The organism is Deltaproteobacteria bacterium IMCC39524, from assembly GCA_029667085.1.
Lineage (GTDB): Bacteria > Desulfobacterota > Desulfuromonadia > Desulfuromonadales > BM103 > M0040.
The window spans coordinates 1-56,946 of the sequence record JARUHJ010000003.1; the positions used below are offsets into that span (position 1 = coordinate 1).

Genomic DNA, 56,946 nt, shown 5'->3' on the forward strand with positions numbered 1-56,946 from the left:
GGCTGGAGGCTGGAGGCTGGAGGCTGGAGGCTGGAGGCTGGAGGCTGGAGGCTGGAGGCTGGAGGCTGGAGGCTGGAGGCTGGAGGCTGGAGGCTGGAGGCTGGAGGCTGGAGGCTGGAGGCTGGAGAATCTATAAAATTATGATGATTTTTAACAAGCTTTTTCACGCCACAGGGGCCTAAATGACACAGCAGGTCTCCAGAACAGCGACCCTCCTGGTCGTCTGCACCGCCCACTTCTTGATGCCCTTCATGATGTCTGCGGTCGGGGTTGCACTGCCTGCTATCGGCCGTGATTTCAACGCCAGTGCCATGCAGCTAGGGCTGGTGGAAACCACTTATGTCCTTTCGGCGTCGATTTTCCTCTTAGCCATGGGCCGTATGGGCGACATCTACGGCCGCCGCCGCATCTTCCAGTACGGTATCGTCGTCTTTACCCTCGCCGGAGGACTGCTCTCCCAGGCCTGGTCGATTGAATCGATGATTGTCATGCGCTTTTTACAGGGCATGGGCGGTTCCATGGTTATGGCGACCACCTTCGCTATCGTCGTTTCCGTTTTCCCTGCCGAAGAACGCGGCAAGGCCCTCGGTATCGCCGTAGCCAGCGTCTACGCTGGCATATCCTGCGGGCCCTTTTTCGGTGGGGCGCTGGTCACCGCTTTCGGTTGGCGTTCCATTTTCTATCTGGCCGTTCCGCTCGGCTTGGTCACTTTCGCCGTTTCCTGCGCCAAGCTGCGCGGCGAATGGGCCGAAGCCAAAGGAGAACCTTTCGACTGGCGCGGTAGCCTGGTTTACGCAGCTGCAATTCTGCTATTGATCTGCGGAGCCTCGAAATTGGACAAAGGTCTATGGGCCTGGCTGCTGGCTTTGTGCGGTACAGGGGGCTTGATCCACTTTCTGATTCTTGAATCGCACACCGAGTTCCCTGTTCTCAATGTCAACCTGTTGCGTAGCAACCGGGTGTTTGCCTTCTCCAACCTGGCGGCCATGCTCAATTACGCCGCAACGTTCGGGGTCACTTTTTTCCTGAGCCTCTACCTGCAATACGTCAAAGGCTTGAACCCCCGCGAGGCAGGAACCATTCTCATCATTCAACCAATCGTGCAGGCGGCCTTCTCACCACTCTGCGGACGACTCGCCGACCGTTTCTCCGCAGCCACCGTGGCGACCATAGGTATGGGCCTTTGTGCTGCCGGCCTCGCCATCGCCGCCAGTATCACGGCCACAACTTCGATATTGCTGGTCATGGTGATGCTGGCAACCCTGGGTCTTGGCTTTGCGCTCTTTTCCTCACCCAACATCAGCGTCATCATGGGCAGCGTGCCTCCCCGCTACCTTGGTGTCGCCTCCGGCCTCAACAGCACCATGCGCACCCTGGGCATGATGGGCAGCATGACGATTATCACCATCATCTTTTCAATCTTCATGGCTGACCAAGCCGTGACCACGCAGACTCAACCCCAGTTCCTCGCCAGCATGCACACTGCACTCGTAACCTTCTCGGCCCTCTGCATCGTCGGCATCTTCTTCTCAATTGCCCGCATTAAAAAGCAACCGGACCCGAAATAATCGCCCTAGCGGGCAAAAGCCACTGCAACAAATCGCGACAAACCGGAAAAACTCGGTAAGATTAAAATAAGACTTTACCGACAGGCTTAACTTCCGGAAATGCCATGAAGAGCCAGAAACCGAAGATATCTCCACTCTTTCTCAGCCAGTTTGAAGTTGACGAGACCGTACCCTTCCAGCGCCACCTGAACCGGCTCGAAGTTGAAATCGGCCAGGAAGACTACAGCCGGTTGAAGCGTGTTGAGTTGCTTGATGAGGTCCCGGATGAAGTCTCTTTTGCCAGCATGGTAGAGATCACCGAGCGTCTGCTGAAAAGCACCCAGAACAATTACAATCGTGTTCTTTTAAAGCGTCTGCAGGCTCGTATCTACCTCGACCCCATCCACTATTCCATCTACTACCGACTGCCGGATCGCTGCCTGCGCTTCGTCGCAACCTGGCGCAAGGAGGTCCTGCAGCGCTTCTTTGCCGAAGTCCCGACCAGCGATTCCGGTTGGCAGCCCTGCTCCCATGCCCTGCCTGAATTTGAAGCTCGCTTTCTACCGGACGCCGCAGGTGGCGTCCTGCTCTTGCGAAACTTGCAGCATGTCGACCGTCAACAGCGGCCTCTGATCACAGCAAGCCACGGCCCTTACGATCCGCACACCCTCGAGGTGACACTCTACTTCCTACGCACCGGCAAAGGCGGCTCGGCAATTATCAACCTCGGCTTTGCCGGGCGCGAGCCCTTAACCGATGAAAATCTTGCTCAACTGGAAGGCTGGGGGGTCCCACTCAACCCGAGCAATATCGACGTCATCTATCCCTACATTGATGAGCACGGCCATCCTTACTGCTACAAGCTCGAAGAAGGCTTGCCCGGCTATGTTGCCGAACTGGAGATAAGCTTACCGGACCTGGTGATAGATATTCATGGTTGTGTCGGGACTTTCACCGACGATCGGCGCGTCGTGGTGGGCCTCGGCGGCCTGCCGCCCTTCCGGATCCCCGAGCAACTTGGGGAGTTACACCGTAAAAAAGACGTCTTCTATCTCCAACCTCATAACGAGATGCAGCAAGGCCTGACCCTGGTGCGTGACCTCTCCGAGGAAATGTACGTACAGTTCTGTGCCGACACCCATCACTGTTACAACTTTGCACTGCTCGGCGGCATGCAGCTGCTCGGCACACAGATCGATCCGCGCATCGACACCGACAGCCTGCTCGAAGGGGAAGAGCGAGCTTTTTTACCGAATGAGGACCTACGCTGGCTGCCGGGCGCCGGAGCCAACGCCCTGCAGCGCATTGCCGCACACAAGCTCAACCCGGCCAGCCAATGCCTGCATGTCGAAATCCCTACCGCAGTACGCCGCAAGATGGTACTCAAATTACGTTCTCTGGAGATTGAGTCTTCGCTTGATGCCAGTGGTTTGTAATTTGAATTGCGGCGGGGGCCTTTGACGCAAAGACGCAAAGGGTAAAAAGAAACAAGACCAAAGATAATACGAGACAAGAACAGAAATCGGCCGCAGATAAAATCTGAAAACCTCTGATAAAGTCAGTATAAAAGGCCTTAAAGGTTTTGATTTGTATCCTGTTTTATCAGCGGCCAACAATGATTAAGCCTTGGCTTTTTTGCTCTTGTATTCTGGAAAAGCCTCACAAAAAAAGGCAGCCAACCGGCTGCCTTTTCGGTAACATAAACTCGCATGAACGAGTCTTTAGTAGATCACGATATAACCATGCTTAGTGGCAATGCTGGAGATTTCCAGAACATCTTCAATCTGGTAGGTCTCACCATCAAGCACGAAGGTGTAGCCACCGTCAGGGTTCTTTTTGGCGAGATCAATCAGGTATTCAAAGCTGGCCGTTTTTACTGTTTCCATAACGTCCTCCCCAGAGCTGGCTCAAGTCAGAGCAGAGCCATAACCTCTTTATGCAATTCCTTGTTGGCCGCAGCAACCACAAAGCCACCGCCGATCGGTGTCTTGCCGTCAGCATCGGTGATCACGCCCCCTGCGGCCTCTATAATCGGAATCAGCGGCACGATGTCGTAGGGTTGCAGGGTATCCTCAACCACCAGGTCGACCTGGCCGAGCGCCAACATGCAGTAGGAATAGCAATCGCCGCCAAAACGTTGCAGACGCGCTTTCTCAGAGACCCTGCGAAACGCTGCCAGGTTGTCCTGGTTGGCGAACATGCTCTCGTGGGTGCAATAGAGGAGTGCCTCTGCGAGGCGAACCTGCTGCCGTGACTGCATGGCGAGCGTCTGGCCCTTACCTTCTAAAAAAGCTCCGGCGGCACTGCCGTAAAAAAGCTCCCCCGTTGCCGGTTGATACATAAGCCCGACAAGAACCCGGTCTTCCTGCTGCAAACCGACCAGTATCCCCCAGGTTGGAAAACCGCTGATAAACGCTTTGGTACCGTCGATCGGATCGACGATCCAGTTGACCTCCGTGGTCCCGGGCGTTGCCCCGTCCTCTTCGCCGATCACCCCGAAATCAGGGCAGTAGCGAGTCAGCTCTTCACGCAGATAAGCCTCAACTTCTCGATCTGCCTGGGTCACAGGATCGAAGCTGCCTTTGCCGAGCTTGTTGTCCACAGCGAGTGTTTGACGGAAATAACGCAGGGCAATTTCACCGGCACCACGCACACCCTGTTTCGCAAAGCTCAAGGCCTCGGCAATATTCTGTTCTGTCAAAGGGGTCCTGTTCATAGCTTCGGGGTCCTGTAAACGAAAGATACTCTTCGAGGTATTCTATAGGAAAACAGGTTTCTCATCAAAACAAAGGTTTTACAATCAAGCCTTACTCTTTAACCAACAAGACAAAACCTATTTCACTCGCCTTTCGCTTCTCTCTGTGCCCTTCGTGCTCTCTGTGGTGAAAGCTTTTATATAAACAACGATTGAACTATTGCCGAGCCAGCCGCAAATTCTCCACATCGAACTCGAAGTTACTGCGATAGGGATTGATATCCAGACCTCCCCGGCGCGTGTAGCGAGCGTAGACTGTCAGCTTCTCCGGCTGGCAGAAACGCATCAGGTCGTTGTAAATCCGTTCAACGCACTGTTCGTGAAATTCATCATGTTGGCGGAAGGAGATCAGGTAACGCAGCAAAGCCTCCTGGTTGATTTTCGCACCCTGATAATGAATCAGGACACTCCCCCAATCGGGCTGACTGGTCACCAGACAGTTGCTTTTCAGAAGATGGCTATGCAGCGTTTCGTCAACCAGCGTCCCTGCATCTGCAGCGGCGTTAAGAAGTTCTTCATCCAGAGCGTAATTATCGACCTCAATATCAAGATCATCGATGCACTCCCCAGGCAATGTCGCAAATTTTTCTGCGGCAAACTCTGCGGCAGCCATTAATCGGACATCAACCGGCGCACCGGCGGCGCCTCCAAGATCCTGACTGATCAGGGCACGCACTGCTTCAAAATCGTCGAAACGGGTCTGGTTAAACGAGTTGAGATAGAGCTTGATCGATTTCGATTCGATCAGGTTGGACGATTCGCAGGGGATACGGAACTCACCCATGGCAACCACCGGTTTTCCCTGAGGGGTCAACCAGGAGAGTTCATAAGCGTTCCAGATATCCACACCGCGAAACGGTAAATCATCAGACAAGCCAAGCTCATCGCGCTTCAGTTGGCGAGGGATTGGGCAAAGCAGACCGGGATCGTACTCCGAGGTGTAGGTCGTAGCTTTCCCCAGTGGAAGATTGTCTTCAAATTCATTCATGGTATTCCCACTTTGCCAGATCAGGTGGCGATTTCAACTTAAAAAGACTGATTCTATAATCAAAAAAAGTTTAACGCAAAAGCGCAGGGGAAAAGCTTTTGCCTTAAGAGAAGAGATAAAACTGTTGAGCTTCAGCTTTTAAAAGGATCATTGATCGACCGCAGTCTCGGCTTCTTGTTCAGGCTCAGTTTCACTCAAAAGGTCGTCCCCAAGCGGTGCGTTCTTTTCAACAGGGTAACCATTTTCACGAATCAGACTTTGCAACTCTTCAATCCGGTCTTCCGGGTGCGGGTGTGAAGCCAGCAAGTAAGGAACGCGGCGACCGGCCTTCTTGCCCACCCGGGCGAAGAAATCCGTTGCGCCTCCGGCGTGTCCAAAGCTGTTCACCAACAGCTCTAGACCGAAGCGGTCTGCGTCTGATTCCTGCTGGCGCGAATAGCTGCTTTCGGTGACCAGGAAAAGGTTACTCACCAGGCGACTGATTGCGCTGTCTTCGCCAAACACCAACATGGCCGCAACGGTCAAACCTAGACCACGCCCCAGGCGTTTGAGGTGATCGCGATGGGCAAAGTGGCCCAACTCGTGAGCCAGCACCATGGCCAGCTCATTTTCCGACTCAGCCTGTTCCACCAGGCCGGAGAAAACCACGATATGGCCACCGGGCAGAGCCAGAGCGTTAACCTCCTCGTTTTTCACCAACTGCACTGTGAAGGTGTACTGGTGCAGAGGCGAATCTGCGGGCAGGTTATCGAGCAGCCTTTGCAAACGACGCCGCAAGGCCTCATCCTCGTTGGCCTCAAAGGAATCGACGAAAGGCTCACCGAGCCAGACTTCTGCCTTGATCGGAATTTTTGCTACGGCCAGATCGGCGGTAACGCCGAGGACCAGATAAAAGACCAGGGCCAGCAGCAGCATGCCACCGACCAGCCAGGCCAGTTCAGCCAGAGGATGGGTTTTCGAGACATTAAGATTTTCGTCGATATGTTTCGGGGTGAATTTCACGGCCGGTTCATGACCACTGCGGTACCATAGGCGAGTGCTTCGATACTGCCTACACTGTTCTTCTTGTTCGCAGAACGACCGATCGTCGACGTCTCGAGACGCAGGTTGACGATCATATGTGCGCCCTTGGACTTTGCTTCTTCCTTCATGCGCAGGATTGCTTCACGACGAGCACGATCGATCAGGGATTCATAAGCTTTGACCCGCCCACCAAAGAAGTTGCGCAGAATCGCCAGCAGCCGTTTGAAGTAGTCGTTGGAGACCACCATGCTGCCACTCACCAGGAACGACTCTTGGACTGCACCATCAGCAAAACGGCCTTCGGCGGTAACCAACATCAACTTGATCAGCTCTTTTTCACGCTTGATGATCGATTTATAATGACGCTTTTCGGCAATCGTGCCGCAGGAATAGCCCATCACCAAAAAAAGCAGAAAGAGAAAGAGGTCAAGGTTGCCGAGAATTCCTTCCAGCATCGTTGACCTCTACTCGACCCGCACAGCGGTGCCGTAGGCGAAAAGCTCGGCGGCGCCCTGGGCGACTGAAGATGTGGCAAAACGGATATTGACGACCGCGTTAGCCCCCATCAAGCGGGCCTGCTCGGACATGCGGTCCATCGCCTCCTGCCGTGATTCCTGGAGCAACTCGGTGTAACCTTTCAGCTCACCACCAACCAGGTTCTTCAACCCGGCCATCATGTCCCGGCCGAAGTGTTTGGCGCGTACGGTACTGCCCTGCACGATACCGAAATGCTCAACGATCTTTTTGCCGGGCACACTGCCGACATTGGTCATAATCATGGGAACTCCTAGTAAGTATAGCTTTAAGCTGTAGGGCTGTAAGCTCTAAGTAAAGGTAAGCCTTAAAGCTAATGGTTTACAACTTAAAGCTGGCCGTTTTGCGCTCCTATTCTGCCTCTTCTCCCATCAACTTGGCAAGCATATCCGACATGCTCAGCTCTTCCTCTCCATCGACTAGGTGGAACCCGGCCCTGGCCTCTTCCTGACGCAGTTCTTCAGGAATTTCGGCCAGAAAGCGGCTGAGTTCACGGGGCTCGTCCTTGCCGTATTTTTTGCGCACATCGGCGTGCAGGATGGTCAGCTTCTCCCGGGCGCGGGTGATGCCCACATAACAGAGGCGGCGCTCTTCATCGACGTCAACACCCTCGGAGACGGTTTTTTTGTGCGGCAAAAAACCTTCTTCGAAACCGGGCAGAAACACATGGGGGAACTCCAGCCCTTTGCTCGAATGCAGGCTCATCAAAACCACGGCATCCTTGGCTAACTTCTTCTCCTTGCTGTCTGTTCCCGGCTCGTCTCGATCAAGCAATGCGATCTTTTCGAGGAAACCGGACAAGGTCGGCTTGCCCTCACGCTCTTCATAGCTGGCAAGGGCGTTGACCACTTCCTGCACATTTTCGATGCGGCGCTCGATCTTTTCACGTGAGTCCGGGTCGCGCCGCAGTTCCTCTTCGAGACCGATAGCAGCGATGAGATCCTTTGCTGTAGAGGCAAGTCGGCCGCCGCCGCGAAACCAGCGCTTGTGCTCCTCGATCAGAGAGACAAACTTCTCCAGGGCGTCCGAGGCCTTGGCATTAATACCGTCGATCATGCGCGCCCTGCGAATCACTTGCCAGAGGGAGTCTTTACTGGAGACCGAGGTGCGAATCAAAAGGTCGGCGGTGGTACGACCGATGCCGCGACGCGGATAATTGAGGATGCGCAAGAGATTGACTTCATCGTAGGGATTGACCATAAAGCGCAGGTAAGCGATAGCGTCCTTGACTTCCTTGCGATCGAAAAATTGCTGACCGCCGATCAACACGTAAGGAATTTCTGCAAAGCGCAGTTCCTGCTCGAAGACCATGGTCTGGGCATTGGTGCGCATCAGAATAGCATGAGACTTATAGGCCATCTTCTTGGTGCGCACATTATGATTGATCCGCTCAATCACCGCCCTGGTTTCATCCTCGGCGTCGATGCACTTGACCACACCGATTTTTTCACCCTCGACACCCGCCGTCCAGAGCGCTTTCTCTTTGCGCTTCTGGTTGTGTTTAATCACCTTGTTGGCAGCGTTGAGGATATTGGCCGTAGAGCGATAATTCTGCTCCATTTTGATGACGTGAGCCCCGGCAAAGTTCTTTTCAAAATCAAGGATATTGCCCGGATCAGCGCCGCGCCAGCCATAAATCGATTGGTCATCGTCCCCAACCACGCAGAAGTTGTTCCACTTGCCGGCGAGCCTCTGCATCAAGGTAAACTGCGCGGTGTTGGTATCCTGATACTCATCAACCATGATGTACTGGAAGCGGTCCTGGTAGCGTGCCTGAACCTCGGGGAATTCGTCAAAGAGCCGCACCACCAGCATGATCAGGTCATCAAAATCAACCGCATTGTAACTTTTCAGGCTTTTCTGGTACTCGGGATAAACCTTCTGCGCCATCTCACCAATGACATCACCGCGCATGAATGGTCCAAACTTCTCCGGTGGCAGCAGACTGTTCTTGGCGTCGGAAATCTTCCAGAGAATGGCGTCGGGCTTAAGACCGTGATCAGCCTTGATGTCGTTCATCAAGTCCCTGATCAGACGCTGCTGATCAGAGGCACCATAAATACTGAAATTGCGCTTGTAGCCCAGATGTTCGATATCTTCACGCAAGATGCGACAGCAGAGCGAATGAAAGGTCGAGATTTGGATCCGCTCCGTCTTGGTTTTCCCCGCCAGACCGGCAACACGCTCCCTCATTTCCTTGGCGGCCTTATTGGTAAAAGTCACCGCCAGAACACGCTCCGGATCAATACACTTCGACCCGACCAGGTGAGCCACCCGGTGCGTGACCACATTTGTCTTGCCGGAGCCGGCACCGGCCAACAGAAGAAGCGGCCCCTCCGTATGTAAAACAGCCTCAAGCTGCTGAGGATTTAGAGAATCCAAACTCATAATTGAAGCCTGTTTGGCAATGCATCGACAGAAATATCCCCGCCGCAAAAAGCGCCCGGATAGGAATTGGACATCAAGTTGTCTCCCTGGAAGAATCGGGCCGGATGATGACCGGAATCGGTGACTGGTGTGACCCTGAAATGTGCTCGCAGATACTATGCAAAGAAGAGGAAAAAGGCAAGGGACAAGCTGTAAGTCTGTAAGCTTTTAGATCTATAAGTTTTAACCCTAGAGATTACAGATTAAGGCTTAAAGCTTTACAATCTATTGTATCCGTTCAGCGCGGCAACCCGATAAGCTTCAGCCATGGTTGGATAATTAAAGGTCGTATTGATGAAATACTTGATGCTGTTATTGGGTGCCGGCTGAGCCATGATCGCCTGGCCAATATGCAGAATCTCCGTAGCATTGTGACCGAAACAGTGGATGCCAAGAATCTCCAAGGTCTCGCGATGGAAAAGTATTTTCAGCATGCCGGCTTTATGCGAAGTGATCTGACCACGGGCCAGGTTGCGAAAGAAGGAACGGCCCACCTCGTAGGGAACTCTCTGTTCGGTCAACTCGCGCTCCGTACCACCGAGGCAGCTGATCTCCGGCAGCGTGTAAATACCGGTCGGGATATCCCTGACCAGACGCTCATCGCAAGAGCCTTCGGCGATATGCGTCCCTGCGAACCGCCCCTGGTCGTAGGCTGCGCTGGCCAGATTGGGGAAGCCAACAATATCACCCACCGCGTAGATATGCGGCTGAGCGCTCTGGTAGGCCTCATTGACCTTGATATTGCCACGATGATCAGGCTCAATCCCCAGCGTTTCGAGACCCAGCCCTTCAGAATTTCCGGTGCGACCGTTGGCCCACAACAACATGTCCGACTTGATCACCTTGCCGGTTTTCAAATGCAGGACAACACCATGATCATGAACTTCAACCCGCTCGTATTCCTCGTTCTGACGAATCATCACCCCCTGCTCATCGCGCATGTGATAACTCAAAGCGCTGCTGATCTCGTCATCAAGGTACTCGAGCAGACGTTCGCGGGTGTTGACCAGATTGACCTTGACCCCGATATTCTTAAACGCCGAAGCATACTCGCAACCGATCACTCCGGCACCATAAACTGTCAGGGTGGCAGGAAGTTCCTTCATCTGCAGAATCGTGTCGCTGTCCATCACGCGGTTGCCATCGAAAGGCACATCTTCGGGATGATAAGGGTGGGAACCGCTCGCGATGACAAAATAATCGGCTGAACAGTTGCGCATGTTCCCGGCCAGGTCAGAGATTTCAATATTATGCGGATCAATAAAACGTGCCTGCCCTGCGATGATTGTAATGTCGTTGCGCTCGTAAAAATCCTCACGATCGCGCACCTGGTTATCAACCACATTCTGCATTGCAGTCATCAGATCATCACAGGTCACACGGCCGGGATGGCGACCGCGATCAAAAAGACGGTTTTTCTTTTCATCGGCGTATTTCTGCACCACATGAATAAAACTCTTACTCGGGATGGTCCCCAGGTGTGTGCAACCGCCACCGACCAGCAAATGATTCTCGACAATGGCAACAGACTTGCCCGACTTGGCCAGCTTGATCGCCGCCCCCTCGCCACCGGGACCACTACCGATCACGATCGCATCGAAATGATTTTTCTGTGCTTCCATAGTCATTTTTAACTCTCGTTATGAAGGTAAATAGACAGACTCATTAAGGATAAAGGAAAGCGGGGAGTTTGCAATAGCTCTTATATCGAAGATCAAAAATGTTCCACACTTCACAAGTCTGAAACACTTTCAAGCAACAAAGGACTTGCCGGATATTGATTTTACCGCTATGGCGCCAGTTCCAACAAAATAAGCCATTAAATATCTTGTCTAGAAAAAAAGCCCCACAGCCAGGAGGGACTGTGGGGCAACGGGTTCTATGGGTTTTGCTTAGGAGGTAGAACATGAAGAACTATGCTCTGGTTAATACCTTACCATTCTGGTCAGACATGTCAACAAAAAAAACGGTACAAAAAGCCCCTTCAATCTTCGGGTCGGGGTCTTTCTTACCTTGCAGGGTTAGAAAAATTGTCTATTTCAGACCGACAGAGCACCACAAAACCATGTCGGGGGACAAATAAGTTACGCAGGAGAAGCCCATCAAACATTGATGGGCTTCTCCTTGTGAGAGATATTTGAGAGGCTTGTGCTATAGATCAACCTCATGTCACATCATTTGATGCCTTGCTGGCTTTTTGTCCAGGGTGTTGCCATTCAATTGGAAGTCTTGAGGAAATGAAAATTAAAGCACTTCTTTGTCTGGGCCTTCTGATCCAATTGACAGGCTGTACAGGAATGGTCTTTAAAAAAAATCCATCCCTCATCAAGGAACAAGCCAGCAAACACTCAGACAAGGGCCTCTTTCACACAAAAGGTAAAAACAGCTGGCACACTAAGCACATGTTGGCGTGGATTGAGCTGTCCAAAGATTGAAAGAAAAGATAAGAAAACATTCTTCAAATCGACTTCGACGACCGATGTCATCACTAAATCTCTTGGAGGGGGTTATGTGTAAATATGTAAGTAGTTGTAGCTTTTATCAAGAGTTCGCAAGCAGAGAAAGTTTCGTCTGGAAAGCAATGGTCAAGAACTACTGTGACGATGGGTGTGAGTGTGTGCGACATAGGACCTATGAAGTTGAGGGGACAAAAGACCTTCCGGCAACGCTCCTGCCTTCTGGGTCTCATGCCTCAAAAGTTTTTTTGGCTCTGTCCTGAGAACCCAAGGACATTCCTAAGGCGTAATAAATATGATGAAGGCTACAATGCAATCTAATGATGGATATAAACCTGAAAGGCGTTCCAGCATTCGGATTAATGCGGAAATACGAGTTTACTATGGCGCTTGCACCAGTAAGCTACTTACAGGCTACAGCATAGATTTGAACACCAACGGGGTTTTCCTCGTTACAACCTGTCCATTTGATGTTGATGATAATGTGAAACTGAAACTATTTATACCTCTACAAGAGGAGATAATAGTCTCTTGCGTTGCACGCGTTGCATGGATAAATCATGAGAACAACCCCCCTAAGCCTGAGTATCCAGCCGGTGTCGGTTTGCAATTTGTCGACATAACACCGGAAGACCTCTGCTCAATAGTGGGGTTCATAAAGATCAAAGCTGCTTTGTAGAATACCTGTAGGATTAGCGTGGAGTGGGGAGTATGACTGAGATTGGATCGATAACTTCATTGTGTGATAATTGCCAACAGCTTAACGATGTCTCCTTAAACTATTTCATGGAAATCGATGGTAGCTTCAATAAGTCCGTTTTAGCTACGTGCCAAAATTGTAACAGAGATTATATTGTCACACTTGGTGAATCCCTGGAGCGATAATCATTTCTCATAAGTCACGATATCCAGTGAACTTACAGCATCTTCCCTTCTACATCATTTAACTTTCTCTGCAACTCATTCTTGACTTTCCTACGGATACCTAACACACTTATTCGCGGGAGCGTTGAATGCTTCAAGCGCTTTTTGGCCTCTCGGCCTCACTAAGACAAACAACCAGAAGAGTCTCCGGAACCGCCAGGGAACCTTTGAAAACACGATGACCACTCTGCCGGCCCAGCGAGCAAACATTTAAGAACCCACAACTCCGACAGTCCGACCCCAGAAGCCCGATGGGGGAATGATAGTGATCGACTAAGCTTTGAACGCCGAAAGCATCAACTCAAAGTCTTCAAGGAGCGCCTGCAAATCCTCTTCATGCTCTATCTCCTGTTCTATAATCTGCAGGGCAATGTTGTAAGTGACGGGATCCTTGTCTTTGGTCATGTCCATCAGTTCTTTGTAAACACTGATGGCACACTGCTCACCGGCTATATTCTGCACCAGAAGTGTTTTCACGAAGGGATCATCTGGCGGTTCGTAAGCACAGTTTGTGAGCTTGAACCAGTCGCGCGGATCGGTCACAGGATCACCGCCCAACTGGATGATGCGGTTGGTCACCAGCAGAGCATGATTCAGCTCTTCCGTCGCGTGTAGTTCAAGTTCGGCAATCACCGCTTCCTTCATCGGCCCTTTAGCCACTTTTGCACCGGCCCAATACTGATAATAAGCCAACCATTCATCGGCGTAAGCCTTACGCAGCACAGAGATCAGTTCGTCAACATCCAGCCCGACTATTTCTCGACCCTTGCTTCCCATAATTCCTCCTGATGTTTTGTTTATTATGATGACACTCCATAATACTACCCTGTTTGCGTCGAGTTTCCAGAGCCGTCAGGAATTTCAGTCACACCTTATTGGAGGGCGCCCTTTGCATCGTATGTTTTTACGCTATAGTTGCTGGGAAAGGAGAGAACCATGAAACGTATGCTTTGTGCAGTAATCGTCATCGCAGTAACCTTGCTGGCATCAACAGTGACAGCCCTCGAGGTCAACTCTCCGGCACCAGATTTTACGGCATCATCCACCCAGGGAGTAATTACCCTGAGTGAACTATTGGTCAAAGGACCTGTGCTTTTGGCATATTACTATGCCGATTTCAGCTCGGGCTGAACGAGTGAAATGAAAGCTTTTCAAAACGACATTGCGCGTTTTAAAGAGTTGAACGTCCAGGTTCTGGGCGTCAGTTCCGACTCGCTGAAATCCCACCAGGCCTTTTCTGATCAACTCGGTCTCAGCTTTCCCCTCATCGCTGATGACGGCAGCATAAGCAAGATCTACGGCAGCGGTCGGGTGACCACGCTGATTGACCAGCAGGGTATTGTGCGTTATGTCCACAAAGGCATGCCGGACAACGAAAAGTTGTTGCAGGAAGTCATCAATTTACAGAGTTATTAGAACCGCACCCAAACTCCCTGCCTTTGTAGCCAGGGAATGAAATGTTCAGCAACCACAAACCCGGGGGACCCTCATAATGATGGATGCAGAGGAATGGCGTCTGGTTCTCAAGCTGCTCAAAGAACAGGCCTTTGGCGTTTTGGGCACCAACCACAAGGGGCACGCGTATGCCAGCCTAGTTGCTTTCGCGGCCACGGCTGACGTACGCTTCATCTACTTCGCCACAACGCGCGCAACCCGCAAATACCTCAACCTTGCCGCCGACGACCAGGTTGCCCTATTGGTCGATAATCGTGCCGATCAAGCTCTGGCCCTTTATGAGGCGGCGGCAGTCACAGCCTATGGCACAGCGAAAGAAGTCGTGGCCGCAGAGCGCGCTGAAGTTTTGCAGAGCTACCTGGCCAGGCACCCGCAACTGAAAACCTTTGTTTCGTCACCAACCACGGCCATATTCAGCATCGAAGTCGAGTGCTATCACCTGGTTCAGCGCTTCCAGAACGTCAAAGAATTTCGGATGAAGCGATGAACTTGCTGATTCCCTTTACAGACCTCAGCCGGGAGGCCGTCAAATCCTTTGGTGGCAAAGCCATGATGCTGGCGCGTTTGCAGCAAGAGGGCTTTATGGTTCCGGCCGGATATTGCCTGCCGGTGAGTGTCTATCATGACTTCCTTGTTGAAACCGGCCTCGACGCGTTCATAACCATGGAGCTGCAGCGCAAGGATTTTCGCGCGATGCGCTGGGAGGAGCTCTGGGATGTCTCCCTGCGAATTCGCAACCACTTCCTCTCTCGCGCGTGGCCAAAGGTGATCAAAGAGAAACTGCTCAAGGACTTGAGCGAAGGTCCGGCCAACTGGTCCTCGGTGGCCGTTCGCTCCACGGCTCCCGGAGAAGATTCAGCAAGCCAGTCTTTTGCAGGTCTGCACGAAAGCCGCGTTATGTTGCAGGGGGCAGAGGCCATTCTGGAGGCGATTCGTATTGTCTGGGCATCACTCTGGTCGGATGGCGCATTGCTCTATCGGCACGAACTTGGATTGGATCCTGGCAAGAGTGGTATGGCCGTAATCATCCAGGAGATGGTCGTCGGAGAGGTGTCCGGGATACTCTTCACCCGAGCACCCCAGGACGGCAGCGTCATGATGGCCGAGGCGGTCTGGGGTTTGAACCAGGCTCTCGTTGATGGCTCCATTGAGCCTGACCGCTGGCAATTCAATCGTGCCACTGGTGCCGTAACCGAAAAGCATGAAGTTGTTCACACCGTCGCACTGCGGCCTACGACACACGGCACCGAGTTGTCTCCCCTCGGGGAGGCACAAAGAGGACAATCACCCTTTGATCCCGTCCTTTGTCGGGAGCTGTTCCAGGCAGGGTGTCAATTGGAAGCCAGCCTCGGCCAGGCCCTCGATATCGAATGGACCTATTCTGACAAAAACCTGCATATTCTCCAGGCACGCCCGATCACAACGTCTTTGCAGACTGAAGAAGGTGATGAACGGCCCTGGTACCTGAGCCTCCATCGTAGCCTCGACAACCTTGAAGCATTGCGCATGGAACTTGAGCAGCAGGTCTTGCCGGGAATGGATCATGACGCAGAGAAGATGAGTGCTGTCGAACTGTCTCACCTTAGCAACCGGACTCTTGCCGGGGAGTATCTCCGCCGCAGGCGAATTCTGGACAAATGGCTGAGTGTCTATAAAGAGAAGTGCATACCGATGGCTCACGGCTTACGACTGTTTGGTGAGTTTTACAATGATTTGCTTAAGCCTGAAGATCCGCATGAGTTCATCAACCTGCTGCATTCAGATGATTTGCTCGCTGTAAAACGCAACCGGCAACTGCGCGAGATCGCAGAACTGCTGCGAAACGACCATCGCCTGTTGCAGCAGCTTAAAGACGGCCGTGGGCTTCCGGACGGGAGCCATCTGAAATTGAGGCTCGAAGCGTTTAACCACGAATACAGCGGTATTAACTGGGTTTTGCCCCAAGAGCTGGACCTGAGCTCCTGGCTGGTGAAGTTGGCCGAGCAGGATAGCGACGACAAAGGCAAGGGTTTAAAGCAGGCTGACAGGGAACAATCCTTTTTCGACCAGGTGCCTGAAACAGAACACGGCATGGCAGACCGAATTCTGGCGGTTGCCAAAGCCAGTTATCTCCTGCGAGACAATGACAATCTCTATCTGGGCAAGGTCAGAGCCGGTGTTTCCGCTGCCGAGCAGGAAATTCGCGAACGGATTGGTTACGGGGTATCAGAAGGCCTTGATAAAATTCTGCCTGAGACAACAGAAAAAAAAGTCTTTTCAAGGTATGAATCGCAGCGAGAGCCCGTCGAAAGCCCTGACACCTGGCAACTCGCCCGTCAACTGGTTGGTCAACCCGCAGGGCCCGGGGTCAACTCAGGTCCGGCAAGGGTTCTGGATAATGCAAGCGTCCTGACCGATTTTAAAGCGGGGGAGGTTTTGGTCTGCGACGCCATCGAGCCAAACATGACCTTCCTGGCGCCGCTGGCCGCAGCGATCATCGAACGCCGCGGCGGCATGCTGGTCCACGGTGCGATCATTGCCCGTGAATACGGAATCCCCTGTGTCACAGGCATTCCGGAGGCAACCAAAGTCATCAAGTCAGGAGACCAACTTACCGTCGACGGTTATCTCGGCATTGTCACGATTGATCGAGGTGAAGACTAAATCTTTTTGGGCTTAATCCGTATCCAACAAAAGATCTCTGAAGCCTTTGCTGATCGGCTCGTCACCCAGCCAGATACCGAAATATGCAATCGCAAAATCGGCCCCCGGGACATGTCCCAAAGGCTGTTCGTTGAGCCTAAGCTCGGTGCCCTTTCCAGGAAGGTAATTGATGCTGTAGCGATCGCCGGGTTTTACATCCCGAAAGAACCCGTAAAAAGTCTGTAACCGTTTTTCCAGTGCTTGATACTCTGCCGGCAAGAGATTGTCTTGCAGAAGCTTGTCTGAAGCCTCCGCAAAACCTTTGCCCTCAATCTCACGGAAATAGGAGAGCTCGAGTCTTTTCGGGATGTCGTTCGACCAACGCTTCCCGGGAACGCCCCTGGGAAGGTAGAGGGCCCCGGCGTAGACGTCGAACAACATCGCCCATTTCAAAACCGCGGCGCCATTAAGCTTAAACTCAGTTTGATCGACGACCAGAGTGTCACTGAAACGAACACCCTTGATCTCAAGCGCCTGAGCAAGACCGGTCATCGCGACAAGCATGACCACGACCAGCCAAAGTTTCTTAAATGAGGCAATTTTCCGCACGACTCGCTCCTTCACTCATGTTGTTACAGTTCTACCCATCATAACAGATGCTTGCCCACCACTGCACGCAGATGGCTCATTTTTCCTGTTAAACGTATGAAAACATTGCGCTTTATCAAAAATCGGCTAGAATTTTTAAGGTTTCCTATTTGACGTCAAGACAAATCCTTCAAACAGCGAAGCGGGATCGCGGATGAACGTTTTCTTCTTCAGCCTTATTGTGCTGCTGATCTATATGACCACGATTTTTGGGCTCGCACTGCGGCTCAAGGACAACAGCATTGTCGATGTGGCCTACGGCCTTGCCTTCGTTCTGACCTGCAGCTCGGCTTTTCTGGTTTATGGCGATGGTCACGCCCGACAGTGGCTGGTGGTCTCCCTCATCACAATCTGGGGGCTGCGTCTCGCTTGTCACATCTTTCTGCGCAAACAGGGCGAGGGCGAGGATTTCCGTTATCGCCAATGGCGCGAAGAGTGGGGCGACACCTTCATCTGGCGCAGCTTTCTGCAAATTTTCATGCTGCAGGGGACGGTGATCTTTCTGGTCGCCCTGCCAGCCTTGCTGGTCATCAACAGCCCGGGGGGAAAGCTCGGTGCCTTCGATGGTGCAGGACTGCTGGTCTGGTTGTTCGGCTTCGGCTTTGAGGCAATCGGCGATTGGCAGCTTTTGGGGTTCAAGCGCAAGCCTGAGAACCGCGGCAAAATCATCCAGAGCGGCCTCTGGCGCTACACGCGACATCCGAATTATTTTGGTGAAGCCGTGCTCTGGTGGGGTTTGCTCCTGATCGCCCTCAAGGTTCCATATGGGGCGGTGGCGGTGCTCAGCCCGCTACTCATCGACTTTTTATTGTTAAAAGTTTCCGGAATCCCCATGCTTGAAGCCAAGTATCAGAACAATCCGGAATTTTCTGCTTACAAAGAGCGAACCAATGCTTTCTTTCCCTGGTTTCCAAAGCCCGGAGGTTTGAATGACTGAAGCACGCGATAAGCCGACCCAAGGTCAAAAAATTGCCGTGATCGGTGGTGGGGTTGCCGGCATCGTCGCGGCTCATCTGTTGCAAAAGCGATATGACGTGACGCTCTTCGAACAGAATGATTATCTTGGCGGGCACACTCACACCATCGAAATCAAAGAAGGCCCCGATGCCGGACTGGCGGTTGATACCGGTTTCATCGTCCTCAACGATGCCACCTACCCCCTGTTTCGAAAATTCCTTGCCCAACTGGGAGTCGAAGCACGGGTTTCGGAGATGTCCTTTGGTTTCCAATGTTGGCAGACCGGCCTGGTTTATGCCGGCACGGACTTCAACGGCCTGTTCGCCCAGCGGCGCAACCTGTTCAGTCCAGCATTTTACCGCTTCCTGCTGGAGATTGTGCGATTCAACAAACAGGCTCAGGAGGATCTCGACAAGGGTGACATTTCCCAGGTCACTCTCGGCGAATATCTGGAGAAAGGGGGTTACTCACCCTTTATGATCGATAACTACCTGATGCCGATGGCCGCAGCAATCTGGTCCACACCAACGATGCAGATCCATGCTTTCCCGGCTGGCCCGTTTCTACACTTTTTCCGAAACCATGGCTTACTCTCTTTTCGCAATCGCGCCCTCTGGCGAACCGTGGTTGGCGGAAGCCATGCCTACGTTAAAGCTTTTGCCAAGGGTTTCAAGGGGAGGTTGCATCTTGATTCAGCGGTGCGGGGTGTCCATCGTGAAGAAGGGCAAGTTCGGCTCACTTTCTCAGATGACGAGGCACAGACCTTTGATCAAGTCGTGATCGCCACCCACGCCGATCAGGCCTTTCGCCTATTGCAAGATGCGACTGAACTCGAGCAAGAGTTGCTTTCACCCTGGCAATACCAGCTCAACCAAACTGTTCTGCACACGGACTCATCGATCTTGCCGATCCGCAAACACGCCTGGGCTGCCTGGAATTTTACCCGCGAGGCGAGAGAAGAGGAGGATCGCCCCGTTTATGTGACCTACTACATGAACCGCCTGCAGGGGTTAAGGGCGCAGAACGATTATTGCGTCACCCTCAATCGCGGCGAAGCTTTCAAACCGGACACCGTGATTGCCGAGATGGCTTACCATCACCCGCTTTACAGCTTCGCTTCGATGGCGACACAAGCGAAGTTGCCGCAGCTCAATGGTTGTAAGAACACCTATTTCTGCGGCAGTTATTTCGGCTACGGTTTTCATGAAGATGCCGTCAGGTCGGGTGTCGACGTGGCCAAAGCATTCGGACTTGAGTTATGAATTCGAAAATTTATCTCGGTGAAGTCACGCACGCTAGGCTTTCGCCGGTCAAGCACAGCTTCCGCTATCCGGTTTATTTTTACGCCTTCCAGCTGGAAGACCTTCCCGAGCTTGCGAAGCAAACCATGTTGTTTGGTTATAACCAGCGACGTCCGGTTGCTGTTCATGACAAGGACTACCTGGCCCCTGGTGAAGCTCCGATTCGCGAAAAAGTTGAAGAGGTTCTCACCCATGCCGGCATGACCTTTCCCCTGGGTAAAGTCATCCTGGTCACAGCGGCACGATTTTTCAATTACATCTTCAATCCGATCAGCTTTTTCTACTGCCACGACAAGGATGGCCTTCTGGTCTGCATCATTGCCCAGGTGCGTAACACCTTCGGTGAGATGCACCTCTATCTGCTCGATGCGAAAGGGTCAGAAAAAGTTGATGGCCGATTGCTCTTCCGTGCTGACAAGCAGTTCCACGTCTCACCCTTTTTCCCCGTCCGGGGACACTATGAATTTCGGCTGACCGAGCCGGATCAAGCCATCGATAATACGCTCAACTACCATGTCAATGACCAGCTGGCTCTGGTCGCCCGGATCCATGGACAGGCCAAGCCCTTGACCAGAGACAGCCTGGCAAGAACCATCATTGCCCACCCCATCGGCGCTAGCCTGACCATGCCCAGGATTCTCTGGCAGGCGGCCAAACTTCATTGGCAGAGGAGGCTCCCCGTGTATCACAAACCGGTTCCCGATAGCGTCATGACCATACGACCCGTACCAGCGACCTTGATTGATCGGATCGGCTTTAAAATGGTCACGGGCTTTTTGTCACGCCTACCGCAGGGCGAAATTAAATTGAAGACTCCCGACGATTTGCATTATTGCTTCGGTGAGGCAGGGGCCTCTCCGTCGATAAAGCTGGCCGTCAAGGAGTTCCAGTTCTTCCGCCGCGTCATGCTCTCCGGCGACATCGGTTTCGGTGAAGCCTACACCGATGGTGACTGGACCACGTCTGACCTGCCTGGCCTGTTGACACTGCTCGCCGAGAACGAAGATGTAATGGATGACCGCAGTATCATGTCGTCCCTCATGGGTCGACTGGTCAACTACTTCCGGCACCTGCAACGACCCAACACCATCAGGGGCAGCGCCCGCAACATCAAGGAACATTACGACCTGAGCAACGCCTTCTTCGCTACCTTCCTCGACCAGACCATGACCTATTCGTGCGCGCGGTTTATAAACGGGGACGAAACTTTGGAACAGGCACAGCGGAACAAACTTCAGTCAATCATTGCCAAGACCGGGATCGGAGCAGACGACCATGTCCTCGAAATCGGCTGCGGCTGGGGCAGTTTTGCCATTGAAGCCGTGCAACAGACCGGCTGCCGTGTCACGGGGATCACCGTATCCAGGGAGCAGCTCGAGTTTGCCCGCCAGCGCGTTTTGGACGCGGGCCTTGAGGAGCGGATTGAACTCAAGTTCTGCGACTACCGGCATATCGAAGGGGAGTATTCAAAAATCGTCTCGATCGAGATGCTCGAAGCTGTCGGCCATGCCGGGTTAAAACCTTTTTTTGCGGCCTGTGATAAAGCCCTGCAACCCGGCGGTCGCGCCATGATCCAGGTCATTACCATACCTGATCGCAAATATAATGCGTATCGCTACAGTTCCGACTGGATCCGCAAACATATCTTCCCCGGTGGGCATGTCCCCTCTGTCGGGGCACTCACTAAAGCCATGGCGAGTGGATCGAACCTGCACCTGGACAACCTCGAACAACATGGACTGGATTACGCCGAGACCCTTGATCGCTGGCGCCAGACCATGCTTGCACGGCGGCAGGAAATCCTTGCGCTTGGCTATGACGAGGCCTTTCTGCGTAAGTGGGACTACTATTTCGCCTACTGCCAGGCCGGCTTCGCCGCCAACATCATCGACCTGGCACAAATGGTTTTGAGCAAACCGGAACACTCCTCAAGGACCGACTGATGTGCCTGCCACCCCTTGCAACCAAACTTCTCAATGTCTCTATCTACCAGGCCGGCTGGTTCTGCTGCGTGCTCGGCGCAGGCTGGGGCTTTCCGACCTCCGGCGCGCTGGTTGGATTGTTGCTTGCCGGTTTGCATCTGCTGTTGGCCGTATCCCGAAAAAACGAGGCGTTATTGATGTTCGCGGCCTGCCTGCTCGGAATCCTGGTTGACTCCCTTCAGCAAGGCTTCGGCTTGTTTACCTTCACACGCGATGCCGCCTGGCCATTGTGGCTGCCTCTCTGGGTGTTTGTGATCTGGGCGCAGTTCGCCACACTCTTCCACTACGCTTTGCACTGGCTATCGGGACGCTACCTGCTTGCGGCAATCTTCGGCCTGGTTGGCGGGCCATTCGCTTATTGGGCTGGCATTAGAATGGGTGCCGCCTCTTTCGGTGACAACCCGACCCTCACGGTTGTGACCCTGGCCATAGTTTGGGCCCTGGTCACGCCGTTGCTCTGTCGGCTGAGTGATTTAATCGATAAAGAAGAGGGTCGTTATCGATTGGGCAGAGATAAATAATGCTCAGTTGAGCCAGCGACCGACCTGGTAGCTGATCGAAGCGACCAGACTGCAGAGAACAACTCCCCAGGCGATATCGATAAAAACAATCTTGATCGGCCAATCTTTAAGCGTCGCAAGATTCGTCAGATCATAGGTCGCATAGGTAAAGAAACCAAACAGGGCACCCCAGACAAGAGCTTTGAACAAAGACATCTCGGCCAGGGCCGGCCTGACCGCAAACAGAATGATGCCGGCGATGTAGATAAAGTAGAAAGCAAAGGCTGCCGGCCAGTTCACCTCGGGGCTGAGCAAGTGGCCGAGGTTCTTCTGGTAAAGACCCTTGGCAATCACACCCAGCCAGAGCAGGTCAATTGCAAAAAAGACCGGGATCGTCAGGAGGTAGAGTTTCAGATAGAACCAGGTATTCATAAAGAACTCCCACTAAAAAGGATTGTACAACTGCAGTACAATCGGATGCGGGTTTAGATAGAGCCGCGACCTTGACAGAAACTTCAGAAGAGTGAAATTCAAGGCAGAGTTATCTGCGGGCTGTCGCTGCCAATCAGTTTCAGGGCTTTTTCGATTTTAAAATAGACGAGAAATTTTGGCCCCTTGGCTTCGTCTTCTTCGGGGGTCAAGCAACGTCTTGTCATCTGATTCATCAACTCAAGATCCTGATCCTCCCGATCCTTCTTGAGAAACAGACGAAGACCTTTGTAGCCACGTTCTGCTTCGATAAAAAGATACGTGGCATACGGGTTTTCCTGAAGATTGTGATGGGTAAGCCGGTCGCGCATGATAAACGCAATTGTCCCGTCTGCCATGACATGTGGTCTTGCATAAATCGCGGAATCAACTTTACCGACGCTGTCAGCGGTGGACATAACACCAACGCCACTTGCATTTTCAAAATAATCTTGCAATTGCATGATTGCTCTCCTGGTAGGTTTCAAAGTTTCTTTAATCTTAACCGATAAGAGCAAAGGTACAATCCATGCTTCCCCAAAGGCCACCTGGCACAGAAAACACAAAAAAGCCTCAACACTATGATTAGTGCTGAGGCCCTTCTTTAAATGGCGCGCTGCGGAAGATTCGAACGCCCGACTTTCTGATCCGAAATCAGTATCGAGTTCTTCTTTTGCGCCAAGCATCTAACATTTAGGATCTATTTGTTCAGTATTGAGTCGTTGTGCCCCCGATTCGAAGGTCTTCAATAGGGCCACTCTGCCTGGCCTCCCTCAAGGATGAGCAGGCGGGATTCAGAAACTCCCTGTTCTTTAAGATAGTCATAAGTCCGTTTCGCTCCGCCTCCGCCACGGGGACAGATAATCGTGACAGGCTCCATGCTTGCTTTCGCCTGCTCTACAACCCCCTGTAGCTTCTGCCTGTCCTGCTCCGATTTAACCGGGTAAGCGTAGGTCGCAATGGCCTTCTCGATATGGTGCTCAGAAAATTCGTCTTCGACCTGGATGTCAAGCAAAAGACCCTGCTGGTTTGTCTCAATCCTTTTCTGCAGTTCTGCAGCACTGATATACTGATAATCTCTCGCCATAGCAGAAGTTGAAATAACGAGAATCCCCACCAACAAGAAGATAATTTTTTTCACAGGTTTTTCCTTTCAAGATAATTTGCAATGATTGTGTGTGTTCAGTTGCTTCCCAAGGTGCAAAAAGTATCTGATATTGACATCGGATAAGCAAACCGATAATTTCGATATTGTAAATATCAGGTATTGACTATCTCAATAGGAGTGCGTGTGAATTTTCGTCAGCTTGAGCTCTTTATTGCCATTACCGAAACAGGCAGTTTTTCGCGAGGCGCGGAAGCTGTCCTCTTAACCCAGTCAACCGTTAGTCAGCATATGGCAGCTCTTGAAAATGAACTGGGCACAGAGCTGTTTGACCGAATTGGCCGCGGCGTCGTTCTGACTGCAGGAGGAGAGAAGTTTCTTGTCCACGCCAGGCGGATTCTCGCGGAGCGTGATGTGTTGCGCCAATCGATGGCCAGCTTTCAGGGGCTGGAGAATACTCTGCTGAAGATTGGTGCCAGCAATGTTCCGGCAAATTATCTGATCCCGCCGGTATTGCCTGCACTGAAGCAGAAACATCCCGGGATCACCCTCACCATGTTGACAGGTGACTCCCGCGAGATGATCGCTTGTCTCGAAAAATCAGAAATTGAACTCGCCGTAGTCGGCAGTTACCTGAGTACAAAGAAGATCGAATTCACTCCCCTCATCGCTGATTCGTTGACACTCATCGTCGGCCCGAACCACCGTTGGGCAAAAAGGGACTCACTCTCCCTGGCCGAACTTATCTCTGAACCCTGCGTAGTCCGTGAAGAGGGCTCGGGTAGTGGGCAGGCTTTGCATGATGCATTAAGCCATCGAGGCCTGAATCCGGAAGAGCTCACGATCGGCGCACGACTCGGCAGTAACGAGGCTGTGTTACAGGCTGTTGCCGAAGGATTCGGGTGCGCTTTTGTTTCTGAGCTCTCCGTAAACCATAATCTTGGTGCGGGAGAGATTTGTAAGGTCAAAGTCGATGGTTTGACTGTGGACAGGCAGATTTGGCTGGCGAACTTAAAATCTCGCTCCCAGTCGCCAGCATCCAAGACTTTCAAAGAGGTGCTGATGAAATTCTATTACTGATTGCCAATTCTATTGCTCAACCGAAACTTGAGAAACAAAAAGGGAGTTAGACAAATTGTCTAACTCCCTAATCTTAAATGGCGCGCCGCGGAAGATTCGAACTCCCGACCTTCTGATCCGTAGTCAGACGCTCTATCCAGCTGAGCTAGCGGCGCAAACGAACACGGTTTATCGCTTACATCCAGATTAAAGTCAAGCCTTTTCAAGCTTAACATAAAACTGGCGGAGAGGGAGGGATTCGAACCCTCGGTACAGTTGCCCGTACAACACCTTAGCAGGGTGCCACCATCGGCCGCTCGGTCACCTCTCCGCTATTCACAATTTTTGCGGACGCACAGTGTAATGCTGTCGTCCGCGTTTTTCAATCGCTCGTCTTGCAACGTTTGCTCTGTTGTGAATTCAAAAAAACAGAACAAATATGAAAATGGCGGAGGAGGTAGGATTCGAACCCACGGACGCTTGCGCATCAACGGTTTTCAAGACCGCCGCCTTCGGCCTCTCGGCCACTCCTCCGTTTTTATTTATCTAGACCCGCATTTGTAATACAAACTGCGAATCGTAATCAACCGATTTTTTCAATACCGCCCATATAAGGACGTAAAACTTCCGGAATCACCACCGAACCGTCTTCCTGCTGGTAGTTTTCCAACACCGCAACCAGGGTACGACCGACAGCCAGACCCGAACCATTCAGGGTATGAACGAATTCCGGCTTGCTGCCTGCCTCCCGGCGAAAACGGATACTTGCGCGACGCGCCTGGAAATCGCGAAAATTCGAACAGGACGAAATCTCACGGTAAGCCTGCTGGGCTGGCAACCAGACTTCGATATCGAAGGTGCGGGCTGCAGAGAAGCCGATATCGCCGGTGCAGAGATCAACCACCCGGTAGGGCAGCTTGAGAGCCTGCAGGATACCTTCTGCATCGGCCAGCAGCGTTTCCAACTCAGCTTCGGAATCTTCCGGACGGACAAACTTGACCAGCTCGACCTTGTTGAACTGGTGCTGGCGAATCAGGCCTCGGGTATCGCGGCCATGGGCACCGGCTTCTTTGCGGAAGCAGGGCGTATGCGCCGTGTAGCAGATCGGCAGCTGTGCCCCGTCGAGGATCTCGTCGCGAAAGATATTAGTCACTGGCACTTCGGCGGTTGGGATCAGGAAATAGTCCGGATCATCCATGTGGAAGAGGTCCGCTTCAAATTTCGGTAGCTGCCCGGTTCCGGTCATGGTGTCGCGATTAACCATGAGAGGGGTCTGTACTTCAGTATATTTATCATCCCTCGTGTGGGTGTCGAGCATGAAGTTGGACAACGCTCGTTCAAGGCGGGCACCGGCTCCCTTGGAGAGGGAAAAGCGGGCACCGGCGATCTTGGTGGCGCGTTCGAAATCAATGATGTCGAGATCTTCACCAAGGTCCCAATGGGCCTTCGGCTCAAAGCCTAGCTGGTTCGGTTCGCCACAGGTACGAACTTCCGGGTTGTCTTCTTCAGACTGGCCGATCGGGCAGACTTCGTCGGGCAAGTTCGGCAGGGTCAGCAACAAGCTTTTCAGGCTTTCCTCAACCTGGCGCAGCTCTTCATCGAGCTCCTTGATACGTGCCGACACATCTTTCATGCGGACGATTTCGCCCTGGACCTGGCTCTTGTCCTTGGTCTTACCGATCAGGGCTGAAACCTGGTTACGTTCCGCCTTGAGCGTTTCCGCCTCGCTGAGCAAAGCGCGCCGCTTATCATCAAGGTTGCGGAAATCACCGAGATCAACGGCACCACCGCGGGTATTCAGGCGGCGTTCGACTTCGTCCAGGTTTTCGCGTAAAAATTTAAGGTCGAGCATGGGAATTGCTCCGCAATTCTGGGTCAAGGGTCACAGGTTAAGGGTTAAGGGTGTCTTTCCCTGAACCTTTTACCATTCACCTTGCTCCGGTTTTTTAAATAAGTGGGGATTTCTAGCACTTATGGGATTCCGGGTCAAGGCTTCGCATCATCGCGCTCACCGCGAACCCACCATTCGGTATCATCATCAAACCACCAACGGGTGGAATCAGTCTCCCAGATCGTTTCTGCCAGGTTTTTGGCCACACCCGTCTGCAAGCGTTTAAGAGTAACCGGATACCACTCATCCGCGTAGCGGTTACCGAGATCTTTATATTCCTTGAGCGCCAGGATCATTTCCAGCTGATCAGCGTCGTGGGCAATGCGGGCTTCACGGGTTTCCTTGGCCATGAACTCATGCTGCAGACTTCGGTAATCATCACCAAAGGGCAGTGTGCGGGCCAAATCTTCGACCGCTTTGCGCTCATCAACCTTGACGTACTTCTTGTTGACATAGTTGAGATCGCCGGTGCGTGCTTCGGGGATGTCATGGAAAAGACAGAGCAGGACAACCCGACCGGCATCGGCTTTTTCATCGAGTTGCGCCAGGGTGTAGCCGATCAAGCTGGTACGGAAGATATGCTCGGCCACCGATTCCGCTCCAGAACCAAGGAACTGGAATCCGGTACGTGGCGTACGCTTGAGCATGCCAGCTTCGAAGAGGAAGTTTGCGATATTTTTCATGAAAGACCTTTGCCACAGAGACACGGAGACACGGAGACACAGAGGAAACATTAAATGGAAAAACTCTTCTATGCAATCTTTCAATACGAAAAGATAGCTTATGAACTTACAACAACGGCGATCTTTATTTGAATTAAAGAAACAAACTCAGCTTCACGTTCGTTTGCGTTTCTCTGTGACTCCGTGTCTCTGTGGCAGATTTTTTAACCAAGGCGGATCAAAGCAGCGCCAGCGAGAACCAACAGGGTTGCAATTAAACGGATACGACCACAAGTCTCACCAAGGAAGAGCACACCGATCAGGACGCCGATCAGCAGGCTGACCTGGCGGACAGGTACTGCATAGCTCATCGGTGCCATTTGCAGGCCGTAACGAAAGGAAAGGAAGGAGGCCATAATGACCGGCCCCGAGAGAATGACCAGAAAACGGCTGTGCCTGAATTCAGCCATGACCCGCCCGCGGTACTTTGGCCGAATGACATTCAAAGTCATGAACAAGAGCATGAAATCGACCAGCAAAAAGGTGAAATGGAAGGGTGAGTAGAGCATGACACCGGTCTTGTCGATCACCGAACCGATCGAATAGATAAAACCGGCAGCCAGGGCGGCCATCACCGCCGGGTCGCGCAGATTGCGAAAAGGTCTGATCACCTCACTCCAGGCCAAGGCCCGCAGCTGAATCGAATAAGCCCCGAACAAGACCAGGCCGATCCCTGCCGTGCCAAGCCCGGAAACCTTTTCTCCAAGAATGAGCACACCCCAGATCGGCACCCAGAACATTGACGTTTGCGCCAAAGGATAAATCAGCGACAGATCACCGCTACGATAGGCGCGACCGGTGAACAGGTGGTAGAGCATGAAACAAGCCGCACCAACGGCAGCCAGACCAATAACGCGCCATGAGGGCAGCGGGAAAGGCCCGGCCATCGGCAGCGCCAGAACCATCAAGCTTCCCGAGGTTACGAACATCCACCAGATGAAGACGGTCTTATCCTTGCTGCGTTTGACCAGCAGGTTCCAGAGCGCGTGCATAAAGGCAGAAAAAAGAATCAATGTAAAGGCGAGAGTCGACATGAAGGTTCATTCTAACCAAGAGAAAAATTTAGTGATACTAAAAACTCTTTGAAGAGCCTAAACGCTCATCTATCTCATTGACAGAAGCCTCACTATTGATATGCTGAAGAGATAAAAGAGCTAATGATTTCAAGAAGATGTCTTTCCTGAAACGATAACAGACAAACCTTCTCTAAAGGCACAAAAGGAGAGTAAAAAATGTCTGCAACCCGCAAAGAAACCGATTCCATGGGCAGCATGACGGTTCCTACCGAAGCCCTCTACGGCGCTCAAACGGCTCGCGCCAGAGATAATTTCCCTATTTCCGGGATCGTCTTTCCCCGCCCTTTCCTGCGTGCCCTCGGCATGGTCAAGGAACATGCGGCGAAGGTCAATCGCGAGCTTGGCCTGATTGACGAGCGCGTAGCGCTCGCCGTTATGGATGCGGCGGAAGAGGTTATTATCGGTGACCTGGACGATCATTTCCCTCTCGACGTCTTCCAGACCGGCTCCGGAACCAGTACCAACATGAACGCCAACGAGGTCATCGCCAACCGCGCCTGTCAGCTGCTTGATGAGCCCCTCGGCAGCAGAACCGTCCACCCCAACGATCATGTCAACTACGGCCAATCAAGCAACGACGTGATCCCCACCGTCATGCATCTGGCCGCGGCTGTGGAGATCAAGGAACAATTACTGCCAAAGCTTGACGAGCTTCGCAAAGCTCTGGGCGCAAAAGCCCGTGAGTTTGACGACATCGTGACCATCGCCCGCACCCACCTGCAGGACGCCACACCAATCCGTCTCGGCCAGGTTTTTGGCGGCTATTTCCGCCAGGTGGCGCTGGTCATCAGCGAACTGGAACGCACTATGGACGGTCTCTGCGAGTTGCCTCTCGGCGGCACAGCCGTCGGTACCGGCCTTAACACCCATCCGGAATTTGCCCAGCGTGTGATTGCCGGGATAGCAGAGGTCACCGGCCTGCCCCTGCGTGAAGCCAAAGACCACTTTGCTTCCCAGGGCGGTAAAGAACAGGTGATTGCCGCCAGTGGTGCGCTGAAAACCACAGCGACGGCCCTTTTCAAAATCGCCAACGATATCCGCTTCCTCGCCAGCGGCCCCCGCTGCGGCCTCGGCGAGTTACAGTTACCTGCCGTTCAACCGGGCAGCTCGATCATGCCAGGCAAGGTCAATCCCGTAATGGCTGAAAGCCTGATGCAGGTCTGCGCCCAGGTGGTCGGTAACGACACCACCATCACCCTGAGCGGCATGAGCGGCAATTTTGAACTAAATGTCATGATGCCTGTTATGGCTCACAACCTGCTGCAATCGATCGAACTGCTGGCCAACGCAACCGACCAGTTCAACGAACGCTGCCTGCAGGGCCTTGAAGCCGATCGCGAGCGTTGCGAGGGTCTGATTGAAGAGAGCCTGGCCATGTGCACCGCTCTGGCTCCGGTGATCGGTTACGACCAGGCCGCGGCCATCGCCAAGCAGGCCCATGAAACAGGCAGAACGGTACGCGAAGTTGCGATAGCCGAGGACGTCTTACCGGAAGAAGAGTTGCAGAGATTGCTCGATCCGCGACCGATGACGGAAGCGGGTATTCCCGGGAAAACCAGATGATCGAAACGCGTAGCGAGTAGCGCGACAAACCACAAAGCCTCGGTTAGCTTTTCCGCGTTTCCCGCTACACGCGACGCGCCTCGGAGTTTCACCCTTTATGAGCAAAAAAGAGAATCGCCGCAACATGCTGCTGCGTTACAACAAGGAACGCCAGCGCAACGTCCTGGCAAAACCGGGTGAACACGCGTTCGTTCTGGTGCTCGATCAACTCAAACCCAGCTTCAACGTAGGCAAAACCTTCCGCAGCGCTGAAGCCTTTGGCGCGGGCGCTGTGCACCTTGTCAATATCGATGCCTTTGATCCGGCTCCCGCCAAGGGCTCTTTCCGCAAGGTTCCGGCCGTCTTCCATGAGTCTTTTAGCGAGTGTTATGCGCAATTAAGCGAACAGGGCTACCGCTTTTTCCTGCTCAGCCCAGATGACGCGACATCTCTCTGTGCAGCGGAACTGCCGCAAAAGAGTGCCTTTATTCTGGGCCATGAAGAGTTTGGTTTCAGTTTTGACCTGCAGGACTATCCGGACATGCAGAAGTTGACCATTCCCCAGTTTGGCAGTGTCCAGAGTCTTAACGCCAGTATCGCCGCCTCGGTGGTCATGTATGAGTATGTGCGACAATGGCAGACCAAGCTGTGAAAGAGCGGTCAAATACTTAGGCTCTTTTCGCGTTTCGTGCAGAGCGACAAGCCCCTGATGGACTCCCGCCCATACGTTTCAATAAAATTCATGTTTACAACACAGCCCTTCGTATAATTCTCTGCACCCTTTAGTTATATTTCGGGTTGTCATCTCTTGACAATACAGAGGCCTGAGTTAACGTCTCACAATGTTAGGAAACCCTTCTCAATTGAACGAGAGAGGGTGGGCCGTTATTCCTGTAAAACAACACAAAGATGGCCAACTGTCGAAGCTTAGTGTGCCCGATGGACACGGCCTTTTTTTGTGCAACAAACGCCGCGACAGCAAGGACGGAAAAGATCACCTTTTTGCAGAAGGTGAGAAAGGGTCGCAATGGAGCCATTAATTAATGTTGAACTGAAAGATGGTACGATTTGCCAAGTCGCCATTGAGGCATTAGATGTTTTGCTTGAGCACAATAAAGTCAGCAAGTTTGAAAGATCTGGGGGATGGGCTATTGTCGGTCGAGACCCACTGAGAAGTAAGGAAAGGGGGACCGTTTATAGCATTCCAGAGCGTAGGCACTAACTAAAACAGCTTGTAAAAAAAACGGCGGCTGGCAGAGACTTTCGCCATGCCAAGCTGGGGCCGGTTCCTAGACAGAGAGGATTCTCCGATGCTTATTCCTGTAGTCCTTAAAGATGGTCATGAAGAATTGGTTAGCAAAGACGAGTTGCAGTTTTTGATGTTTAACAAGCAACTGTTGTTTTTTAAACGTTCTGATGGATGGACGGTTCTCGGTCGAGACCGAATGCGCTCTCAACGAGGGCCATACAATGGCGAAGAACGACGGCGACATGAAGTTTTTTCTTTAGACTATTAACCGAACACGTCCCTCCGGTTCCCGCTCTTTGCCAGAAGCTGCTTCAATATCGAACGGATATCCCTGCATACAAGTCTTCCCGCCCGGGTTGGACCGTCAACTGGAACACTTCCTGATCAATCCCCATAAACAAATCGTTGATGAACATACCAAAAAAATGGCCTAAAGAGATACCCGCCAGAACATCGGCAGGGTAATGCTTGGCGGCTTCTACGCGAGCCCAACCGGTGGCCAGGGGGATGGCGGTGAGGGTAGCCTTGGAAGTGATTTTCGCCCAGCGCGGTATATTCATGGTTCGAACATTGCGATCAGCAAGAATAGCGTAAACAGAAGCCTGGGAGGCGTGTGCGGAGGGAAAACTGCGATCATTTCGTTTATCAGGGCGATCGCGACCCGTTGAATCCTTAAGCAAGTCGGTCGTAGCATCAGTCAGGCCATAGGCGGCAAGTCCAACCCCAAGGGCCTTGGCTTTCGCCAGAGCCCAGTCTCCGCCAACAGGGCCACTCGGCGCGGCAAGAAAGGAAACCCCATAGGCCACATAGGTCGCCGCCCTGAGGTTATCACTGGCGTCGCTGGCATCATCCTCGTTACCAAAGACCGGGTTATGTCTGAGGGCCCAATCCGAGAGCCGTCCGTCATAGTCCTCGACCTGCAAAGCCAAAGCTGTTGCTGCAGGGGCCCAAACCTCTGGTGACTTGAGAGCATTCCAGGCCGAGACTTTGACCTTTCCCCAACCCGGTCTTAAGGTTACATCCTCTCCCCAGCGATGACCGTTGGGCAGAAGACCGGAACACCCGGTCATTATGAACATAATCGCGAAAAGGAGCCCGAACCATCGACAAAGATTCATAGAATCCTCCTTAGATAGTTCTTATTTATCAAAGGGGTGCAAACTGTCAAGGAGACAAGTTAGAGACTTGCGGGAAAGGCGAACGATTAAAGCTGCCGTTTAATCACGCGTCCCGTGATGTCCCGCACTTCCAGCACGAGCCGAACTGCCCCTCCAGGTCCTCTCCGCAACCGGCACAGCGCCAGGCCGCAGCCTCTTCTTTTTTGAACCAGTTCGCGAGCAAAGACTTGGCGCGCGGCCAGACTTCATCGTCGACCACCCAGAGCTCGGGGCAACATTCGAGGAAAGGGATTTCGCCGAGGGCGGCGAAAAGCTGTTCATTACGGATCAGGCAGGTCACACCTTCGCGCTCCAGCAGCTCTTTGAGCAGGCCGGCTTCAGCACGATCGGCTAAAGTGAAGGTGTGCAGTTTCTTCATGAGAAGGACATCCTTTATCGGGCCAGAGTCGCCAGCAGGCTTTCTCCCAGCTCTTTTTTCTGCCAGTTCTTCAGGCCGACAAATTCATCAAGGGCCTGTGTCGACTGAGGATTGGCAGCGGCCAGGCCTTCAAGGGCCGCGTTGTTGATCAGAACGCCCGGATCCAGCGCCAACCTGGCAGCTTGCTCCTGCCGCCACTTCTTGAGCGTCTTGACCCTCTCTTCGATGCTCGGATCCTTGGCTCCCCGGCGTGGCAGGCGGGGGAATTTAGGCAGCTCAGCCTCCGCTGTTTCCAGCCCTTCACGAACCGCAGACATCAGGGCGCGCCCATACCTTTCGATCAGGCGTGGCGACAAACCTTCAAGGCCCTTCAGGTTGGCTTTATCCCTCGGCATGCGCAGAGCCAGGGCCAGCAACGACTTGTTGCCTATCACCTTGTAAACCGGTCGATTCAGGCGTTCCCCTTCTTTTTCACGCCATTGTAATAACTTTTCCAACACACCGAGTTCACGTGGCGACAAGGTTCCGGCACCTTTAAAACGCAGGCAGATCGGGCCATCGACTTCGGCGAAACGGACGTCCTCCATCAGGGCAAACTCTTCCATTGCCCAGCTGATACGAGCCTTCTCTTCAAGACGTTTTTCGAAAATCTCCACCAGACGATGCAGGTGACAGGTGTCCTCGGCAGCGTAACGCACCATTTCGGCAGGAAGAGGCCGTTGTGACCAGTCAGCACGCTGGTATTTCTTGTCGAGCTCTACAGAAAAATATTTTCGCAGCAGATCGGCAAGGCCGATGCGCTCCTCGCCAAGCAATTGCGCGCTGATCATGGTATCGAAGAGGCCATCAATGGTCAGATTGAAATCCCGCTTTAAGCTGCGCAGATCGTAATCAGCCGCATGGAAAATTTTACGAATCTCCGGGTTGCTAAACACCGCGTGCAAAGGGCTGAGATCTGTGGCCGCAAGAGGATCGATCAAGACCGTCTTCTGCTCTGTTGAAACCTGGATCAGGCAGACTTTTTCCTGGTAGTTGTGCATTGAGTCTGCTTCCAGGTCGACGGCGATCGTCGTCTCTTTGGCCAGAAGTTCGGCCAATTCTGCGACCTGGGCATTGGTTGTCAATATTTCAATCTGTTCCATGTTGTTTCAAATCCAATCTTTAATTAGGTCTTCTTGTGACAAACTCTGATTGCGGAAAAAGGGACTGTCCCTAGATCATTTCCTGCAGATAATTGAAGTTCGATGTGCCCGGCAGGGGTTCATCCTGCTCAAAGGCAGCCAGCACACGACGGGCCTCGGCGGAAGACGCCCCCAGGTGAGAGAGATCGACCACGAACCGACGGCAGCCCATCTTGTGCAATTCGGCGAGATGCCCGATCAGCGAAAAATCCTGTTCCGGGCGAACCACGGTCAAGCCGCTGCGGTGATCCACACGGTAAGCCTCATCGCGATCAGAAACGATCGGCTGATCAGACTTGACCCCTTTCAAGGGAATGCGCGAGGTCATCATCGGCAGGTTGGCGTAAGCGGTGATCGTCAAGGGCAGGCCGGTCTCCCGGTTGAGCAACGCCGAAAAGTTCTCGCGATCGTCTTCAACGTAGAGAGTCGCGCCTGAAAGGCCCAGCTCGCCCCAACCGAGTGCAGCCTGGCTGTTGGTGGTGAACAAGCGGTAGCCGCTCTCCAGCAAGAGGCCTTGCATACCGTCAAAAAGAACCAGCTGGCTGATATTCTGCAACCGGAAGCGTTTAAAACCCGCTTCGGTCAAGAGCTTGATCTCTGTTTGAAAAGCAGACCAGTCGGCGTCAAAAATTGCCAGGGGCAAATCCCAGAGGACCTGCTCCGTATGTTTTGCGGTGCGTCCGCCCGCACCAAGCTTGTTAGAGCAACCGGGCGCAAGCGGCAGGATCAACTCATGCACACCCTTCTGCTTGAGCAAAGAAAGATCATGCAGGTTGCTGCTTGCCACGGCAAAGCGAGGCGGGGAAACCGGAGCCGTTCCTGCCGGGGCCAGATCGGCCATCGCCTGACGACGGTGATCGGTGCGAGCCTCGTGCTGACGGGCTTCGAGGAGTTCCGCCAACTCCTGGTAAAACTCACGACGAACCGCGTTGAGTCGGCTGAGCGGCAGAACCACGGCAGGCAAAGGGCCACATTCGAGAGGACCCAGAGCGAGTGGCAACTGCCCGGTTTTGCCAAAGACCTTGGCCAGAACCTCCTGCGACAGGGGCCGATCCTTGGCCGGGAAGGTCTCCACGCTAAAGTTGCGTGCTAATGACAAGCCATGACAGGCAGCGGTCAGTTCAATGCGATCGCTGGTCGGCATATGGATCGAGAGATCAATCACCGCCTTGCCTGGAGTGACACTTTCCAAACGTTTGCGGCAGGCAGACTGACTCAGGTTGAAAGCCTGTCCCGCAGAGACTTTGAAAACGCGATCCCCGGCACGGAACGACTTGTCAGGCGGGCAGCCGACCGCAACCCGTTCGCCACTATTGGCCCGGGTGACCTCTTTTCCTGCCAGACGCAGGTCACGAATGGTAAAGGCCGTGCCTGGCTTGTCCGTCGCCGGCTGGATGCGCAGGCGATCACCGAGATGGATCGGATCGCGCGAAACAAAGGTCAGTAGCCCACCCTGGCACTGCGCAACCGAGCCGATCAAGCGGCCGGTGGCGCCATGAACTCCGGGGTTAACGATATCCGTTGGAGTGTTGCCCGGCAAGAAGCCGCGGGTCGGTTGGCGGCCAAAAGAATCCTTAAGCAGTTCCTTGGCGGTAACGATCGCCGTCGAACGCTCGCGTTCGGAGGCATCGAGCACCGTACGGTAAGCCTCGACAACCTTGGCCACGTACTCGGCGCTCTTCATGCGCCCTTCAATCTTGAAACTCATCACACCCGCAGCAGCCAATTCGGGCAAAAGCTCGATCGCCGAAAGATCGTTGGGTGAGAAGTAGTAACCGTCCTTGCCCTTATGATGATAACGCCGCCTGCAGGGCTGTGCGCAGCGGCCGCGATTGCCGCTCAGACCTCCGAGCCAGGAGGAGAAACTGCACTGCCCGGAGAGAGAAAAGCAGTGGGCACCGTGAATAAAATGCTCAAGATCGAGGCTGGTTTCGCTCTTGATTACGGAAATTTCTTTGAGGCTCAGTTCTCGGGCCAGCACAGCGCGGGAGAAACCGAGACGTTCCGCCATTTTGACCCCGGCGGCGTTGTGGATCGTCAATTGCGTCGAAGCGTGCAGCTCAATGCCGGGGAAATGCCGCTTGGCCAGACGCCAGACGCCCATATCCTGGAGGATCACGGCATCAACACCGATTGCTTCAACGGCGGCGAGAACATCGATCAGATGGGAAAGCTCTTTTTCTTTAACCAGGGTATTCAGGGTGAGAAAGACTTTGCGTTGCCGGGCATGAGCATAACCGACCATGCGCTCCAGCTCATCGCGATTGACGTTTTTGGCCTTGGCTCGCGCAGAGAATTCCTTGAGGCCGACATAAACCGCATCAGCACCGAATTCCATGGCAGCGAAAAAAGCTTCGAGGCTACCTGCGGGCGCAAGCAGCTCGATTTTTTGTGGTGTGTGGACGTGCGTCATTTTTACTTGCTTGATCGAAAGAAAAAGCCGGGAAAAACCCGGCCAACCAGATACTTGTGCACCTTAGCATGTGAGTGCGTGGGGTGGCAAGCAGTGGAAGGCCGAGGCTACAATCTTGAAACGCCAGGTGCTTATATGCAAAAGCTGAAGAGAACCTCTTAAACTTGACCAAAACTTGCAAGAGACATCCCGCCAGGCGCCTTCCTTTTGTCCCGGCGGAAACAAGAAAACAAGCAAAGAAACACGCCATTTTTGCCTCTGATTTCAAGAAATCGCCACAATGACTGATATGTTTAACCTTACCTCCACCGTCCCCCATCCCACTCACACAGAGTAAAATGCCCCGGCCTGGTCCCGGTAACCGCCAGACTCTGCTCACCCCGGGTCAGGTAAACCGCCCCCGGGCCCATCATGCTGAAACCATTATTATCAAACTTGATACACGGCTTATCATCACAGGGAGGATAATTCGGGCTGGCAAAAGAAACAGCGCTTCCCGGAGCCCCGTTGTTGTTGCTGCAGGCACGACGATCAATGCCGGAAGCCCAACCAAAGGAAACTCCCGGCGGCAGACTGTTCTGCCAGAGCAGGTCCGCTTCGCCTGTCTCTGCAACGCCATTAGCATTATCATCCTGCCATGCATAGGCGGTATAAACACTCGCATCAGGATCAAAAACCAGGAAAGTCCGCTGCAGGACAAGGGCTCCATTGTTCAGGGTCAAGCTGCCGCCCCCTTCCGCCCGACACTGCAACGCTTTGAGATCTTCGAGCAGTTGGTGACCAGCCCTTTTAAGTTGCCAATCACGTGCGAACTTCTGCCCTCCCCAGGTCGCCAATGCCGCCATGATGCCGAGCAGAGACATCACCAGAAGTAATTCCAAAAGGGTGAAACCACGGGATTTATGGACACCTTTTACCTTGCGGGCCTCTAGACAGCTGAGAGTCTTCATTGTTGCCTCCAGGACAGGACCTTGACGGAGCCCTGTCCCCCGACCGGGCCCAGTAAACGGCTGGCCGTACCCAGTTGGGTCACCTCTCCTGTCAGAGACACGGCAACCACCACACCCGGCGCGGTCACAACGCGTCCGATCGTCGCCGCGTCGAGATTCCGGCTGAATTTTTCTTCTCCAGCCTCATTGAGCGCAACAAGACGACCATGCGTGGTCGTCTCACCGGAGGACAGGAGAGAGTGGTAATCACGGGCTGTCGCAAAAACAACAGTTCCTGCGGCATCGAGTTGAGGAGTCTCCCAGACTCTTTCACCCGGCAGAAGAGGATATTGCCAACGCAAACGACCACCGCCGGACAGAATCTCGACAGCATAAAGAGCATAGGGGATATTTGCGTTTGCTCCCTCCACCCCACCGCTACCAAAGATCGCTAAACGACCGTGAACTGCCACACCCGCACCGATTGGCTCTTCAGCAGCACCAGGGACGACATAGACAGGAGCATCACCATGGGCACGGCCATCGACGAGATCAAGGGCCCAGAGACGACCGACCAGATCGCCGAAGACTAGGGTGTCGCTACGCTGATCACCGTTTAGGTCCATCAGAGCAGGAACCGCCGGCGTGGCCTCGGCGACAGCACCGCTTATCGGGTAAGGCGCGGTAAATTGCCAGAGGAGTTGCCCCGAACCCAGGGTCAGCGCGAGAGCGTGAATTGCTGCCGGGCCGTCACCTCCAACGGAATCCGCGGTCAGGTATATGCAATCTCTCGTCTCGGTTACCGAACCGCAGCGACCAATGGTGACACCGCGGGTTCGACCGATCTCGTTGCCCGGCAGCAACGTCTCCCACAAGAGCTCGGGCTGATAGGGGTCAGTAATATCCAGCACAAGGAGGTTGCTGCGACGGCTCTGCACAAGGGTACCGGTCGCCACCAGCAAGGTATGCCAGCGATAGAGGCCATCGCCTTCGAGGTCGAGAAACAATTCCCTGACAACCGGCGGGCCATCGAGGTGTACGCTCAAGGCTCCCGGGTCATCATCGAGCGGTTGACCTTTGATGTGAGGGAGAAAACTGCCGGGCAGATACGCCCACAGCTCTGCACCGGCTTCAGAATCATCTTGCAGGAAATCATTGCTAGCAGCGTCCCATGGACTGACAAAGAAAGCATGCAGCATGCCGTCTTCTCCACCGGCGTAAAGAACCCGGTCACGCTGGCTGGCTTCGTCGTTAGCCGGGCTTCTGCCGACCAGAACCGGAGAAGAGCGACTGATGCTCCAGAGCCTCCTGGGGTCCTCGCTGGAACCGGCAGGGAGCTCGGTGCTGCCGCCACGTCGCCCACGCACGGCGTGCAGCAGAAGTTCTCCTTCAATAAGCGAATCGACCGCCATTGCCGGCTGTAATCTTGTCAGAGAGTCCGCATTGAACGGCAGCTGTTCACCAGCAAGATTCGTGAAAATGCTGCGATAAAGGTTGCCAGAATTAATCGATGTGGGAGGATCTCCACTTGTGAGGTCGCCCGGAGCTGCGCCGCTACCGGCTTGAGGCATTGTGTCGGCGGCGTCCCAGAGGGTGGCAGGAAAGGTGTCGAGAAGATCTATCGCCCGCAGATGGCCGCGATGGTCAGGAAAGGACGTGCTGGCGATGTAGAGGACACCGTCGGCGAGTACCGGGGTCGTGGTTACGTATTCCTGCTGCAGGTCTCCTGCGTGAAGCGGTTTACAGCAGATCAATCCAGTCATGCAGCACAGCATGAATCGAGCATAAGCGCACCAAGTCTTCATTTTCCCCTCCCAGGCTATAAACAATTCTGTTATTGAAAAGTTTACTTTTTCAGTCGGAAATCCCGTAAGTTGCAACCGGTTGGTCGGCAAGTTCATTCACCGAGACACCAGAGCGATCATCTTCCCCATTTCCCGGAGTGGAGAAACCGCACAGGCTCTCAACCATCACCTCTACGCTCACTCTCCCCCTGGCTCGCGCCAGCACGAAAACCTTCAGATCGTTATCACGACGCACATCGCCATCTCCGTCCGGATTGTCGCGCAGATAGAGTTCAACCTCGACACCGTTGACCTGCATCACCCAGGCCGGCATTGACGGGTAACTCCTGGTTGTCCCGGCGGCAAGCAAAGTTCGCCAACCGCCACTTCCGGCATATTCATCAGACAATAGCTGACGCGCCTCTTCTATCCCCGCCTGTGCCGCCCAGAAAACCTGTTCACGCTGGTTGGCTTCTGCCGTCTGCCGGGTCGATTGCCAGACTTTCTCGGCGAGGAGATGTGCCATCGCCAGAAGAACGGACAAGATCATCACCACGTTGATCAAGGCCATGCCCCGCTCGTTACAAGCCATGATTCTTCACCTCGACCAATCGAGACAGCGGCATGCGCCGATAGTGGTCTTGATAAGGGCCGTATTGACAATTCCCCAGCGTATAGATCTTCTCATCGACATAGTTGCGATCGGCGCGCAGATCTTTTACCAGGAGACTGATACGCACCCCGCGCACATCCTGAGGTCTTGCCGGTTGGTGAACCAGAGAACCATCCTTGAGCAGATACTCGAACTGCAAACCGTCCACGGCATCATCGAGGATGTCACGACTGGTGAAATCATCCCGCCGCAAACGTTTGCTGTCGGCAAAAGAATCAAGCAGGAAACTGCTGGCCCGCACCCCAAGCAGCTCGGTTTCGATTGGGACATCCACAAGCAAGGCTTGATTCAGCTCCACTACCAAGTCCGCACTACGGATACCGTAGGAGACGCGGTGATTGGCAAGGACCAGGTGACCGATCGCCTCCGGTGCCGGTAACAGCTCCCGGGTTGAACCGGGGCTGCGATTGGGGCGTCGACTCAGAAGCAGAGAGTCTTCGCCGGCGAGCCCTGCCTGTGCGAGGTGAATGGGAGGAGAGAAGGAAACCGCCTTGACGATCGTCAAGAGATCATCCTGGTCGTCATGGTCTTGTGCGAGAATCGAGAAGGGCAGGGTCTCCAAAGGATCGCCAGCGAGGCTGTCGTGGGTCAGCATCAAGGGAGAGCCATCTGCCAACGTAGGACTCGACCCAAGCAGGAAGGCTGCATCACGGATATCTTTGGCAAGAAAGCGCATCAACCGTTCGGCGCGATCCTGCAGATCATTGCGGCTGACTTCTACCAGAATACGCGACTGATAGCTGATCATCATCTGCAGAACCATCGTACCAACCACAATCGCAATAGCCATGGCAACCATCAATTCAACAAGCGTTACACCGGCACTGGCGGTTTCTTTCATGGTGCCGTCCGCACCGTTTGCAACCGGTAGCGATGGTTCTCTCCGCGCTGTTGCCAGCCTGCCGAAACCGTAATCCTGCTCTGCCCGGGATGTGGCACATCTCGTTCAACCAGTGGTTGAACTTCGAGATCTCCGACCAGCAAGGGCACCTCCGCAGCAAGCGGCAGTCCGGCATAATCGATCACCTGAAACTCGGCCATGACTTCTCCGGCAAGCCTGCGCGCCTGAGCGTTCCGACTGTTGTCGTGGTTCACCTGGATATTGGTCAACAAAAGAGGTAAAAGCCCCATGCTGGCGATCAGAAAAATCACCAGCGACACCATCACCTCCACTAGGGTAAAACCTTCCTTTCCACTGCCTTGACACATCGAATTTTCCCCTCCTGACAAACGTTGATAGATAACAAAACATCATAAGAATCGATTTCAACCGATCAATCCCCGATCAGCCAGACTGATATAACGGCCACTGCCGATAATAATATGATCAAGTACCCTGACCCCCATCAAGGCTCCGGCATCACGCAATCGGGTTGTTAATTCAAGATCCTCACGGCTTGGCTCCGGGTCGCCTGACGGGTGATTGTGGACAAAAAGTACGGCGGCGGCAGATTCTCGGACCACCGGCTGAAACACTTCGCGTGGATGCACGATGCTGGCGTTGAGACTCCCTTCGGAAACCTGGATTTCGCGTAGAACGCGGTTTTTGCTGTCGAGCAGCAGGGTGAGGAAGACTTCTTTTTTACGATCGCGCAGACGTTCGTGGAAATGGGCAAAGACTTGCCGGGAGCTGGTAAAACGTGCTCCAGCGGCCAGGGGAGTTGCGGCAAAGCGACGGGCCAATTCACCAAGAGCGAGAATTTCCGCGGCCTTGGCCGGACCGATGCCGGGCTCCTCGCAGAGTTCGGTCGCCGTTGCCGAGACCATGGCACGCAGGGAACCGAAGCGGTTCAGCAGCTGCCGGGACAGGTCAAGCGCACTGCTGCCACTTCCTGCATGTCCGCTACGCAGGATCAACGCCAGTAATTCCGTATCGCTGAGTGTTGCCGAGCCTCTAGACAGAAGCTTCTCGCGCGGCCGGTCGGCCACGGGCCAGTCCTTGATACAGGACATTGCCCCCTCCATTTTCAGCACAAAATAAAATCAATAAGATAGAATCAGAACTGCGGAAATACCATAAAATACTCTCATTATGCAAGACTAATCTTGCCGAGAAGTACGGAGGACCGCTTTGTCAGAGAAAGCAAGGTTGACTTGCACCGAAAATCACATCTATCATTGATCTATCAGGAACATCAAAGCTTGGCGATACTGATCGGCAGGCTCTTAATCTTTAAGGAACAGTTATGGCTTTACTTAAAATTCGACATTACCCCGATCCGGTTCTCAAAAAAGTTGCCGAGCCGGTGACTGAGTTCGACGATTCCCTGCGTCAACTGGCCCACGACATGGCAGAGACCATGTATGCCGCTCCGGGCGTTGGCCTTGCCGCACCCCAGGTTGGTATCAGCAAGCGCTTGACCGTGATCGACTGCTCCGCGCGGGACGAAGATGCGCAGCTGCTGATTCTGGTCAATCCGGAAGTGATCGATCAGGAAGGTGAATGCTTCGAGGAAGAGGGCTGCCTGTCGGTACCGGAGTACTATGCCAAGGTCAGCCGTAGCGCCACGGTCAAGGTGCGTTTTCAGGATCTGGATGAAAAGGTCCACGTTATCGAGGCACAAGGCCTGACATCGGTCGCCTGCCAGCATGAAATTGATCATCTCAACGGCATCCTCTTTGTCGACCACCTTTCACCACTCAAGCGCAGCATCTTTCGCAAGAAGTGGAAGAAAATCCAGGAACATTTAACGGAGCAGATGTAAATGCAGCCACAGGAACTACGAACCGTTTTCATGGGAACCCCCGATTTCGCCCTGCAGACCCTGCAGGGCTTAATTGATGCAGGCTGCAAAATGGTCGGCGTCTATACCCAGCCCGACCGTCCGAAAGGACGCGGCAAGCAGTTGGCGGCGCCACCGGTCAAGGAGCTGGCGCAAAAATACGACATCCCTGTTTACCAACCGCTCAAGCTGCGTCAGCCGGAAGCTGTCGCCGAGCTCGAAGCTCTCGCCCCCGACCTGATCGTGGTGGTGGCTTACGGCCAGATCCTGCCGAAGAGCGTGCTCGAAATTCCCGCCCATGGCTGCATCAACGTCCATGCCTCATTGTTGCCCAAGTACCGTGGCGCCGCGCCAATCAACAAGGCGATCATAGACGGCGAAACGGAAACCGGCATTACCACGATGTACATGGATGTCGGTCTCGACACCGGCGACATGCTAGTGAAAAAGACCCTGTCGATCGGGCCAGAAGAAACCGCCGGTGAACTGCATGATCGCCTGGCCAGCCTTGGCCGGGAGACGATGGAAGAGACCTTGCGACAACTCTGTGCCGGCACCCTGCAGCGAGAAGTACAGGATGACGAGCAGAGCACTTACGCATCGATGATGAAAAAGGAAGACGGCCGCATCGACTGGGGCCGCTCGGCTCAGGAAATTCACAACCATGTGCGTGGTCTCGACCCCTGGCCGGGCGCCTACACCACCCTCAACGGTGAGCTCCTCAAGTTGGCCGAAACCAGCCCGGAAGCGGCAGAAGGCCTGCCTGGCAGCGTTATCGCGGCCGGCAAGAACGGCGTCTGTGTCGCCTGCGGCAGTGGCTCGCTACGGATTCAGCAGCTGCAGCTGGCCGGGCGTAAACGCCTGACTGCGGCAGATTTTCTACGCGGCTGCCCGTTGGAAGCCGGCGCAATGATGGAATAAGAGAGGACCAATCGCCTGTAACACTTGAAATCCGGTGATTCGTAGCTACATTATTACTCTCAGTTGAGTGAAAAACATCCATCAACCCTTTGACGAAAAGGCTTTTGCGCAATGAACATTCTCCGCACGGCTATCCTTCTCACGGTTTTAACTCTCGGCCTGGTTTTTGTCGGCGGTATGATCGGCGGTCGAGGCGGCGCTCTCTTTGCCCTGATCATGGCCGGCGGCATAAACATGGGCTCTTACTGGTTTTCCGATAAGATCGTTATCAAGATGTATAAAGGGAATCAGGTGACCAGCGGTCCGCTTTTCGATGTTGTCACTGAGATCTGCCAGACCAACCAGTTGCCGATGCCCAAGGTTTACACCCTGCCACAAGCGACCCCCAATGCCTTTGCCACAGGCCGAAACCCCGAGCACGCAGTTGTTGCTGCGACGGAAGGGATCACGCAGGTTCTTTCCCGTGACGAACTGAAAGGGGTCATGGCCCACGAGATGAGCCATGTCATGCACCGTGACATCCTGATCGGTTCGATCGCCGCGACCATCGCCGGAGCCATCGCTTACCTGGCGCACATGGCCCAGTGGGCAGCTATTTTCGGTGGTTTTGGCCGCGACGAAGAAGACAGTAATCCACTCGCCCTGATCGTTCTGGCCATCATCGCGCCGATGGCTGCCATGCTGATCCAGATGGCGATCTCCCGCTCCCGTGAGTTTGAAGCCGACAAGGGCGGCGCCCAGCTCTGCGGCAACCCGCTTTTCCTGGCCAACGCCCTGCGCAAACTCGAGAACGCCAACGAGAGCGTACCCATGCCACGGGTTAATGAGGCGACGGCGCACATGTTTATCGTCAATCCTCTGCGCGGAGGTGGTGGTGTTAAAGCACTCTTCACCACGCACCCGCCGATGGCCGAACGGATTCGTCGTCTTGAAGAGATGGCTCTATAAAATTTACGCCTGCTGAAGGGGACGTTTTACGTCCCCTTTTTTACGGTTCCCTCGACAAAGAAGCCCACATGACTAGTCACTACGCACAACCAAACCCCTTGGACGCCCGCTACGGGGCGTACGAGATCCTGCAACGTGTAGAAGAGGGCGGTTACGCCGACCGCCTTCTGGATGGCTACCTTGTTCGCCATCCGGGGATGGATCCGCGCGAGCGCGGCCTGCTGACCGAGTTGGTCTATGGCCTCCTGCGCCTGCGCGGCCGGGTCGATTTTGCGCTGCAACACTTCTCCCGACAACCTCTAGAGCGCCTCGAAAAAAACGCCCTGCTCCTGGTGCGTCTCGGCGCCTACCAGTTGCTCGAACTCGACCGTATCCCGCCACACGCGGCAGTTCATGCCACTGTTGAATTGGCCCACCAGGTTGGTATGGGGCGGGTTGCCGGCTTGGTCAACGGCACGCTACGCAATCTGATCCGTGAACAAGACACGATCAAATGGCCGACACCGGAGGACCTGAAAGCCTACTTGCAACATAACTGCAGTCTGCCGCCCTGGCTTGCTAAAGAGTTACTGCGTCAATTTCCCAACGTTGACTCCCAGGCTCTGGCAGAAGCTTTTACCAAAGCTGCGCCACTTAGCCTGCGAACCAACACCCTGAAGATCGATCGCGAGACCTTGCTGGCCGCACTGGCTGAAGCAGGACATACCTCCAGGCCGTGCCGCTACGCGCCCGAAGGAATCATTGTTGAGAAACGCGCAGCACAGCCTTTCCTTGGAGATAGTGACGGCTGGTACCAGGTTCAGGATGAAGCCAGTATGTTGATGGCTCACCTGCTCGACCCTCAACCAGGCGACAGAATTCTTGACAGCTGCGCCGCCCCCGGCGGCAAGACCACGCATATTGCTGCAATAACCAGCAATCAGGCTGAGATTATCGCCCTTGAAAAATATCCCCAGCGTGTCGATCTGATCACCCAGGGAGCGAACCGTATCGGGGCCCAAAACATCGAAGCCCGCCGTTGGGATCTCACCGAAAAACCGGGATTTCTTGCGCCGGAGAGTTTTGACCGGATCCTCGTTGATGCGCCGTGCAGCGGTCTTGGCGTGCTGCGCCGCAACCCCGAAAGCCGCTGGAGTCGGCGGCCGGCCGACATCAAGGAACTGGTCGAACTGCAACGTACCATTCTCAAGCAGGTGGCCCCCCTGCTACGCCCCGGCGGTCACCTGCTCTACTCGGTCTGTACCTTCACCGCCGCCGAAACCGACGCCATCGTGCATAATTTTCTCGCGACTCACCCAGGGTTCAAACAGGAAGATTTTCGCACTCTCTTGCCAACAGAATGGCAAGAAATGACCACCGATAAAGGTTGTGTGCGGACCTTGCCGCATCATCATGATGGTATGGACGCCTTTTTTGCAACACGGCTTATTAAAAGCTGACTGGTCAAAACATTTTCAAATAGGTTATAAAGGTTCATTGTTTATCTTTTCTTCCTACCCTTCGTGATCTTCGTGGTCATAGCGGGTTCACTTTTGACCGGAGTTGCAAATGATCAAGATATCCCCATCGATTCTTTCCGCTGATTTTTCCCGTCTCGGAGAAGACGTTCAGGCGGTCGACCGTGCCGGCGCCGATTACATTCACATCGATGTCATGGATGGTCACTTTGTCCCCAACATCACCATCGGTCCGCTGGTGGTTGAGGCCCTGCGTAAAGTCACCGCCAAGCCTCTTGATGTACACCTGATGATCGAGAACCCGGATCTCTATATTGCGGACTTTGCCAGGGCCGGCGCCGACATCATCACCGTCCACCAGGAAGCCGTGCCGCACCTGCATCGCACCGTGCAATTGATCAAGAGCCTCGGCAAGAAAGCCGGTGTCTCGCTCAATCCGGCCACACCGGTAGAGACTCTCGATATCATTCTCGACGAGCTTGACCTGGTCCTGATCATGTCGGTCAACCCCGGTTTCGGCGGACAGTCTTTCATCCCGTCGGCCCTCGACAAGATCCGTGCGCTGCGTCAACGCATCACAGAACGTGGCCTCTCAACTGAGCTGGAAGTCGATGGCGGCGTCAAGATCGACAATATTCGTGAAGTGGTGGCTGCGGGCGCAGACGTTCTGGTTGCCGGTAGCGCCGTTTTCAACACCGAGAATTACGCCGCGACCATGACCGCCTTACGGGAAAACGCCGCCAACACAAGCGCATGATGCTTGACCGCAATCACCTGGCCAGCCATCTGCAGGCTTTTCCCAAAACAACCATACCGGTTGCCTCCTTGCGACCGGCCGCCGTACTAATTCCTCTCTATCAGCGCGATGGCCGCGACTACCTGCTCTTTACCGAGCGCACGGCCCATCTTGAACACCACGCCGGGGAAATTTCTTTTCCCGGTGGCGGTTATGATCAAAGTGACAAGGATTTAAGTGCCACGGCCCTGCGTGAAACGGAAGAAGAACTCGGCATTGCCCGCTCGCACGTAGAAGTCCTCGGGCGCCTGGATGATTTCTATTCGGTACACGGCTATCACGTGGTGCCCTTTGTCGGCACCATCCCACTTCCCGATAACCTGCAGTACGATCCTTTTGAAATTGCCGGTATCTTCGAGGCCCCGCTGGATCATTTTCGCAAGCCGTCAACTCATCGTATCGAAAACTGGCAACACCTCGGCCGCACCCATCCGGTCGACTTTTATGAGTTCGAAGAGCACACCATATGGGGCCTGACAGCTGCAATTCTGCGCCAATTCATCGAGGAAACAGCGGCTCTCAGAACAGCGCCGTTTTAACCGTCAGAGAAGTCAAACAAGAGGTTTTCTTTTTTGGAGAGAGCTGTGAAGGGGAGACACTGAAGGGACTAAAAGGATTCGTTTGATGAAAAAGAAGAGCCGAGCAGGGTGTCCAGATCACCTTTTTCGTTGAGATCGAAGAGTTCCAGGCAACCACCAATCGGAGTATCGTTGATAAAAATGCCCGGCACCTTCTGGCTTTGAGCACGTTGCTGCATTTCTGCTGCCTTGAGCCGGTCATCAGTGATATCATATTCAACAAAGTTGACGCCCTTGATGTGTAAAAGTTCTTTGGCGCGCTCACAATAGGCGCAATAAAGCTTGGTGTAGATTTCTATCTTGATGCTCATGGCCGCACGTCCCGAAAGTTCTGTTTCATTTTGAGAAGTTAATCCTACCCGAGACCGGGCAAGATGCAAGTTGCAGAAAGGAAAATCCGGTGATTTTTAACGTTATGAAGTTTTTTTGCGCATCCGCCATCCTTTTCTCCCTATTGGCGTGCAGTAGTCATCTTGACAAGTCGGTCAACGAGGTTGCTGAATTGAGCCGTAATGATTTCATGAATGCACTCCGCTGGAAGCAGTACAAGGTTGCCGCAGAGTTCATGCTTCCTGAGAATCGCAAGGACTTCCTCGCCACCTTCAACAAGCTCAAAAATATCCATATCACCGATGTCAGGCTTCTGGACCTGCAGGAAAAGGCAGAAGGCCGGCGTTTTGAAACATCGATCGAAATGGATTACTACCTGCTGCCCTCGGTCTCGGTGAAAACCTTCAGTTTCGATCAGGACTGGGTTTATTTTGCCGGTGAAGACTCTGCACAAAAAGGCTTCCGGATCATCACCTCCTTTCCCGACTTTCCATGAAAGATCTTGTCGATAAGGGCTCATCAGGCAGCCGTTAAAAGCAGAGCCAGATTGCCATTGCCGGCCCTTTCTCTCTGATTAAAAAAAAATGGTCTGTCCCCTCCAGGATGCCACCCTGGTGAAAGACTTGTCGAAGCCCCATAAAAAGCCCGTTAAATGGTGCTATCACAGCTTAAATTTCCCTTGATTTTCCAAGCATCGTTATGGTATTTACCTGCATACTGTATACAAAATGAGTTAATGAAAACAAGGCCTACACTACGACCTGAAAAGCGCCGAGGCGCTTTTTTGCTGTCTTTTTGTGTGCCGAAAAACTGACCGAAATGGGAGGTTCAACTTGGCTGAAGTCGTTTTTTCCAGCTGGGGCGGTAAGGTGATCGACAATCGGCAGGGTGGTGAGCCGGAAGCTGCTGCCTTTAAGCTGCCGGGCAACTATCTTGACGAAGGCAACGTAGGCGCCTTCATGGGCTGGGACGGCGTTATCGTCCTGGACAAAGATGTCGATATTGTCACCATGGCCGCTGAGTATATGAAGCGTGTCCAGGAGAAGTACTGTTGTGCGAAGTGCACCCCCGGTAAACGTGGGACGCGGGTCATGATGGATACCTTGGCACGAATTCTTGCCGGACACGGCGAAGAGAACGATCTGGACACCTTGACCGGGTTGAGCGACCTGCTCGACAACTGCAAATGCACACTTTGCATGACAGCGGCCAGACCGATTCTCGATACGGTTAAATATTTCCGTGAAGACTACCTGGCCTTTTTGCGTGGTGAGCGCAAGAGTAAACAGGCAAAGGGCTATCGCGACAAGCTGACGGCGCCCTGCATGGATCGCTGCCCGGCGCATATTGATATCCCGGCCTATATTGAGGAGATCAAGGATTATCGCCACGATGAGGCCCTCGGAACCATCCGTAATCGCATGCCGATCCCGGCTGTCTGTGGTCGCGTCTGTCCGCATCCATGCGAGACGGCCTGTCGCCGTGCCTTGATTGACGAGCCCGTCAGCATCATGGTCCTCAAGCGGGTTGCCTCCGATCATGAACTGCTGCACGTTCAAGAACCACCGCATAAAGCCAAGGAACCGACGGGGAAGAAGATCATCGTCGTTGGTGCTGGCCCTGCTGGTTTGACCTGCGCCTATTACCTGGCGCTCGAAGGGCACAAGGTCAAGATTATTGATATGCTCAACGAGCCGGGCGGTACGGTCGCAGTCGGCATTCCCGACTATCGTATGCCGCGCCCGCTGTTGCAGCGCGAAGCCGATATTATCGCCGACCTTGGTGTTGAAATCGAATATGGCGTCAAGCTCGGCCGCGATGTCTCTCTGCGTGAGCTCAAAGAACAATACGACGCGGTCTTCCTCGGCACCGGTGCTTTCAAATCCAAGCCGATGGGTGTCGAAGGTGAAGATGAAGGCTACAACGGCTTCTCTGAAGGTGGCATCCACTACCTGCGCGCAGTCGCTCTGGGTGAGGGCATGGTCACCCCCAAACGCGTTATCGTCGTCGGTGGAGGTAACACGGCTATCGACTGCGTTCGCGTTGCTCTACGCGAAGGCTGCGAAGACTCGATCCTGGTTTACCGCCGTACCCGCAAAGAGATGCCGGCCGAATCCTACGAGGTTGATGACGCCGAAGAGGAAAATGTCCAATTCGAGTTCCTGCGCAACCCGACCAAGCTGATTGTCGAAGACAACACGGTGGTCGGTGTTGAGGTGATCAAGATGGAGCTCGGCGAGCCTGATGATTCAGGTCGTCGCCGTCCCCAGGAAGTCCCCGGCAGCGAATATGTGATCCCTTGCGATATGGTTATCCCGGCGATCGGCCAGGATCCCGACCTCAGCTACCTTGAAGACGGTGATTACGGCATCGAACAAACCCGCTGGAACAGTATCGTCACCAAGGGCGGCACCATGATGACCGACAACGAAGGCGTCTTCGCCGGTGGTGACTGTGAATATGGTGCCATGACCGTTGTCCTGGCAGTCGGTCACGGCCATCGCGCCGCACGCGCCATGCACCGCTACCTGATGGAAGGCAAAGCCTACCTCGACGAAGAGGACGCCATGGAGGACATCGTCAACAACCTTGGCGTGTTCGACAAGGAAGAGAACCTCGGCATCGTCGGTGGCCTGCATCGCGAGCACCAACCGAAGATTGACGGTGCCGAGCGCGCCCGCAACTACGAAGAGATCGAGCTGGCCATGCCTGAAAGTCAGGCGGTCAGGGAAGCTGAGCGTTGCCTGCGTTGTTACCGCGTCGCCATGCTGGCAGTTAACTAACGATTAAGTTTTCTTACCGATAAATTTGATTAAAAGGCAGATTCGATGATCAACCTTAAGATCGACGGCAAAGAGGTCCAGATAGCATCGGGCGCAACCATTCTCGATGCGGCGGAAACCCTAGGCATCAAGATCCCGACCCTCTGTTACCTGAAAAAGGTCTCTCCGACCGGAGCCTGCCGCATTTGCGCGGTGGAAGTCGAGGGTGCAGACAAAACCATGACCGCCTGCAACACCCGCGCGGTTGACGGCATGGTCGTTACGACCCAATCGGAAAAGCTCTCCAAGATTCGACGAGAGCTGGTGGAACTGCTACTGGTCAATCATCCCCTTGATTGCCCCGTCTGCGACGCTGGAGGCGAATGCGACCTGCAGGACATCTGCTACTCTCAGGATGTTGTGCGCCAGCCTTTCGGAGCCGACGACGTCAACGCCGAGACCATCGACCAATGGCCGTTGATCCAGCAAGTTCCCAACCGCTGCATCATGTGCGAGAAATGCGTCAAGACCTGTCATGAGACGATCGGCTGCAGCGCTCTCTTCGTCAACGAAAAAGGCGATAAAGCCTTTGTCGACAAGGATCTTGACAAGTGTGATTTCTGCGGTAACTGCATTCAGGTCTGTCCGACCGGCACCATGATTTCCAAGCCCTTCAAGTTCAAGGCCCGTCCCTGGGAGTTACGCAAGACCCAATCGGTCTGTACCCTCTGCTCAGCCCAATGCCAGGTGGAGATGCACAGCAAGCAGGGCAAGGTCATGCGCGTCACCTCTGAAGATGGTGTCACGGTCAACGACGGCAATCTCTGCGTCGGCGGCTTTTTCGGCCACGATTACCTGAATAGTGATCAGCGCCTGACAGCTCCGCTGGTTGCACAGCAGGAGACCTCCTGGGAAGTCGCCCTCGACAAGGTCGTCAGCGAATTATCCAGTCTGCGCGAAGAGCAGGGCGGTCAAGCGATTGCCGGCCTGGCCTCGCCGCACCTGACCAACGAAGAGAACTACCTTTTTCAGAAACTCTTCCGTGTCGCCCTGAACAGCAATAACATCGACTCCGAAGCACGCTTCAGCAGCCTGCGTGCCGCCAAAGTGCTAAAGGAGCAGCTCAAACTGAACGGCGCCAGCAACCCGATGGATCGCATCGGAACGGCAGAAGCCGTTTTGGTCTTCGGTGCAGACCTACGCTCCGAATCCCCTGCGCTCAACTGGCAGGTGCAACTGGCCGCACGTAAAAATGATACCCGCCTGATCGTCGCCAACCAGCGCCAGACCAGGCTGGTCAAACAAGCTGAGAGCTTTCTGCAGTACCGTGCCGGCAGCGAGGCGTCCCTGGCAGGAGCGCTGGCCAAAATTCTGCTCGACAAGGGTCAGGCAGATAACGATTACCTCAACCGCTTCGTTGCCAACCGTGACGAGCTGGATCAATACCTGGGCAATCTCGACATTGACGCAGCCTGTGCCGCAAGTGGCGTCAAACGTGCTCAACTGGAAGACGCCGCCGAGCATCTCGGTCAGGCCTCTACTGTCGCCATCATCATCGGCCGGGACGTCATGGCTTCCGCACAAGCGGAAGGCGCCGTCGCAGCGCTGGCCAACCTAGCCATGATCAGCGGTGCCCTGCACGGCGGCCAAGGCGGTCTTTTCCCGGTCGCCAGCAAAGGCAACACCCAAGGCCTTATCGATGCCGGGGTTGCTCCTGAATTTTTACCTGGTCTGGTTGATTATGCAGCAGGCAAGGAACAGTACGCGTCTGCATGGCACACAACTCTCCCCGAAGGCGGAGCTGATGCAACAGGAATTCTCAGTGGCATTGAGCAAGGCACCATCAAAGCGCTCTTCCTCGCTGGCACCAACCCTCTGGTCAACTTCCCGGAAAGCAACCGCTGGCGCAAGGCTCTTGAGAAGCTAGAGTTCCTCGTGGTTCAGGACATTCTCTGCAGTGATCTGACACGACTGGCAACAGTGGTGCTGCCTGGATCTGCGAGCGCTGAGAAACGCGGTAGTGTGACCTCCCTCGATCAACGGGTCAATAAGTTGAGAATTGCCGTCGCAGCACCCGGAGAAGCGCGCCCTGACCTGGCCATCTTCAGCGAGCTCTTTGCCCGCTTGACCGGCAAACCGGAGCCGAGTGAAAATGCCATCCGCCAGGAGATGATGTCTCTCAGCGGCAGCTATGCCGATGTCTGTCAGAGCCTCGAGCAGAGCAACTTCTGCTGGAAGCAGGCGTATACTCCGGAGAACAAGAGCCTGACGGCAGCAACACCTGAACTTGCAAGCCCTGCAACAGCCGAGATGCAGCTTCTGGTCGGCAAATGTCCCTTCCAGTTCGGCACCACGACCACCTATTCGGCGGCCAACAACGAACTGGCTCCGGCCGGCTTGATCATCGTCAACCCTGAGGACGCAGCCAAGCTTGGGATTGCCGATGGTGGCCAGATTAAAGTCACCGGCCCGGCAGGTTCTGCGAGTGGTAAGGTCATGGTCAACAGCATGGTTCCAGTGGGCCTTTTATCCGCAGCAGACAATTTTACGGAAATGAACATTCAGCAGATCATGCCGAGCGGTAGTAACTGTGTTGCCGTAGCAGCTGTAAAAGCATAAGAATCATTTAAATAACATTTCAAACGCCCTGCTTTGCGGGGCGTTTTTTTTGATTTTTGTCTGCTTTTTGCGTTCTTCTCTTTGCTCTCTGTGCGTCTTTGCGTTAAATTAATCAGGCAATGAGTTAACTGAAGGTCCGTTGAAAGACTTTTTCATCTAACGACTGGAGAACACAATGACCATCGAAACCTTCGAATACCGTGACAAAGTCAGTTACAGTGATGAAAAGGCCTGCAAAATTGTTCTGACGGAATGCGCCCATGCCCGCACCACGCTCTGGTGCCTGAAGCCTGGTCAACATATTCATCCACACGTACATGCCGGAGACCATGTCTGGATCGTACTGGAAGGCCAGGGCCTGTTTCTGAGTGAGGGGCTTGAAGAACAGCCGATCACTCCGGGGACGATCCTCTCTGCGCCAGCGGGAATTTCCCACGGCGTCGAAAACAACGGCAGCGAAGGACTGGTCTTTGTCAGCATCTCGGCCGGATAAGAAGCTGACCCTAACTGGAGACTCTCCGTAAAACTGGATTAAGATCTCCTCTTTCGAACAACATTAGAAAGATTGAAAGGTCCCGCTCTTTTCTATATATTGGAACTGTAATTAATCAAAGAGGACAACATGAAATCTATCTTCATCCTGGTCGGCATTGTTGCCGCCTGGTATATTCTCAATCGTTGGATTCTGCCGCGCTTTGGGGTCGAGACATGACTGTCTGGTTCCTGTGACCTCCCCGTGCGGGAGGAAGATGAAAATAAAGACCAAAAGGAAAAGCCTCGACCGTAAGGACGAGGCTTTTTTGTTTTCTGACCTTACGGTGGTCCTGCCTTTACGACAGAAGTCTCAACGCAGGCTGGTGGCACAGCGAGGGCAAGTGAACATACTGGTCGAGGGAACCTTATGACCGCAACTCGGGCAACTAAACCAGTAACGACAATATTTGCACTGAGGATCTGACAGGCCCTGCTTTTTCTTGCACTTTGGGCACTTGCGGTACATTTTGCGGTGGGTTATATAATCTTCAAAGATCAACCCGCAGGTCGCGCACAGCTTCGCATCACGCCTGTGATTGGGAGCCTCGCAGCGCGGCGCCGGGCAGACAAACACAGTGTGACAGGAATCACACCAGTTCTTACCACGCGTCATCTCTTTACATACCGGGCACTTTTCCATCGGAACACCTCATCAAAATCCATATCAGAAGCAAAGACGCTCTGTTTACAACTTCCAGGGTCAGGATAAACATTTATCTGTTAAATTTCCAGTCCGTTACCACCCGGAGCTGATCTTTGTCAAAAAAAAGCCGGACCTTCATGGCCCGGCTTTCTGGTTTACATCGGGGATGAAGATCAATCGACCTTGAAGAAGGCTACCGGCCCGGCCTGACAGACAGAGCAGGGGCCATGGGGCTCGCCCTCAATGGTGTTGCCACAAACTTTGCAAACGTAATAATCGACCTCTTCGTTATTGCCCAGGTTATCGAAGGCCTTCTGGTAAAGACCGGCGTGTACTTTCTCAACGTCGTTGGCAAACTTGAAGCTGCGCAGAGCAGTATCCTGGCCTTCGCTGATGGCCTCTTCGATCATCTTTGGATACATACTGATGAACTCTTCGGTCTCACCGGCGATCGCTTCCTTGAGGTTATCCGCTGTGGCGTTGATGCCACCAGCAACCCGGAGATGAGCGTGAGCGTGGACCGTTTCCGCCGCCGCTGCCGCGCGGAAGAGTTTAGCAACCTGTTTCTGCCCTTCAGAATCTGCCTTTTCGGCAAACGCCAGGTATTTGCGGTTTGCCTGCGACTCTCCCGCAAACGCCTCATACAAGTTACTTTCGGTTTTACTTCCTTTCATTTCAGCCATTATTCTCTCCTTTGAATAATAAAGTTTGACAAACATAAAAGCAGATCAATATTATCGATAACATTGAACATGTCAATGACTTACGACTTTTTATGATGTTTGCTGAGGAGCCACAGCATGTCTGTCTACCGTGTCGAAAAATTTGAGCTGCCCGTTGTTGTCTTTCAAGCGGATGGTTCCATTATGAAGGGCGTCGTTTTTTTGAGCGCCGCCGCCTATAGCCACATGGGCCAACAGACGTTGCTCGACTTACTCAGAGAACATGGTGACTTCTTCCCTTTCCGCAGTGAAAGCGGAGAATTCTGTGTGACCAACAAGCAGACCATCACCCACATCCGCTTTGAGCCTCCAGAGCAAAAAGAAGACTATCTTTCACTGGGTGATCGCGAAGACGTGGAGATCAAGTTTGTCGGCGGAGAGCAGCTTAGAGGAACACTGCTGATAGAGATGCCGGAAGGACGCAACCGCCTGTTTGATTTTATCAATGCCATGGAAGGTTTTTTCCTGCTCCAGAATGAAGAAGCTCACTATATGGTCAACGTTTCCCAAGTGCGCGATATCAGCCCGAAACGCTGATTTTAACAAGACGCTTACAAAAACAGCCGGCAAGGTTTTCCTTGTCGGCTGTTTTCATTTTCGTTGCTACCCTGTGCAGATCAGAGCTCCAGGTAAGAACGCAGGTAGCGTCCCGTATAGGACTTCGCGCAACGCGCCACCTCTTCAGGGGTCCCACAAACGAGGAGTTCACCACCACGGCTCCCACCCTCGGGACCGAGATCGACAACATGATCCGCGGTTTTGATCACGTCCAGATTGTGTTCGATAATCACGACGCTGTTACCAGACTCGACCAATCGCTGCAAAACACTGAGCAGGCGACTGATATCATCGAAATGCAGGCCAGTGGTAGGTTCATCGAGGATATAAATGGTCCGGCCGGTCGAACGCTTGCCCAGCTCCTTGGCCAGCTTGACGCGCTGCGCTTCGCCGCCTGACAAGGTCGTGGCACTCTGCCCCAGCTTGATATAACCAAGACCAACATCACGTAAGGTTTGCAGCTTGCGCTTGATGCGCGGAATATTTGCCAGGAACTCCACCGCCTGGTTGGCGGTCATATCAAGCACATCGGCAATGGTTTTACCCTTGTACTTGACCTGCAACGTCTCCCGATTATAACGGGCACCTTGACAAGCTTCACACTGAATATAAACATCAGGCAAAAAATGCATCTCAATACGCAGGATGCCATCGCCCTGACAAGCCTCGCAACGGCCCCCTTTGACATTGAAAGAAAAGCGCCCAGGTTTATAACCACGCATCTTCGCTTCCGGCAGCTTTGCGAAGAGATCTCGGATATCGGTGAAAATGCCGGTATAAGTCGCCGGGTTGGAACGTGGGGTGCGACCGATCGGTGACTGATCAATATCAATGACCTTATCCAGGAACTCCAAGCCTTCGATGACACGAACCGGCCCGGAACGTTCCCGCGAGCGATAGAGGCGTTGAGCGAGGGCCTTGTGCAAGGTGTCGAGCACCAGCGACGACTTGCCGGAACCGGACACACCGGTCACACAGGTCATAACCCCCAGCGGGATATCAACATCGATATTTTTGAGGTTGTTGGCCTGGGCACCCTTGATACTGAGCAGCCCTGAGGCTTTACGCCGCTCTTTCGGCAAAGGGATGGTCAGACGACCGGAGAGATAAGCTGCGGTCAGAGACTTGGGATGTTCGAGAATCTCATGGGGCGTGCCCTGGGCGACCACCTCACCACCATGGCGGCCGGCATGTGGGCCCATGTCGATGACATGATCCGCTTCGAGAATGGTTTCCTCGTCATGCTCAACGACCAGCACGGTATTACCCAGATCACGCAGGCGCTTTAATGTCTCCAGCAGCCGTCGATTGTCCCTCTGGTGCAAACCGATCGAAGGTTCATCGAGAATGTAAAGCACCCCGACCAGCGAAGAACCGATCTGGGTTGCCAAACGGATGCGTTGACTTTCCCCCCCCGAAAGGGTGCCCGAAGTACGGTCGAGGGTCAGGTAATCGAGCCCGACATTAATCAGAAAAGAGAGCCTCTCCCGGACCTCCTTCAGGACCCGGCGAGCGATTTCCGCCTCTTTGGCAGGCAACTCGATTTCGGCGAAAAACGCTTCTGCGTCGCTTACGCTCAGTGCCGTTATCTCTTGAATATTCTGCCCG

57 protein-coding genes and 3 tRNA genes (1 of these 60 only partly in view) are annotated in these 56,946 nt (G+C 53.7%); 27 read left to right on the forward strand and 33 right to left on the reverse strand.

Annotated elements, in window-relative coordinates:
* Nucleotides 1-2: 2 nt before the first annotated feature.
* From P9J64_08090 to P9J64_08100, 3 genes are all read left to right on the forward strand, one after another.
* Entirely contained in the window at nt 3-182 is a 180-nt protein-coding gene (locus P9J64_08090) for a hypothetical protein (GenBank protein MDG5468278.1), read from the forward strand.
* On the forward strand, nt 183-1,568 hold the full coding sequence (locus tag P9J64_08095; GenBank protein MDG5468279.1) for an MFS transporter: 1,386 nt from the start codon (nt 183-185) through the stop codon (nt 1,566-1,568).
* A 104-nt stretch (nt 1,569-1,672) separates the two neighbouring features.
* Nucleotides 1,673-2,983: a hypothetical protein gene (locus tag P9J64_08100; protein ID MDG5468280.1), complete on the forward strand. Its 1,311-nt coding sequence runs from the start codon at nt 1,673-1,675 to the stop codon at nt 2,981-2,983.
* Between the two features lie 285 nt (nt 2,984-3,268).
* Here the strand turns inward: P9J64_08100 and P9J64_08105 are convergent, their stop codons facing one another.
* From P9J64_08105 to sthA, 8 genes are all read right to left on the reverse strand, one after another.
* Nucleotides 3,269-3,433 (reverse strand): hypothetical protein, encoded by a 165-nt coding sequence (locus P9J64_08105; protein MDG5468281.1) that lies wholly within the window; start codon nt 3,431-3,433, stop codon nt 3,269-3,271.
* A 26-nt stretch (nt 3,434-3,459) separates the two neighbouring features.
* Nucleotides 3,460-4,263: an inositol monophosphatase family protein gene (locus P9J64_08110; GenBank protein ID MDG5468282.1), complete on the reverse strand. Its 804-nt coding sequence runs from the start codon at nt 4,261-4,263 to the stop codon at nt 3,460-3,462.
* A 196-nt stretch (nt 4,264-4,459) separates the two neighbouring features.
* Nucleotides 4,460-5,290, reverse strand: coding sequence for an NADPH-dependent 7-cyano-7-deazaguanine reductase QueF (queF, locus tag P9J64_08115; GenBank protein ID MDG5468283.1), 831 nt, complete (start codon nt 5,288-5,290; stop codon nt 4,460-4,462).
* Between the two features lie 147 nt (nt 5,291-5,437).
* Nucleotides 5,438-6,292 carry a M48 family metallopeptidase gene (locus P9J64_08120; protein MDG5468284.1) on the reverse strand — a complete coding sequence of 285 codons (855 nt, stop codon included), beginning with the start codon at nt 6,290-6,292 and terminating at the stop codon, nt 5,438-5,440.
* Nucleotides 6,289-6,768, reverse strand: coding sequence for a YbjQ family protein (locus P9J64_08125; GenBank protein MDG5468285.1), 480 nt, complete (start codon nt 6,766-6,768; stop codon nt 6,289-6,291). The genes P9J64_08120 and P9J64_08125 overlap by 4 nt, the downstream gene beginning before the upstream one ends.
* A gap of 9 nt (nt 6,769-6,777) precedes the next feature.
* Nucleotides 6,778-7,092, reverse strand: a complete 315-nt coding sequence (locus P9J64_08130) for a YbjQ family protein (protein ID MDG5468286.1) — start codon at nt 7,090-7,092, stop codon at nt 6,778-6,780.
* Between the two features lie 106 nt (nt 7,093-7,198).
* Entirely contained in the window at nt 7,199-9,235 is a 2,037-nt protein-coding gene (locus P9J64_08135) for a UvrD-helicase domain-containing protein (GenBank protein MDG5468287.1), read from the reverse strand.
* Between the two features lie 257 nt (nt 9,236-9,492).
* Nucleotides 9,493-10,896 (reverse strand): Si-specific NAD(P)(+) transhydrogenase, encoded by a 1,404-nt coding sequence (gene sthA, locus P9J64_08140; GenBank protein MDG5468288.1) that lies wholly within the window; start codon nt 10,894-10,896, stop codon nt 9,493-9,495.
* 615 nt (nt 10,897-11,511) lie between these two features.
* Between sthA and P9J64_08145 the strand changes: the two genes are divergently transcribed.
* The gene (locus tag P9J64_08145) at nt 11,512-11,709 is read left to right on the forward strand and encodes a hypothetical protein (protein ID MDG5468289.1); all 198 of its coding nucleotides are present in this window, start codon (nt 11,512-11,514) and stop codon (nt 11,707-11,709) included.
* A gap of 316 nt (nt 11,710-12,025) precedes the next feature.
* Nucleotides 12,026-12,409 carry a PilZ domain-containing protein gene (locus P9J64_08150; protein ID MDG5468290.1) on the forward strand — a complete coding sequence of 128 codons (384 nt, stop codon included), beginning with the start codon at nt 12,026-12,028 and terminating at the stop codon, nt 12,407-12,409.
* A 518-nt stretch (nt 12,410-12,927) separates the two neighbouring features.
* On the opposite strand, the gene P9J64_08155 is transcribed toward P9J64_08150, so the two are convergent.
* On the reverse strand, nt 12,928-13,431 hold the full coding sequence (locus P9J64_08155) for a ferritin-like domain-containing protein (protein ID MDG5468291.1): 504 nt from the start codon (nt 13,429-13,431) through the stop codon (nt 12,928-12,930).
* 159 nt (nt 13,432-13,590) lie between these two features.
* Between P9J64_08155 and P9J64_08160 the strand changes: the two genes are divergently transcribed.
* From P9J64_08160 to P9J64_08175, 4 genes are all read left to right on the forward strand, one after another.
* Nucleotides 13,591-13,785 (forward strand): hypothetical protein, encoded by a 195-nt coding sequence (locus tag P9J64_08160; protein ID MDG5468292.1) that lies wholly within the window; start codon nt 13,591-13,593, stop codon nt 13,783-13,785.
* Nucleotides 13,786-13,794: 9 nt separating this feature from the next.
* Entirely contained in the window at nt 13,795-14,070 is a 276-nt protein-coding gene (locus P9J64_08165; GenBank protein ID MDG5468293.1) for a redoxin domain-containing protein, read from the forward strand.
* Between the two features lie 76 nt (nt 14,071-14,146).
* Nucleotides 14,147-14,596, forward strand: coding sequence for a pyridoxamine 5'-phosphate oxidase family protein (locus P9J64_08170; GenBank protein MDG5468294.1), 450 nt, complete (start codon nt 14,147-14,149; stop codon nt 14,594-14,596).
* Entirely contained in the window at nt 14,593-16,752 is a 2,160-nt protein-coding gene (locus P9J64_08175) for a PEP/pyruvate-binding domain-containing protein (protein ID MDG5468295.1), read from the forward strand. Before P9J64_08170 ends, P9J64_08175 begins: the two co-directional genes overlap by 4 nt.
* A 12-nt stretch (nt 16,753-16,764) precedes the next feature.
* On the opposite strand, the gene P9J64_08180 is transcribed toward P9J64_08175, so the two are convergent.
* Nucleotides 16,765-17,340 (reverse strand): chalcone isomerase family protein, encoded by a 576-nt coding sequence (locus P9J64_08180; GenBank protein MDG5468296.1) that lies wholly within the window; start codon nt 17,338-17,340, stop codon nt 16,765-16,767.
* 193 nt (nt 17,341-17,533) lie between these two features.
* Here P9J64_08180 and P9J64_08185 point away from each other — a divergent pair, with 193 nt between their 5' ends.
* From P9J64_08185 to P9J64_08200, 4 genes are read left to right on the forward strand one after another with little or no spacing between them, the layout of a single operon-like run.
* Nucleotides 17,534-18,316, forward strand: coding sequence for a DUF1295 domain-containing protein (locus P9J64_08185; GenBank protein MDG5468297.1), 783 nt, complete (start codon nt 17,534-17,536; stop codon nt 18,314-18,316).
* Entirely contained in the window at nt 18,309-19,598 is a 1,290-nt protein-coding gene (locus P9J64_08190) for an FAD-dependent oxidoreductase (GenBank protein MDG5468298.1), read from the forward strand. Before P9J64_08185 ends, P9J64_08190 begins: the two co-directional genes overlap by 8 nt.
* Nucleotides 19,595-21,580: a DUF1365 family protein gene (locus P9J64_08195; GenBank protein MDG5468299.1), complete on the forward strand. Its 1,986-nt coding sequence runs from the start codon at nt 19,595-19,597 to the stop codon at nt 21,578-21,580. The genes P9J64_08190 and P9J64_08195 overlap by 4 nt, the downstream gene beginning before the upstream one ends.
* Nucleotides 21,580-22,140 (forward strand): DUF2878 domain-containing protein, encoded by a 561-nt coding sequence (locus P9J64_08200; protein ID MDG5468300.1) that lies wholly within the window; start codon nt 21,580-21,582, stop codon nt 22,138-22,140. The genes P9J64_08195 and P9J64_08200 overlap by 1 nt, the downstream gene beginning before the upstream one ends.
* A 3-nt stretch (nt 22,141-22,143) precedes the next feature.
* Here the strand turns inward: P9J64_08200 and P9J64_08205 are convergent, their stop codons facing one another.
* From P9J64_08205 to P9J64_08215, 3 genes are all read right to left on the reverse strand, one after another.
* On the reverse strand, nt 22,144-22,551 hold the full coding sequence (locus P9J64_08205) for a DUF2177 family protein (GenBank protein MDG5468301.1): 408 nt from the start codon (nt 22,549-22,551) through the stop codon (nt 22,144-22,146).
* Nucleotides 22,552-22,649: 98 nt separating this feature from the next.
* Nucleotides 22,650-23,051: a pyridoxamine 5'-phosphate oxidase family protein gene (locus P9J64_08210; protein ID MDG5468302.1), complete on the reverse strand. Its 402-nt coding sequence runs from the start codon at nt 23,049-23,051 to the stop codon at nt 22,650-22,652.
* Nucleotides 23,052-23,332: 281 nt separating this feature from the next.
* Nucleotides 23,333-23,728: a rhodanese-like domain-containing protein gene (locus tag P9J64_08215; GenBank protein MDG5468303.1), complete on the reverse strand. Its 396-nt coding sequence runs from the start codon at nt 23,726-23,728 to the stop codon at nt 23,333-23,335.
* A 150-nt stretch (nt 23,729-23,878) separates the two neighbouring features.
* On the opposite strand from P9J64_08215, the gene P9J64_08220 reads away from it, so the two are divergent.
* On the forward strand, nt 23,879-24,772 hold the full coding sequence (locus P9J64_08220) for a selenium metabolism-associated LysR family transcriptional regulator (GenBank protein MDG5468304.1): 894 nt from the start codon (nt 23,879-23,881) through the stop codon (nt 24,770-24,772).
* Nucleotides 24,773-24,850: 78 nt separating this feature from the next.
* Here the strand turns inward: P9J64_08220 and P9J64_08225 are convergent.
* The 6 genes from P9J64_08225 to P9J64_08250 form a co-directional block, all read right to left on the reverse strand.
* Nucleotides 24,851-24,927 (reverse strand) — tRNA-Arg (locus P9J64_08225).
* A gap of 65 nt (nt 24,928-24,992) precedes the next feature.
* A tRNA-Ser gene (locus P9J64_08230) sits at nt 24,993-25,082 on the reverse strand.
* 115 nt (nt 25,083-25,197) lie between these two features.
* Nucleotides 25,198-25,285: transfer RNA gene (locus P9J64_08235), tRNA-Ser, on the reverse strand.
* Between the two features lie 49 nt (nt 25,286-25,334).
* Nucleotides 25,335-26,603, reverse strand: a complete 1,269-nt coding sequence (gene serS, locus P9J64_08240) for a serine--tRNA ligase (protein ID MDG5468305.1) — start codon at nt 26,601-26,603, stop codon at nt 25,335-25,337.
* 134 nt (nt 26,604-26,737) lie between these two features.
* Nucleotides 26,738-27,325: an HD domain-containing protein gene (locus P9J64_08245; GenBank protein ID MDG5468306.1), complete on the reverse strand. Its 588-nt coding sequence runs from the start codon at nt 27,323-27,325 to the stop codon at nt 26,738-26,740.
* Nucleotides 27,326-27,528: 203 nt separating this feature from the next.
* Complete coding sequence (locus tag P9J64_08250) at nt 27,529-28,398, reverse strand: EamA family transporter (GenBank protein ID MDG5468307.1); 870 nt, start codon at nt 28,396-28,398, stop codon at nt 27,529-27,531.
* Nucleotides 28,399-28,596: 198 nt separating this feature from the next.
* On the opposite strand from P9J64_08250, the gene P9J64_08255 reads away from it, so the two are divergent.
* Entirely contained in the window at nt 28,597-30,003 is a 1,407-nt protein-coding gene (locus P9J64_08255; protein ID MDG5468308.1) for a class II fumarate hydratase, read from the forward strand.
* 97 nt (nt 30,004-30,100) lie between these two features.
* The gene (locus tag P9J64_08260; protein MDG5468309.1) at nt 30,101-30,634 is read left to right on the forward strand and encodes a TrmH family RNA methyltransferase; all 534 of its coding nucleotides are present in this window, start codon (nt 30,101-30,103) and stop codon (nt 30,632-30,634) included.
* A gap of 908 nt (nt 30,635-31,542) precedes the next feature.
* On the opposite strand, the gene P9J64_08265 is transcribed toward P9J64_08260, so the two are convergent.
* From P9J64_08265 to radC, 10 genes are all read right to left on the reverse strand, one after another.
* Nucleotides 31,543-32,349, reverse strand: coding sequence for a phosphatase PAP2 family protein (locus P9J64_08265; GenBank protein MDG5468310.1), 807 nt, complete (start codon nt 32,347-32,349; stop codon nt 31,543-31,545).
* A 103-nt stretch (nt 32,350-32,452) separates the two neighbouring features.
* On the reverse strand, nt 32,453-32,767 hold the full coding sequence (locus tag P9J64_08270) for a DUF2007 domain-containing protein (protein ID MDG5468311.1): 315 nt from the start codon (nt 32,765-32,767) through the stop codon (nt 32,453-32,455).
* A 14-nt stretch (nt 32,768-32,781) separates the two neighbouring features.
* Nucleotides 32,782-33,909: an HRDC domain-containing protein gene (locus tag P9J64_08275; protein MDG5468312.1), complete on the reverse strand. Its 1,128-nt coding sequence runs from the start codon at nt 33,907-33,909 to the stop codon at nt 32,782-32,784.
* A 70-nt stretch (nt 33,910-33,979) separates the two neighbouring features.
* Nucleotides 33,980-36,361 carry a U32 family peptidase gene (locus P9J64_08280; GenBank protein MDG5468313.1) on the reverse strand — a complete coding sequence of 794 codons (2,382 nt, stop codon included), beginning with the start codon at nt 36,359-36,361 and terminating at the stop codon, nt 33,980-33,982.
* Nucleotides 36,362-36,660: 299 nt separating this feature from the next.
* The gene (locus tag P9J64_08285) at nt 36,661-37,311 is read right to left on the reverse strand and encodes a prepilin-type N-terminal cleavage/methylation domain-containing protein (protein MDG5468314.1); all 651 of its coding nucleotides are present in this window, start codon (nt 37,309-37,311) and stop codon (nt 36,661-36,663) included.
* A complete protein-coding gene (locus tag P9J64_08290; protein MDG5468315.1) occupies nt 37,308-39,095 on the reverse strand; it encodes a PilC/PilY family type IV pilus protein in 1,788 nt (595 codons plus the stop codon). Before P9J64_08290 ends, P9J64_08285 begins: the two co-directional genes overlap by 4 nt.
* A 49-nt stretch (nt 39,096-39,144) precedes the next feature.
* On the reverse strand, nt 39,145-39,666 hold the full coding sequence (locus P9J64_08295; protein ID MDG5468316.1) for a hypothetical protein: 522 nt from the start codon (nt 39,664-39,666) through the stop codon (nt 39,145-39,147).
* Complete coding sequence (locus P9J64_08300) at nt 39,656-40,588, reverse strand: PilW family protein (GenBank protein ID MDG5468317.1); 933 nt, start codon at nt 40,586-40,588, stop codon at nt 39,656-39,658. Before P9J64_08300 ends, P9J64_08295 begins: the two co-directional genes overlap by 11 nt.
* Nucleotides 40,585-40,956 carry a type II secretion system protein gene (locus P9J64_08305; protein MDG5468318.1) on the reverse strand — a complete coding sequence of 124 codons (372 nt, stop codon included), beginning with the start codon at nt 40,954-40,956 and terminating at the stop codon, nt 40,585-40,587. Before P9J64_08305 ends, P9J64_08300 begins: the two co-directional genes overlap by 4 nt.
* A gap of 57 nt (nt 40,957-41,013) precedes the next feature.
* On the reverse strand, nt 41,014-41,700 hold the full coding sequence (gene radC, locus P9J64_08310; GenBank protein MDG5468319.1) for a DNA repair protein RadC: 687 nt from the start codon (nt 41,698-41,700) through the stop codon (nt 41,014-41,016).
* A 233-nt stretch (nt 41,701-41,933) separates the two neighbouring features.
* On the opposite strand from radC, the gene def reads away from it, so the two are divergent.
* From def to P9J64_08340, 6 genes are all read left to right on the forward strand, one after another.
* Complete coding sequence (gene def / locus P9J64_08315; GenBank protein ID MDG5468320.1) at nt 41,934-42,452, forward strand: peptide deformylase; 519 nt, start codon at nt 41,934-41,936, stop codon at nt 42,450-42,452.
* The gene (gene fmt / locus P9J64_08320; GenBank protein MDG5468321.1) at nt 42,453-43,391 is read left to right on the forward strand and encodes a methionyl-tRNA formyltransferase; all 939 of its coding nucleotides are present in this window, start codon (nt 42,453-42,455) and stop codon (nt 43,389-43,391) included.
* A 111-nt stretch (nt 43,392-43,502) separates the two neighbouring features.
* Entirely contained in the window at nt 43,503-44,339 is an 837-nt protein-coding gene (gene htpX / locus P9J64_08325; protein ID MDG5468322.1) for a zinc metalloprotease HtpX, read from the forward strand.
* Between the two features lie 68 nt (nt 44,340-44,407).
* Nucleotides 44,408-45,778 carry a 16S rRNA (cytosine(967)-C(5))-methyltransferase RsmB gene (gene rsmB, locus P9J64_08330; protein ID MDG5468323.1) on the forward strand — a complete coding sequence of 457 codons (1,371 nt, stop codon included), beginning with the start codon at nt 44,408-44,410 and terminating at the stop codon, nt 45,776-45,778.
* Between the two features lie 109 nt (nt 45,779-45,887).
* Complete coding sequence (rpe, locus tag P9J64_08335; GenBank protein ID MDG5468324.1) at nt 45,888-46,553, forward strand: ribulose-phosphate 3-epimerase; 666 nt, start codon at nt 45,888-45,890, stop codon at nt 46,551-46,553.
* Nucleotides 46,550-47,131, forward strand: a complete 582-nt coding sequence (locus P9J64_08340) for a CoA pyrophosphatase (protein ID MDG5468325.1) — start codon at nt 46,550-46,552, stop codon at nt 47,129-47,131. The genes rpe and P9J64_08340 overlap by 4 nt, the downstream gene beginning before the upstream one ends.
* 68 nt (nt 47,132-47,199) lie before the next feature.
* Here the strand turns inward: P9J64_08340 and grxC are convergent, their stop codons facing one another.
* Nucleotides 47,200-47,481: a glutaredoxin 3 gene (gene grxC, locus P9J64_08345; GenBank protein MDG5468326.1), complete on the reverse strand. Its 282-nt coding sequence runs from the start codon at nt 47,479-47,481 to the stop codon at nt 47,200-47,202.
* 104 nt (nt 47,482-47,585) lie between these two features.
* On the opposite strand from grxC, the gene P9J64_08350 reads away from it, so the two are divergent.
* From P9J64_08350 to P9J64_08365, 4 genes are all read left to right on the forward strand, one after another.
* Nucleotides 47,586-47,996, forward strand: coding sequence for a hypothetical protein (locus P9J64_08350; protein MDG5468327.1), 411 nt, complete (start codon nt 47,586-47,588; stop codon nt 47,994-47,996).
* A 337-nt stretch (nt 47,997-48,333) separates the two neighbouring features.
* The gene (locus tag P9J64_08355) at nt 48,334-50,283 is read left to right on the forward strand and encodes an FAD-dependent oxidoreductase (GenBank protein MDG5468328.1); all 1,950 of its coding nucleotides are present in this window, start codon (nt 48,334-48,336) and stop codon (nt 50,281-50,283) included.
* Nucleotides 50,284-50,328: 45 nt separating this feature from the next.
* Nucleotides 50,329-52,881: a molybdopterin-dependent oxidoreductase gene (locus P9J64_08360; protein ID MDG5468329.1), complete on the forward strand. Its 2,553-nt coding sequence runs from the start codon at nt 50,329-50,331 to the stop codon at nt 52,879-52,881.
* A 175-nt stretch (nt 52,882-53,056) separates the two neighbouring features.
* A complete protein-coding gene (locus tag P9J64_08365; protein ID MDG5468330.1) occupies nt 53,057-53,374 on the forward strand; it encodes a cupin domain-containing protein in 318 nt (105 codons plus the stop codon).
* Between the two features lie 351 nt (nt 53,375-53,725).
* Here the strand turns inward: P9J64_08365 and P9J64_08370 are convergent, their stop codons facing one another.
* Nucleotides 53,726-54,055 (reverse strand): hypothetical protein, encoded by a 330-nt coding sequence (locus tag P9J64_08370; protein MDG5468331.1) that lies wholly within the window; start codon nt 54,053-54,055, stop codon nt 53,726-53,728.
* 176 nt (nt 54,056-54,231) lie between these two features.
* Complete coding sequence (locus P9J64_08375) at nt 54,232-54,741, reverse strand: rubrerythrin family protein (GenBank protein ID MDG5468332.1); 510 nt, start codon at nt 54,739-54,741, stop codon at nt 54,232-54,234.
* Nucleotides 54,742-54,858: 117 nt separating this feature from the next.
* On the opposite strand from P9J64_08375, the gene P9J64_08380 reads away from it, so the two are divergent.
* Entirely contained in the window at nt 54,859-55,317 is a 459-nt protein-coding gene (locus tag P9J64_08380; GenBank protein ID MDG5468333.1) for a hypothetical protein, read from the forward strand.
* An 80-nt stretch (nt 55,318-55,397) separates the two neighbouring features.
* Here P9J64_08380 and uvrA read toward each other — a convergent pair whose 3' ends face one another.
* Nucleotides 55,398-56,946, reverse strand: the 3' portion of a protein-coding gene (gene uvrA, locus P9J64_08385; GenBank protein MDG5468334.1) for an excinuclease ABC subunit UvrA. It continues 1,268 nt past the right edge of the window; 1,549 of the gene's 2,817 nt are visible here — the last part of the coding sequence; its start codon lies off the right edge, out of view; its stop codon occupies nt 55,398-55,400.

Bases quoted from the DNA above. Each gene is read 5' to 3' on its own strand.
- P9J64_08095 (MDG5468279.1), top strand. From the start codon at position 183: ATGACACAGCAGGTCTCCAGAACAGCGACCCTCCTGGTCGTCTGCACC.
- P9J64_08100 (MDG5468280.1), top strand. From the start codon at position 1,673: ATGAAGAGCCAGAAACCGAAGATATCTCCACTCTTTCTCAGCCAGTTT.
- P9J64_08105 (MDG5468281.1), bottom strand. From the start codon at position 3,433: ATGGAAACAGTAAAAACGGCCAGCTTTGAATACCTGATTGATCTCGCC.
- P9J64_08110 (MDG5468282.1), bottom strand. From the start codon at position 4,263: ATGAACAGGACCCCTTTGACAGAACAGAATATTGCCGAGGCCTTGAGC.
- queF (MDG5468283.1), bottom strand. From the start codon at position 5,290: ATGAATGAATTTGAAGACAATCTTCCACTGGGGAAAGCTACGACCTAC.
- P9J64_08125 (MDG5468285.1), bottom strand. From the start codon at position 6,768: ATGCTGGAAGGAATTCTCGGCAACCTTGACCTCTTTCTCTTTCTGCTT.
- P9J64_08130 (MDG5468286.1), bottom strand. From the start codon at position 7,092: ATGATTATGACCAATGTCGGCAGTGTGCCCGGCAAAAAGATCGTTGAG.
- P9J64_08135 (MDG5468287.1), bottom strand. From the start codon at position 9,235: ATGAGTTTGGATTCTCTAAATCCTCAGCAGCTTGAGGCTGTTTTACAT.
- sthA (MDG5468288.1), bottom strand. From the start codon at position 10,896: ATGGAAGCACAGAAAAATCATTTCGATGCGATCGTGATCGGTAGTGGT.
- P9J64_08145 (MDG5468289.1), top strand. From the start codon at position 11,512: ATGAAAATTAAAGCACTTCTTTGTCTGGGCCTTCTGATCCAATTGACA.
- P9J64_08150 (MDG5468290.1), top strand. From the start codon at position 12,026: ATGATGAAGGCTACAATGCAATCTAATGATGGATATAAACCTGAAAGG.
- P9J64_08155 (MDG5468291.1), bottom strand. From the start codon at position 13,431: ATGGGAAGCAAGGGTCGAGAAATAGTCGGGCTGGATGTTGACGAACTG.
- P9J64_08160 (MDG5468292.1), top strand. From the start codon at position 13,591: ATGAAACGTATGCTTTGTGCAGTAATCGTCATCGCAGTAACCTTGCTG.
- P9J64_08165 (MDG5468293.1), top strand. From the start codon at position 13,795: ATGAAAGCTTTTCAAAACGACATTGCGCGTTTTAAAGAGTTGAACGTC.
- P9J64_08170 (MDG5468294.1), top strand. From the start codon at position 14,147: ATGATGGATGCAGAGGAATGGCGTCTGGTTCTCAAGCTGCTCAAAGAA.
- P9J64_08175 (MDG5468295.1), top strand. From the start codon at position 14,593: ATGAACTTGCTGATTCCCTTTACAGACCTCAGCCGGGAGGCCGTCAAA.
- P9J64_08185 (MDG5468297.1), top strand. From the start codon at position 17,534: ATGAACGTTTTCTTCTTCAGCCTTATTGTGCTGCTGATCTATATGACC.
- P9J64_08190 (MDG5468298.1), top strand. From the start codon at position 18,309: ATGACTGAAGCACGCGATAAGCCGACCCAAGGTCAAAAAATTGCCGTG.
- P9J64_08195 (MDG5468299.1), top strand. From the start codon at position 19,595: ATGAATTCGAAAATTTATCTCGGTGAAGTCACGCACGCTAGGCTTTCG.
- P9J64_08200 (MDG5468300.1), top strand. From the start codon at position 21,580: ATGTGCCTGCCACCCCTTGCAACCAAACTTCTCAATGTCTCTATCTAC.
- P9J64_08205 (MDG5468301.1), bottom strand. From the start codon at position 22,551: ATGAATACCTGGTTCTATCTGAAACTCTACCTCCTGACGATCCCGGTC.
- P9J64_08210 (MDG5468302.1), bottom strand. From the start codon at position 23,051: ATGCAATTGCAAGATTATTTTGAAAATGCAAGTGGCGTTGGTGTTATG.
- serS (MDG5468305.1), bottom strand. From the start codon at position 26,603: ATGCTCGACCTTAAATTTTTACGCGAAAACCTGGACGAAGTCGAACGC.
- P9J64_08245 (MDG5468306.1), bottom strand. From the start codon at position 27,325: ATGAAAAATATCGCAAACTTCCTCTTCGAAGCTGGCATGCTCAAGCGT.
- P9J64_08250 (MDG5468307.1), bottom strand. From the start codon at position 28,398: ATGTCGACTCTCGCCTTTACATTGATTCTTTTTTCTGCCTTTATGCAC.
- P9J64_08255 (MDG5468308.1), top strand. From the start codon at position 28,597: ATGTCTGCAACCCGCAAAGAAACCGATTCCATGGGCAGCATGACGGTT.
- P9J64_08260 (MDG5468309.1), top strand. From the start codon at position 30,101: ATGAGCAAAAAAGAGAATCGCCGCAACATGCTGCTGCGTTACAACAAG.
- P9J64_08265 (MDG5468310.1), bottom strand. From the start codon at position 32,349: ATGAATCTTTGTCGATGGTTCGGGCTCCTTTTCGCGATTATGTTCATA.
- P9J64_08270 (MDG5468311.1), bottom strand. From the start codon at position 32,767: ATGAAGAAACTGCACACCTTCACTTTAGCCGATCGTGCTGAAGCCGGC.
- P9J64_08275 (MDG5468312.1), bottom strand. From the start codon at position 33,909: ATGGAACAGATTGAAATATTGACAACCAATGCCCAGGTCGCAGAATTG.
- P9J64_08280 (MDG5468313.1), bottom strand. From the start codon at position 36,361: ATGACGCACGTCCACACACCACAAAAAATCGAGCTGCTTGCGCCCGCA.
- P9J64_08285 (MDG5468314.1), bottom strand. From the start codon at position 37,311: ATGAAGACTCTCAGCTGTCTAGAGGCCCGCAAGGTAAAAGGTGTCCAT.
- P9J64_08290 (MDG5468315.1), bottom strand. From the start codon at position 39,095: ATGAAGACTTGGTGCGCTTATGCTCGATTCATGCTGTGCTGCATGACT.
- P9J64_08295 (MDG5468316.1), bottom strand. From the start codon at position 39,666: ATGGCTTGTAACGAGCGGGGCATGGCCTTGATCAACGTGGTGATGATC.
- P9J64_08300 (MDG5468317.1), bottom strand. From the start codon at position 40,588: ATGAAAGAAACCGCCAGTGCCGGTGTAACGCTTGTTGAATTGATGGTT.
- P9J64_08305 (MDG5468318.1), bottom strand. From the start codon at position 40,956: ATGTGTCAAGGCAGTGGAAAGGAAGGTTTTACCCTAGTGGAGGTGATG.
- radC (MDG5468319.1), bottom strand. From the start codon at position 41,700: ATGTCCTGTATCAAGGACTGGCCCGTGGCCGACCGGCCGCGCGAGAAG.
- def (MDG5468320.1), top strand. From the start codon at position 41,934: ATGGCTTTACTTAAAATTCGACATTACCCCGATCCGGTTCTCAAAAAA.
- fmt (MDG5468321.1), top strand. From the start codon at position 42,453: ATGCAGCCACAGGAACTACGAACCGTTTTCATGGGAACCCCCGATTTC.
- htpX (MDG5468322.1), top strand. From the start codon at position 43,503: ATGAACATTCTCCGCACGGCTATCCTTCTCACGGTTTTAACTCTCGGC.
- rsmB (MDG5468323.1), top strand. From the start codon at position 44,408: ATGACTAGTCACTACGCACAACCAAACCCCTTGGACGCCCGCTACGGG.
- rpe (MDG5468324.1), top strand. From the start codon at position 45,888: ATGATCAAGATATCCCCATCGATTCTTTCCGCTGATTTTTCCCGTCTC.
- P9J64_08340 (MDG5468325.1), top strand. From the start codon at position 46,550: ATGATGCTTGACCGCAATCACCTGGCCAGCCATCTGCAGGCTTTTCCC.
- grxC (MDG5468326.1), bottom strand. From the start codon at position 47,481: ATGAGCATCAAGATAGAAATCTACACCAAGCTTTATTGCGCCTATTGT.
- P9J64_08350 (MDG5468327.1), top strand. From the start codon at position 47,586: ATGAAGTTTTTTTGCGCATCCGCCATCCTTTTCTCCCTATTGGCGTGC.
- P9J64_08360 (MDG5468329.1), top strand. From the start codon at position 50,329: ATGATCAACCTTAAGATCGACGGCAAAGAGGTCCAGATAGCATCGGGC.
- P9J64_08365 (MDG5468330.1), top strand. From the start codon at position 53,057: ATGACCATCGAAACCTTCGAATACCGTGACAAAGTCAGTTACAGTGAT.
- P9J64_08370 (MDG5468331.1), bottom strand. From the start codon at position 54,055: ATGGAAAAGTGCCCGGTATGTAAAGAGATGACGCGTGGTAAGAACTGG.
- P9J64_08375 (MDG5468332.1), bottom strand. From the start codon at position 54,741: ATGGCTGAAATGAAAGGAAGTAAAACCGAAAGTAACTTGTATGAGGCG.
- P9J64_08380 (MDG5468333.1), top strand. From the start codon at position 54,859: ATGTCTGTCTACCGTGTCGAAAAATTTGAGCTGCCCGTTGTTGTCTTT.